This is a genomic window from Frigoribacterium sp. CFBP 13729 (assembly GCF_014841875.1).
Classification (GTDB): domain Bacteria; phylum Actinomycetota; class Actinomycetes; order Actinomycetales; family Microbacteriaceae; genus Frigoribacterium.
Genome location: NZ_JACYUR010000003.1, coordinates 167,345 through 225,015, shown reverse-complemented (window position 1 = coordinate 225,015; position 57,671 = coordinate 167,345). Strand labels below are relative to the sequence as shown.

At 74.3% G+C, this 57,671-nt stretch carries 43 protein-coding genes (2 of these 43 running past the window's edge); 27 read left to right on the top strand and 16 right to left on the bottom strand.

Annotated elements, in window-relative coordinates:
• Nucleotides 1–724, top strand: partial view of a LysR family transcriptional regulator ArgP gene (locus IFT77_RS11425; RefSeq protein ID WP_197980772.1) — the 3' portion only. The gene continues 200 nt to the left of window position 1, outside the view; the window shows 724 of its 924 coding nt (coding positions 201–924); its start codon lies beyond the left edge, outside the window; its stop codon occupies nucleotides 722–724.
• A gap of 163 nt (nucleotides 725–887) precedes the next feature.
• A complete protein-coding gene (locus IFT77_RS11420) occupies nucleotides 888–2,276 on the top strand; it encodes a carboxylesterase family protein (protein ID WP_192170034.1) in 1,389 nt (462 codons plus the stop codon).
• A 191-nt stretch (nucleotides 2,277–2,467) separates the two neighbouring features.
• Here IFT77_RS11420 and IFT77_RS11415 read toward each other — a convergent pair whose 3' ends face one another.
• The 3 genes from IFT77_RS11415 to IFT77_RS11405 form a co-directional block, all read right to left on the bottom strand.
• Nucleotides 2,468–3,730, bottom strand: a complete 1,263-nt coding sequence (locus tag IFT77_RS11415; RefSeq protein ID WP_192170033.1) for a hypothetical protein — start codon at nucleotides 3,728–3,730, stop codon at nucleotides 2,468–2,470.
• Nucleotides 3,720–4,265 carry an RNA polymerase sigma factor gene (locus IFT77_RS11410; RefSeq protein ID WP_244638741.1) on the bottom strand — a complete coding sequence of 182 codons (546 nt, stop codon included), beginning with the start codon at nucleotides 4,263–4,265 and terminating at the stop codon, nucleotides 3,720–3,722. The genes IFT77_RS11415 and IFT77_RS11410 overlap by 11 nt, the downstream gene beginning before the upstream one ends.
• Before the next feature lie 129 nt (nucleotides 4,266–4,394).
• Nucleotides 4,395–5,300 (bottom strand): LuxR C-terminal-related transcriptional regulator, encoded by a 906-nt coding sequence (locus IFT77_RS11405; RefSeq protein ID WP_371741029.1) that lies wholly within the window; start codon nucleotides 5,298–5,300, stop codon nucleotides 4,395–4,397.
• A gap of 110 nt (nucleotides 5,301–5,410) precedes the next feature.
• On the opposite strand from IFT77_RS11405, the gene hxlB reads away from it, so the two are divergent.
• Together hxlB and hxlA are read left to right on the top strand one after the other, a co-directional pair.
• Entirely contained in the window at nucleotides 5,411–6,019 is a 609-nt protein-coding gene (gene hxlB / locus IFT77_RS11400; protein ID WP_192040619.1) for a 6-phospho-3-hexuloisomerase, read from the top strand.
• Nucleotides 6,020–6,068: 49 nt separating this feature from the next.
• Nucleotides 6,069–6,692: a 3-hexulose-6-phosphate synthase gene (gene hxlA, locus IFT77_RS11395; protein WP_123547560.1), complete on the top strand. Its 624-nt coding sequence runs from the start codon at nucleotides 6,069–6,071 to the stop codon at nucleotides 6,690–6,692.
• 185 nt (nucleotides 6,693–6,877) lie between these two features.
• Here the strand turns inward: hxlA and IFT77_RS11390 are convergent, their stop codons facing one another.
• Entirely contained in the window at nucleotides 6,878–7,549 is a 672-nt protein-coding gene (locus IFT77_RS11390; protein WP_192040620.1) for a hypothetical protein, read from the bottom strand.
• A 56-nt stretch (nucleotides 7,550–7,605) separates the two neighbouring features.
• Here IFT77_RS11390 and IFT77_RS11385 point away from each other — a divergent pair, with 56 nt between their 5' ends.
• From IFT77_RS11385 to IFT77_RS11375, 3 genes are all read left to right on the top strand, one after another.
• On the top strand, nucleotides 7,606–7,911 hold the full coding sequence (locus IFT77_RS11385) for a DUF1653 domain-containing protein (protein WP_192040621.1): 306 nt from the start codon (nucleotides 7,606–7,608) through the stop codon (nucleotides 7,909–7,911).
• Between the two features lie 238 nt (nucleotides 7,912–8,149).
• Nucleotides 8,150–16,531 carry an SdrD B-like domain-containing protein gene (locus IFT77_RS11380; RefSeq protein WP_192170032.1) on the top strand — a complete coding sequence of 2,794 codons (8,382 nt, stop codon included), beginning with the start codon at nucleotides 8,150–8,152 and terminating at the stop codon, nucleotides 16,529–16,531.
• A 434-nt stretch (nucleotides 16,532–16,965) separates the two neighbouring features.
• Nucleotides 16,966–17,904 (top strand): hypothetical protein, encoded by a 939-nt coding sequence (locus IFT77_RS11375; protein WP_244638739.1) that lies wholly within the window; start codon nucleotides 16,966–16,968, stop codon nucleotides 17,902–17,904.
• 130 nt (nucleotides 17,905–18,034) lie between these two features.
• Here IFT77_RS11375 and IFT77_RS11370 read toward each other — a convergent pair whose 3' ends face one another.
• Nucleotides 18,035–18,307, bottom strand: a complete 273-nt coding sequence (locus tag IFT77_RS11370) for a hypothetical protein (protein ID WP_192040623.1) — start codon at nucleotides 18,305–18,307, stop codon at nucleotides 18,035–18,037.
• A gap of 101 nt (nucleotides 18,308–18,408) precedes the next feature.
• Entirely contained in the window at nucleotides 18,409–18,705 is a 297-nt protein-coding gene (locus tag IFT77_RS11365) for a hypothetical protein (RefSeq protein ID WP_192040624.1), read from the bottom strand.
• Between the two features lie 119 nt (nucleotides 18,706–18,824).
• On the opposite strand from IFT77_RS11365, the gene IFT77_RS11360 reads away from it, so the two are divergent.
• On the top strand, nucleotides 18,825–19,622 hold the full coding sequence (locus IFT77_RS11360) for a transglutaminase family protein (RefSeq protein ID WP_192040625.1): 798 nt from the start codon (nucleotides 18,825–18,827) through the stop codon (nucleotides 19,620–19,622).
• 156 nt (nucleotides 19,623–19,778) lie between these two features.
• On the opposite strand, the gene IFT77_RS11355 is transcribed toward IFT77_RS11360, so the two are convergent.
• The 3 genes from IFT77_RS11355 to IFT77_RS11345 all read right to left on the bottom strand — a co-directional run bounded on the left by IFT77_RS11355 (nucleotide 19,779) and on the right by IFT77_RS11345 (nucleotide 22,880).
• Entirely contained in the window at nucleotides 19,779–21,230 is a 1,452-nt protein-coding gene (locus IFT77_RS11355; protein WP_192040626.1) for a glucose-6-phosphate dehydrogenase, read from the bottom strand.
• 65 nt (nucleotides 21,231–21,295) lie between these two features.
• On the bottom strand, nucleotides 21,296–22,048 hold the full coding sequence (locus IFT77_RS11350; RefSeq protein WP_192040627.1) for a hypothetical protein: 753 nt from the start codon (nucleotides 22,046–22,048) through the stop codon (nucleotides 21,296–21,298).
• Entirely contained in the window at nucleotides 22,038–22,880 is an 843-nt protein-coding gene (locus IFT77_RS11345) for a hypothetical protein (protein WP_192170030.1), read from the bottom strand. Before IFT77_RS11345 ends, IFT77_RS11350 begins: the two co-directional genes overlap by 11 nt.
• 81 nt (nucleotides 22,881–22,961) lie before the next feature.
• Here IFT77_RS11345 and IFT77_RS11340 point away from each other — a divergent pair, with 81 nt between their 5' ends.
• From IFT77_RS11340 to IFT77_RS11280, 13 genes are all read left to right on the top strand, one after another.
• Nucleotides 22,962–24,257, top strand: coding sequence for a hypothetical protein (locus tag IFT77_RS11340; RefSeq protein WP_192170029.1), 1,296 nt, complete (start codon nucleotides 22,962–22,964; stop codon nucleotides 24,255–24,257).
• Complete coding sequence (locus IFT77_RS11335; RefSeq protein WP_192170028.1) at nucleotides 24,254–28,663, top strand: FtsK/SpoIIIE domain-containing protein; 4,410 nt, start codon at nucleotides 24,254–24,256, stop codon at nucleotides 28,661–28,663. Before IFT77_RS11340 ends, IFT77_RS11335 begins: the two co-directional genes overlap by 4 nt.
• 212 nt (nucleotides 28,664–28,875) lie before the next feature.
• A complete protein-coding gene (locus IFT77_RS11330; RefSeq protein WP_192040631.1) occupies nucleotides 28,876–29,490 on the top strand; it encodes an FHA domain-containing protein in 615 nt (204 codons plus the stop codon).
• Between the two features lie 94 nt (nucleotides 29,491–29,584).
• Entirely contained in the window at nucleotides 29,585–30,178 is a 594-nt protein-coding gene (locus IFT77_RS11325) for a hypothetical protein (protein WP_192040632.1), read from the top strand.
• Nucleotides 30,179–30,286: 108 nt separating this feature from the next.
• The gene (locus IFT77_RS11320) at nucleotides 30,287–30,616 is read left to right on the top strand and encodes a hypothetical protein (protein WP_123547575.1); all 330 of its coding nucleotides are present in this window, start codon (nucleotides 30,287–30,289) and stop codon (nucleotides 30,614–30,616) included.
• Nucleotides 30,610–31,455: a hypothetical protein gene (locus IFT77_RS11315; protein ID WP_192040633.1), complete on the top strand. Its 846-nt coding sequence runs from the start codon at nucleotides 30,610–30,612 to the stop codon at nucleotides 31,453–31,455. The genes IFT77_RS11320 and IFT77_RS11315 overlap by 7 nt, the downstream gene beginning before the upstream one ends.
• A 153-nt stretch (nucleotides 31,456–31,608) precedes the next feature.
• Nucleotides 31,609–31,902 (top strand): WXG100 family type VII secretion target, encoded by a 294-nt coding sequence (locus IFT77_RS11310; protein WP_158614657.1) that lies wholly within the window; start codon nucleotides 31,609–31,611, stop codon nucleotides 31,900–31,902.
• Between the two features lie 65 nt (nucleotides 31,903–31,967).
• Complete coding sequence (locus IFT77_RS11305; protein ID WP_192040634.1) at nucleotides 31,968–32,363, top strand: WXG100 family type VII secretion target; 396 nt, start codon at nucleotides 31,968–31,970, stop codon at nucleotides 32,361–32,363.
• Nucleotides 32,360–32,668 carry a WXG100 family type VII secretion target gene (locus tag IFT77_RS11300; RefSeq protein ID WP_123547579.1) on the top strand — a complete coding sequence of 103 codons (309 nt, stop codon included), beginning with the start codon at nucleotides 32,360–32,362 and terminating at the stop codon, nucleotides 32,666–32,668. Before IFT77_RS11305 ends, IFT77_RS11300 begins: the two co-directional genes overlap by 4 nt.
• Nucleotides 32,665–36,252 carry a hypothetical protein gene (locus IFT77_RS11295; protein WP_192040635.1) on the top strand — a complete coding sequence of 1,196 codons (3,588 nt, stop codon included), beginning with the start codon at nucleotides 32,665–32,667 and terminating at the stop codon, nucleotides 36,250–36,252. The genes IFT77_RS11300 and IFT77_RS11295 overlap by 4 nt, the downstream gene beginning before the upstream one ends.
• Before the next feature lie 245 nt (nucleotides 36,253–36,497).
• Nucleotides 36,498–37,436: a hypothetical protein gene (locus tag IFT77_RS11290; RefSeq protein ID WP_192040636.1), complete on the top strand. Its 939-nt coding sequence runs from the start codon at nucleotides 36,498–36,500 to the stop codon at nucleotides 37,434–37,436.
• A 919-nt stretch (nucleotides 37,437–38,355) separates the two neighbouring features.
• The gene (locus IFT77_RS11285) at nucleotides 38,356–38,532 is read left to right on the top strand and encodes a hypothetical protein (RefSeq protein ID WP_192170027.1); all 177 of its coding nucleotides are present in this window, start codon (nucleotides 38,356–38,358) and stop codon (nucleotides 38,530–38,532) included.
• A gap of 131 nt (nucleotides 38,533–38,663) precedes the next feature.
• A complete protein-coding gene (locus IFT77_RS11280) occupies nucleotides 38,664–39,596 on the top strand; it encodes a hypothetical protein (RefSeq protein ID WP_192040637.1) in 933 nt (310 codons plus the stop codon).
• A 67-nt stretch (nucleotides 39,597–39,663) separates the two neighbouring features.
• Here IFT77_RS11280 and IFT77_RS11275 read toward each other — a convergent pair whose 3' ends face one another.
• Together IFT77_RS11275 and IFT77_RS11270 are read right to left on the bottom strand one after the other, a co-directional pair.
• Nucleotides 39,664–40,356, bottom strand: coding sequence for an SDR family oxidoreductase (locus IFT77_RS11275; protein WP_192040638.1), 693 nt, complete (start codon nucleotides 40,354–40,356; stop codon nucleotides 39,664–39,666).
• A 25-nt stretch (nucleotides 40,357–40,381) separates the two neighbouring features.
• Nucleotides 40,382–40,837 (bottom strand): hypothetical protein, encoded by a 456-nt coding sequence (locus IFT77_RS11270; RefSeq protein WP_192040639.1) that lies wholly within the window; start codon nucleotides 40,835–40,837, stop codon nucleotides 40,382–40,384.
• Between the two features lie 109 nt (nucleotides 40,838–40,946).
• On the opposite strand from IFT77_RS11270, the gene IFT77_RS11265 reads away from it, so the two are divergent.
• The 4 genes from IFT77_RS11265 (at nucleotide 40,947) to IFT77_RS11250 (ending at nucleotide 47,797) form a co-directional block, all read left to right on the top strand.
• The gene (locus IFT77_RS11265; RefSeq protein WP_192040640.1) at nucleotides 40,947–41,858 is read left to right on the top strand and encodes a hypothetical protein; all 912 of its coding nucleotides are present in this window, start codon (nucleotides 40,947–40,949) and stop codon (nucleotides 41,856–41,858) included.
• Nucleotides 41,859–42,417: 559 nt separating this feature from the next.
• Entirely contained in the window at nucleotides 42,418–44,736 is a 2,319-nt protein-coding gene (locus IFT77_RS11260) for a glycosyltransferase family 2 protein (RefSeq protein WP_244638738.1), read from the top strand.
• Entirely contained in the window at nucleotides 44,733–45,464 is a 732-nt protein-coding gene (locus IFT77_RS11255; protein WP_148050099.1) for an HlyD family efflux transporter periplasmic adaptor subunit, read from the top strand. The genes IFT77_RS11260 and IFT77_RS11255 overlap by 4 nt, the downstream gene beginning before the upstream one ends.
• A 239-nt stretch (nucleotides 45,465–45,703) precedes the next feature.
• Nucleotides 45,704–47,797 (top strand): glycosyl hydrolase, encoded by a 2,094-nt coding sequence (locus IFT77_RS11250; RefSeq protein ID WP_192170026.1) that lies wholly within the window; start codon nucleotides 45,704–45,706, stop codon nucleotides 47,795–47,797.
• A 144-nt stretch (nucleotides 47,798–47,941) separates the two neighbouring features.
• On the opposite strand, the gene IFT77_RS11245 is transcribed toward IFT77_RS11250, so the two are convergent.
• Nucleotides 47,942–49,618: a PQQ-binding-like beta-propeller repeat protein gene (locus IFT77_RS11245; RefSeq protein WP_192170025.1), complete on the bottom strand. Its 1,677-nt coding sequence runs from the start codon at nucleotides 49,616–49,618 to the stop codon at nucleotides 47,942–47,944.
• A 284-nt stretch (nucleotides 49,619–49,902) separates the two neighbouring features.
• On the opposite strand from IFT77_RS11245, the gene IFT77_RS11240 reads away from it, so the two are divergent.
• Entirely contained in the window at nucleotides 49,903–50,058 is a 156-nt protein-coding gene (locus IFT77_RS11240) for a hypothetical protein (RefSeq protein ID WP_192040643.1), read from the top strand.
• Between the two features lie 187 nt (nucleotides 50,059–50,245).
• On the opposite strand, the gene IFT77_RS11235 is transcribed toward IFT77_RS11240, so the two are convergent.
• Complete coding sequence (locus IFT77_RS11235; RefSeq protein WP_192170024.1) at nucleotides 50,246–52,132, bottom strand: PQQ-binding-like beta-propeller repeat protein; 1,887 nt, start codon at nucleotides 52,130–52,132, stop codon at nucleotides 50,246–50,248.
• A 206-nt stretch (nucleotides 52,133–52,338) separates the two neighbouring features.
• Between IFT77_RS11235 and IFT77_RS11230 the strand changes: the two genes are divergently transcribed.
• Nucleotides 52,339–53,871, top strand: coding sequence for an APC family permease (locus IFT77_RS11230; protein WP_192170023.1), 1,533 nt, complete (start codon nucleotides 52,339–52,341; stop codon nucleotides 53,869–53,871).
• Nucleotides 53,872–53,985: 114 nt separating this feature from the next.
• Here the strand turns inward: IFT77_RS11230 and IFT77_RS11225 are convergent, their stop codons facing one another.
• From IFT77_RS11225 to IFT77_RS11215, 3 genes are all read right to left on the bottom strand, one after another.
• Entirely contained in the window at nucleotides 53,986–54,642 is a 657-nt protein-coding gene (locus tag IFT77_RS11225; RefSeq protein WP_192170022.1) for a peroxiredoxin-like family protein, read from the bottom strand.
• Between the two features lie 139 nt (nucleotides 54,643–54,781).
• Entirely contained in the window at nucleotides 54,782–55,558 is a 777-nt protein-coding gene (locus IFT77_RS11220; RefSeq protein WP_192170021.1) for an Fpg/Nei family DNA glycosylase, read from the bottom strand.
• A gap of 203 nt (nucleotides 55,559–55,761) precedes the next feature.
• On the bottom strand, nucleotides 55,762–57,671 hold the final stretch of the coding sequence (locus IFT77_RS11215) for a DEAD/DEAH box helicase (RefSeq protein ID WP_192170020.1). 3,103 nt of this gene lie beyond the right edge of the window; 1,910 of the gene's 5,013 nt are visible here — the last part of the coding sequence; its start codon lies beyond the right edge, outside the window — the gene reads right to left on this strand; its stop codon occupies nucleotides 55,762–55,764.

Genomic DNA, 57,671 nt, shown 5'->3' with positions numbered 1-57,671 from the left:
GCGCTACGCCCGGCAGGTGCAGCTGCTCGCCGACGACGCCGCGGTCGAGCTGGGCGCCGGCGCGGGCGGTCCAGGAGGCGCCGGCGGGCCGGGCGGGCTCGGCACGTCGATCGCCGTCGCGGTCAACGCGGACTCGCTCGCGACCTGGTTCCTCGAGGCGCTCGCCGCCCTGCCGCCCGAGGTGGGCGCCGTGTTCGACCTGCACCGCGAGGACCAGGAGAACACGACCTCGCTGCTGCGCTCGGGCACGGTGCTCGCCGCGGTCACGTCGACGCGGGAGCCGCTGCAGGGCTGCTCGTCCGAGCCGCTCGGGCTGATGCGGTACCGCGCGGTCGCGAGCCCCGGCTTCGTCGACCGGTGGCTCGGGGGAGTGCCGACGATGGGCCGCGTCGACGCCGCGCCGATGCTCGACTTCGACCGGTCGGACCAGCTGCAGCGGGGGTTCCTCCGGGCCTCGCTCGGCTACGACCCGCGGCCGCCGCGCACGTTCGTCCCGTCGTCGGCCGACTTCGCCCGCGCCGCCCGGCTCGGCCTCGGCTGGGGGCTGCTGCCCGAGGCGCAGTGCCTCGACCTGCTCGCCGACGGGTCGCTGGTCGAGCTCGCGCCCGGCGAGCACGTCGACCTCGCCCTGTACTGGCAGCGCTGGGCCCTGTCGTCGCGGCTGCTCGACACGCTGACGGAGTCGGTGCGGCGCTCGGCGGCGGAGGTGCTGCTGCCGGCGTGAGCGGCGCCTCCTGCGGCTTCCGCCTGCGATCAGGTCGAGTCCCCGCGAACCCGCGCGGACCCTCGTGCGCGCCGAGGGGTCTGCGCGGTTTCGCTGGGTCTCGCAGTCGGAGCTCGTCGGGGCCGGCGCACGTGGGCGCAGGAGGCGCGCGTAGCGTGAGCCGGTGAGCAGCGCACCCGAGACCCGCACCCCCACGACCCCCGCGGCGGAGACCCGCACCTTCGAGACGCGGGTCGGCACGGTCGTCGGGCGCGTCGACGGCGACGTGGTGAGGGTGCTGGGCGTGCCGTACGCGGTGGCCGAGCGCTTCGAGGCTCCCCGGCCCGCGCCTCCTGCGGTCGGCGACGACGGCCAGCCGGTGCCGTTCCTCGCCTTCGAGCGCGCGCCTGCCTCGCCGCAGCTGGCGTCGCCCGCGATGCAGGTGCTCTTCGACGACGCGGCCCGCGGCATGGTCGACTCCGAGCACTGCCAGGCGCTGTCGATCACGCTGCCCGCCGACCTCGCCCCGGGGGAGCGGCTGCCCGTCATGGTGTGGATCCACGGCGGTGCCTACGTCAACGGCGCAGGCGACCTCGGCGTCTACGACCCGCGCTCGTTCGTCGTCGAGCAGCGCGTCGTCGTGGTCGCGGTGACCTACCGGCTCGGCGTCCTCGGGTTCCTCGGCGACGGCGACCGGGTGCCGTCGAACCTCGGGCTGCTCGACCAGCTCGAGGCGGTGCGCTGGGTGCACGACACGATCGACGCGTTCGGCGGCGACCCCGACACCGTGACGTTGTTCGGGCAGTCGTCGGGCGGCGACTCGATCGCCCACCTCATGATCAGCGACGGGGCGCGCGGGCTGTTCCGCCGGGCGATCGTGCAGAGCGCCCCGCTGGGGCTCGGTCGCGGCCGGTCCGCGATGTCGCGGGCGATGCTGCGGGTCGTCGGCGCCCCCGACCCCGACGCCACCGTCGAGGAGCTGCTCGCGGGGCAGCCCCCCGCCGAGCGCGCGGCCCTGCGCTTCGGGCTGCGCGGCGGCATGCCGTTCGGCCCGCAGTACGGCCGCGCCCCCCTGCCCGCCGAGGAGGACCGTGACGCGGCCTGGCGTGACGTCGCCCCGCACGTCGACCTGCTGATGGGGGCGACGACGGAGGAGACCGGGCTCTACGTGCCCCTCGTCCGGCCGCTCGACGTGCTGACGAGCCTGCCCGTCGTCGGCGGGCTCGTGCGCCGCGTGCTCGTCCGGGCGACGACGGGGGCCGTGTACGGACGCGACGCGCGCCGCTTCGTCGACCGGCACCGCGCCTCCGGCGGTCGGGCCGTGCGGTACGAGCTGAGCTGGGCTCCGCGCGGCAGCCGCTACGGAGCCGCCCACATCACCGACCTGCCGCTGCTGCTGGGGACGAAGGAGGCGTGGGGCCGGTCGGCCCTGCTGGGCGAGTCCGACTGGGCGGAGGTCGACCGCCTCGGGCGTCGGGTCCGGCAGATCTGGGCCGACTTCGCGCGGACCGGGACCGTCGCGGCGGACGCCGCCGCCGGGGCGTCGCAGGCCCTGGCGCTCGACCGCGGCTGAGCGCTGCCGCACCGCGCACGCGACAACGGGAGCGGCGGGTCGGTGCCCCTCGTGCTCGACCCGACGCTCCCGCGTCTTCCCCCCTCTCGCCGACCGTCCCTCCCCGACGACCGGCCCGTCCGGCGCCCCCGCGCCGGATGGTCTCCGTGCCCCCGCAGGGACTGCCCCCGCAGGGGCTGCTCAGGCCCGGACTAGCCCCGTCCGGAGGCGGCGGCCTGGGCGGCGAGGACCGCCTCGGCCACCGGGATCAGCAGCCCCGAGTCCTCGGGGTCGACGGACGCCTGCACCTGGACCCACGTGCCGTCCGACACCAGGTCCACCCAGCAGGAGGCTCCCTCGTGGGAGTAGCAGACGAGGGTGGCCGAGTCGGCCCCCGCGACCTCGACGGGGGTCCCCGGCACGGTCTCCCGTCCGTAGGCCCACGCGCTCCCCGACACGAACTCCACGGTCATCCCGCCGACGTACCCGTCCGGCCGCGTGCCGTCCGAGGGCGCGATCGTCCAGGAGCACCGTGTCGACCACGCCTGGGTCTGGCGGATGCCCGTCGCAGGCGTCCATCCGTCCTCCACGACGTCGCCCATGTCGGGCGAGCCCACGAGCTCGCCCATGGTGCGGCCCGACGGCAGAGCGGCGCAGGAAGTCCCTGCCCACGACGAGGCCTGGCCGGCCCAGGGCGCACCCGGCGTGAGCGCGTCGGTGACCGTGACGACGCTGGCGGCGGCGGTCCGCGTCGTCTCCGTCGTCACGGGGGCGGAGGTGACGGTCGCGCCCAACGACAGCTCGATCCACCACGGACCCGACACCAGCGAGGCGTTGCACCTCGTGCCGTAGTCGTCCTCGCACCGGGCGGCCGACACGTCGCCCACCTGCAGGCCGGGCAGGCCGGACTGCGTCAGCCCCGAGATCCACTCCCTGCCCCGGTCGGCCGCGGGCGAGATCCGGATCTCGACGACGTCCTCCGAGAGCTCTGCGCCCCCGGCGGTCCAGCGGCAGTCGAGGACCCCCGCCTGCCGGTAGGCGGCGTCGCCCGAACCCCAGAGGCCTAGCGGCACCGTGACGAGCTGGGCCGCCGGCACCAGGGAGGTCACCTGCGCGCGGTCGCCCAGGGTCGCGCAGTCGATGCCCGTGGCGGGCGCGGGGACGGTCTGCGGGGGCGGGGCCGACGGGCTCGGAGCGGCCGAGGGCGTCGGCCGTGGGGTCGGCGTGGCCGACGGCGTGCTCGTGGGGGTGGCGGCCGGTGACGCCTGGAACGGCGAGGGCAGCACCAGCGCGAGCGCGCCTCCTGCGCCCCCGACGCCGAGCAGGGCGACGAGGCCGAGGGTCAGGCCGAGGTGGCGGCGGGCCCAGGGGCGCCGTCGTGCGGGGGGCTCGGCGGCGGCACGGCGCAGCACGTCCTGCTTCATCGAGACGAGCATGCGGTTCAGGTCGTCTCCGGTGGGGGGCTCAACGTCCATCGCGGATCACCGCCTTCCTCAGTCGTGTCCGGGTCCGGGAGACCCGTTGTGTCAGTGCGCCGACGCTCAGCCCGAGCAGCTTCGCGGCCTCGGCGTAGCTGCGGCCCTCGATCAGGCACAGCTCGCAGATCTGCTGGTCCACGGGGCTGAGCGCCTCGATCTCGGCGCGGACCCAGCGGAGCCGCTCGCGCGCCTCCTGGGCGTCGTCGTCGGCGGGGGCGATGAGCTCGGCGGGCAGCTCGTCCGCCTCGGTGCGCTGCCGCTTGCGCCTCAGGTTCATCGCGTGGTTGCGGCACGTGACGAGCAGCCACGGCAGCAGCGACCCGTCGTGCAGCGTGATCTCGGCCGAGCGGCGCCAGAGGGTGACGAGCGTGTCCTGCACGACCTCCTCCACGTCCATCTTGCTGTCGGCGAGGGCCCAGGCGTAGCGCGTCAGCGTCGGCGCCCAGCGGTCGAAGATCTCCGACAACGCCCGCTCGTCCCCGCCCGACGTGCGTCGGACGAGGTCGGAGTCGTTCTCCGTCGTCATGTCCATGTCTGCCCCCCTCACTACAGGAATGTCGCAGATCGCCGAGGTCTGACAGAAATCGTCGAGAAAGTCCGGCGCGTGCCTCGAGGGCGGCAGGCGCGGACTCAGGAGGTGCGGAGCGGCGCCCCGGGGGAGCTAGCGAGCCAGCGCCGTCAGCTCGGCCCGCGTCGCGGCCCCGGCCTTGCGCAGCAGGTTCGAGACGTGGAACTTGACGGTGTTCTCGCTGATGCCGAGCGACTCGGCGATCGCCCGGTTGCGGGCCCCGGAGGCGACCAGCCGCAGCACGTCCCGTTCGCGCGGGCTGAGCGACACCGCCTCGTCGAGCGACCCGGGCTCGGCCGGCGGGTCGAGCGGGAGGCTGACGGCGAGGTCCGATCCCCACCCGGGCGTCGACGAGACGGACAGGGTGCCGTCGAGGGCGGAGACCCGCTCCGCGACCGGCCGCAGCGAGTCGTCGTGCGCGGTGAGCTCGCCCGCCCCGTCGTCCCGCACCGCCATCAGCAGGTTGAGGCCGTCGCAGTCCCACTGGATCCGCACACGTCGGGCGCGGCCGTCGTCGACGAGGGCGAGGACGGTGCTCCGCACGATGGTCCTGGCGGCGTGGGCCACCTCGCCCGGCAGTGCACGCCCGGTCGCGGGCGGCTCGACGAACTGGACGTCGAGCTCGCCGAAGCGGACGAGGGGGCGCAGGTCGTCCCGGAGGCGCGCGAAGGCCCCGACGACCGGCTCGAGCTGCAAGGCGCGCTGCTCGTCCGTCTCGGAGCGGAGCTCGACGACGGCGGCCGCCGCGACCTCGATCGCGACGGTGCGGGCGGCACGGTCGTCGAGCCGGCCGGAGCGGAGGGTGGCGAGCAGCGACTCCAGCGTCAGTGCGTGCCGGTCGAGCAGCTCCGAGACAGTGCGGGCGTGCCGGGCGACGGCGGCCCGGCTGGCGGCCGACGGCAGGTCGGGCGCGGGCGGGCCGGAGCTCGGCGGGGCCGACGCAGGCCCGGACGCCGGCAGGCCGGAGCCCGAGAGGTGAGGCGTCGGCAGGTCGGGCACGGCGCCACCCTACCCGGCCCCTACCCGAACGGCCCCGCCTACCCGTTCGGGCAGGTCGGCCCGCCCCGACGGGCAGCGCACCCGGAGGTGGACGGGAGCAGGCTTGGGGCATGCCCGACGCAGACAGCACCTCCCCCGCCTCCTCGGCCACCGCCTCCTCGACCGCCGACGCGCTAGAGCTCGTGCGCACCGAGGTGGACCGTGCCGTGCGCGCGGTCGTCGAGACCGACCCCGACGGCCTCGACGCCGTGGCCGACCTCGTGGCCGGTGCCGGGCGCGTCTTCGTGCACGGCGCGGGCCGGTCCGGCCTCGCGCTGCGGATGACCGCGATGCGGCTGATGCACCTCGGCCTGACCGTGCACGTGGTCGGCGAGGTGACGTCCCCCGCGATCGGCGAGGGCGACGTGCTGCTGACCGCGAGCGGGTCGGGGACGACGAGCGGCATCGTCAGCGCGGCGCAGTCCGCCGTCGACGCCGGTGCCCGGGTCGCCGCCGTGACCACCGCCGGGGACTCGCCGCTGGCCGAGGTCGCGACCGCCGTCGTGCTCGTGCCCGCCGCCGAGAAGCTCGACCGCTCGGGCTCCGCCTCGGCGCAGTACGCCGGCGGCCTCTTCGAGCAGGTCGTCGTGCTCGTCGGCGACGCGCTGTTCCACGCCCTGTGGCAGCGCTCCGGCCAGAGCGCCGACGACATGTGGCCCCGCCACGCCAACCTCGAGTAGCCCCCGGCTGCTCGTCCGACACGTCCCACCCCGAAAGAAGGAGCACCACATGAAGCTGCAGTTCGCCATGGACACCCTGACCACCGAGGCAGCCCTCGAGCTCGCCGCCGCCGCCGCGCCCAGCGTCGACATCATCGAGCTCGGCACGCCGCTGATCAAGGCGGAGGGCTTCCGCGCCATCACCGCGATCAAGGAGGCGCACCCCGACAAGGTCGTGTTCGCCGACCTCAAGACGATGGACGCCGGCGAGCTCGAGGCCGGCGAGGCGTTCAAGGCCGGCGCCGACCTCGTGACCGTGCTGGGCGTCGCGGGCGACAGCACCATCGCCGGTGCGGTCAAGGCCGCGAAGGAGCACGGGAAGGGAATCGTCGTCGACCTGATCGGCGTGCACGACAAGGCCGCCCGCGCCAAGGAGGTCGTCGCCCTCGGCGCCGAGTTCGTCGAGATGCACGCGGGCCTCGACGAGCAGGCCGAGGACGGCTTCACGTTCGAGGCCCTGCTCGAGGCCGGCAAGGCGTCGGGCGTGCCGTTCTCGGTCGCCGGAGGCGTCAAGGCCGCCACGGTCGGCTCGGTGCAGGACGCGGGCGCCCAGGTCGCCGTCGCGGGCGCCGCGATCTACGGTGCCGACGACGTCGCGGACGCCGCACGCGAGATCCGCGCCGCGATCAAGTAGCGCGCCGCGAGTACGCCCAGGAGGCGCGGTGCAGGCAAGGCCTGCACCGCGCCTCCTGCTCGTGTTCGTGCACATGACTCGATTCAGGAAGGGTGCCGTGACGGATCCTGATCCGTGCACGATCCAGGCCTCTTGGTCCCCCCTGTGCACGACGCAGGAGCCATCTTCCTGAATGAGGAGGGTGGTCAGTGCACCAGCACGACGGCGAGCGTCGTCGGGGCGTCGTGGCCCGGCCACGTCGCGGACAGGACCTGCGTCGTGTCGTCGTGCACGCCTCCTGCGGCCTCGGCGAGGGAGGCGGGCGAGCCGCCGCCGTCGGGGGTCCGCGCGACCACGAGGGTGCACGAGCCCGCGTCGACCACGGTCGCTCCGTCGACCACGCGGGTGCCCCGCAGCGAGGTCGACGGCACCTCGGCGCCGGCCGTGCCGCTGCCGACGACGACCATCGTCTGCTCGTGCGGCACGCGCTCGCCGTCGGCCCTCTGCAGCACCTCGTCGGCCTGGCCGTCGCCGGTGAGCGCGGCCGCGACGGTCGCCGCGACGAAGACGGGGTCGCCGCACCCGTCGTAGACCCAGCGCTCGCCGAGCACCGAGTGCTGCATCGTGCCGACCAGCAAGGCGTCGGCGCCCTCGAGCGGGGCGCCCCGGTAGGTCAGCGGCACCTGCAGCACGGGGCCGTCGCCGGCGCGGACGAGCAGCACCTCGACGCCGACCTCGCCGGCCGGGTCGTCGAGGCGGAACGCCGCGACCTTCTCGAGCGGTCCGGGGTCGCCCTCGAACCACGGCTGGCTCGGCGCCCAGGCCGCGAGGGCCTCGAGCTTCGACGGGACGAGTTCGGCCTGGTGGAGGAGTGCCATGCCGCGATCGTAGGGGGCACGACCGACGCCGGCCAGCGCGGGCCTAGCCTGGTGCGGTGACCGCGACCCCCTCCGCCGCCGGCCCTGACCGCTCCGCCGAGCCCGCGCCTCCTGCGCCCGGCACCTACCGCCACTTCAAGGGCGGCCGCTACGAGGTGATCGGCACCGGGCGGCACGTCGACACCGAGGAGGCGCTGGTCTTCTACCGCACGCTCTACGGCGACCGCTCGCGCTGGGTGCGTCCCGTGGCGCAGTTCGTCGAGCGCGTCACGCGCGACGGCTGGGACGGGCCGCGGTTCGTCCGCGAGGAGCCGCAGCCGGAGCAGCCGGAGCTGCAGCCGGAGCCGGGCACGGAGCCCTAGCCGCCGCGGCCGGGGCCGCTCGCGCCCACCTGTGGCGGCCGGAGTGCGGACGGGCGGCGTCCCCCGGAACGGGGTCCCGTCGGTCCCCGAAGTGGGGGACCGCGACTCGTTGCCCGCCCCCAGGGGGTCCTCCACAATGAGGACTGCCGCGTCCCGATCCGCGGCGGTGCTGCCCGCGACTGAACCCGCGGACGAGGCGCCTCGCGCCCGGCTGCCGGGCGAGCTCCTGGAGTCACCCGTGCCCCGTCCCGTCGCCCCTGCCCTCCCGCGCGCGCTCTGGCGCCTCCTGCTCGCGGTCGCCGTCGTGCTCTCGGGGCTCGCCGTCCCGGCCCTGGTCGCCCCGACCGCCGCCCACGCGGCCGACGGGCTCGCCGTCACCCTCACCGAGTCAGCGCCGGCCAGCACCCTCGTCGGCGACGCCGTCGCGGTGACGCTCACGGCCTCGAACGCGACCTCGACGCCCGGCTACAACCTGACCCTGACCGACGTGATCCCGGCCGGCGCGACGTTCGCCTCGGCGGACGCCGGCCTCGGCTCGCCGAGCCGCGTCGTGAGGCTGGCGAACGGCACGACGAAGCTGATCTGGTCGAACGTCGCCGACCTGCAGGCCGGGGTCACCGTCGCCTCCACGTACTCGTACACGACCACGGCCGCCGTCGGGGCCGTCGTGACGACCTCGGGCGCCGCCTTCGTCAGCTCGGCCCCCCGGACCCTGCCCAAGTTCGACTCCGCCGGCGCGCCCGTCGCCGACCCTGCCGTGGTGAGCGCCACCGGCGGCTCGACGACCACGCTCGTGCCGTTCAGGCTCGACAAGAAGGAGGACTCGAGCCCCGAGGGCGAGCTGCTCCGCGGCGTGCACGACCACCCCACGACCTACACGCTGACCGTCACGAACAATGAGGTCGGCCGCTCGACGGGCTTCTCGATCGTCGACTTCCTGCCTGCCGGCCTCGAGTTCCTCGGCTGCACGAGCGTCGACAACAGCGCCGCCGGCACGGTCGAGTACCCGGGCGCTCCCCGCCTCGACTCCCGGCCGCTGCCCGACACGGCCGGGCTCTGCCGCGAGCCGGCGAGCGTCAGCACCGTCCGGGTCGACCCCGACGGCACGGCCGGACCGCTGGCCCTCGGCGTGTACACGCGGGTCGAGTGGACCGGCCTCGGCGACCTCGCCGCGGGAGAGAAGAAGACGCTCCGCTACGCCGCGGCCGTGCCGCTGCGCGAGAACGAGCTGTTCCCCGCCGGGGCGCCCGCTGCGGGGGCGACCGGCCTTTCCACGGCGAACCTCGACAACAACACCGGCAGCGAGACCCGCGACGAGCAGCCGCTGACGAACAGCGCCACGACGTCGGGCAGCTGGCAGGGCACCGTCTACACGTCGTCGGCGACCGCGACGGTCAGCGCCGAGGACGTGCGGATCGTCAAGACCCGCGGCGTCAGCGGCGACGACCAGGCCTCGATCCGCCAGGGCACCACGACGAACTGGCACCTCGCGATCGCGACCTCGGAGTACGCGCAGGGCACGAGCGACCTCACCGTCGTCGACACGATCCCGGACGGCCTGTCGTACGACGCGGGCTCCGCCACGCACCGCCAGTCGGGCACGGCCTTCGCCCCCGTCTCGACCACCCCGGGCACGACCAGCCCCTGGACCCAGGCGATCACCTGGACCGTGCCCGCCTTCACGGCGTCGAACGGGGCCTTCACCATCGACTTCACGACGACCACCCTCGGCTCGTACCGCAGCGGCGTCGGCCCGGTGGCCGCCGAGGACTCGTGGACCAACCGCGTCGACCTCACCTCGACGTCGACCCTCGTCGACGCGCGCAGCACGCCCGACGCGCTGCGCACCCACGTGCTGGCCACCCCGGACGACTCGTCCGCCGGCCAGGAGGCGGCCGCCGTCGTGCTCACCAAGCATGTAGCGGTGCCGCAGACGACGGCCGACTGCACCACCGCCTCCTGGGTGCCCGAGGGCGGCGCAGCCCCCTCGTACGGCCCCGGCGACACGGTCTGCTGGAAGATCGAGGCGACGTTCCCGGTCGGGCTCAACACGGTGTCGACCACGCTGAAGGACTTCCTGCCCGCCGGCTTCGCCTTCGTGGGCGCCGCGTACGGAGCGGGCCACACGGCCGCTCGCCCCGACGCCGTGTCCGACGGCGGCGTGATCTCCTGGACCTTGCCCGACGAGGCGTCGGGCAACGTGTTCCAGGCGATCGTCACCTCGACCATCAGCGACCCGACGGCGGCCGCTGACGGTGACATCACGGCCAACCTCGCCAAGCTCACCTTCAGGAACACGGCCGGTGCCGTCTTCCAGCTGCGCGACCAGGCCGATGCCGTCTGGACCGAGCCCCAGCTCACGACGGCCAAGACGGCCACGCCGACCACCGTGCAGGGCGGCGACACGGTCGACTACACGGTCACCGTCTCGAACTCGGGCCGCGCGCCTGCGACCGAGGTCAGCGTCCGCGACCTGCTGCCCGCCGGCTGGACTGCCGGCCAGGTCAGCCAGGTCACCGCAGGAGGCGCGGTGACGGACGAGAACCCGCGCTCGCGGATCGACTGGTCGGGCCTGACCGTGCCGGCGAGGTCGGGGACGACGAACGGGACGCTCGTGCTCACCTACTCGGTCGCCGTGCCGGCCGGCATCGCTGCCTCGGACACGTTCGCTAACACGGCGGGCGTGCGCCAGTACCAGGGCGGGACGAACACGGGAACCCCCTACACCTACACGCCGTCGAACAACGTCGACAAGACCCTCACGACCACGAACGCGGCCCGCGCCGACGCCACCTCGACCGTCCGCGCCGGCGAGCCCACGGTCGCGAAGGACGTCGATGTCGCTAGGGCTCCGGTGGGGTCTCAGATCACCTACCTCGTGACGACGACGATCCCCGGCGGAGTCTCGCTGTACAGCTCGTCGGCCGGCGTCGCACCGTCGATCGTCGACCAGCTCCCTCAGGGGCTCCAGGTCGTCGGCGTGCCCACGGCCAGCATCAACGGCGGGCCCGCCGCCCCCGCGACGGTCGCCTCGGCGAACCGCCTCCGTCAGCGCGTGTCCTTCGACCTCCCGACGAACGCGCAGGGTGTCTACGTCAGCGAGCGGGGCGACGCCGACGTGGTGGTGCTCACCATCACGGCCACGGTCGTCGACTCGGCGGCGGACCCGGCCGTCGTCCGCGGCTATGCGCTCATGAACACGGGCACACTGACGTGGTGGCCAGCCGGCGCGACGGCGTCGACCCCGGAACGGACGCGCTCCAACCTCCAGCCCGTCACCACCACCGTCGTCGAGCCCGCCCTCACGCTCGCCAAGACCGACGATGCCACCGCCGGCAAGGTCGTCGTCGGCCAGGCGGTCACGTACTCGCTCCGGGTGCGGAACCCCGCCGGCACGGCCGTGTCCACGGCGCACGACGTCGTCGTCTCGGACGTGCTGCCGCAGGGCCTCACCTGGGTCGACGGCGGCAGCTACGACCCGTCGAGCCGCACGATCACGTTCCCCGAGATCGACGTCGCGCCCGGCGCCTCGCCAGCCGACTTCACCTTCCGCGCGACCGTGGACGAGACGGTCGGCGACACCCGCATCCGCAACGTCGCCACGGCGGTCGGCAGCTCCCTCGACGGCCCCGTCGAGGGCGAGCGCACCTACTCCGCGACCGCCGAGGACACCGTCACCGGCCCCTCCCTCTCGGTCGTCAAGGCGCTCGGCGACCCGGCGGCCACGAGCCGCACGACCGGCGAGCTCACGACCTACACGCTCGACGTGCGCGTCCCCGCCGGTGTCTCCGCCTACGACGTCACCGTGCACGACACGCTGCCGAGCGGCCAGGCCTTCGGCTCACTCACGGCCGTGACCTGCGCCTCCTGCGACCCGTCGCTCACCGCGTCGATGCTCGGCACCCCGAGCACGGGCACGATCGGCTTCTGGCTCGGCGACGTCACGGCCGCCGCGGCCGAGCGCGTCGTGCACCTCGAGTACACCGCGTACGCGCAGAAGTCGACGACGTCGGGCCAGGTGCTGACCAACGTCGCGCAGGTCGCGTTCGACAAGACCGACAAGATCGACGGCAAGCCGGCCTCGCGCCCGGTCGCGGCCTCGTACGACTACACGAGCCTCGCGTCGACCGCCGCCGTCACCGTCGTCGAGCCGCGCCTCGTGCTCGACAAGCGCGTCGACGGGCAGGTCGGCGACGCCGACACCCGTCGCGCCGTGCCCGGCGAGACCCTGACCTACCGCGTCGCCGTGACCAACGTCGGCACGGGCCCCGCCTACGACGTGCAGGTCACGGACGCGCCGGACACGCGCTTCACCCCGGTCGAGGGAGGCGCGGGCACCGTCACCGGCGCCGTCCGCAGCTGGACGATCGACGGCCCCGTCGCCCCGGGCGAGACCCGCACGGTCGTCTACCGGCTGACCGTCCCCGCCGGCCTCGGCTCGGCCGACGAGGTCGCCGGCCCCGAGCTCGCCAACACGGCCGACGTGGCGTCGTACGCGGGCGTGGCGGACCAGCCGACCGACGGCCGCGACTACGAGACCTACCACGACCTCGACGCCGACACGGTCGGCATCGAGGTCGACCTGGCCTCGCTCGCGGGCTCGACCTGGTTCGACGCGAACGGCGACGGCACCCGCACGGCGGGCGACCCGGGGCTCTCGGGCGTCGGCGTGACCGTCGTCTTCGCCGGCGCCGACGGCGTGCTCGGCACCGCCGACGACGAACGCCACCCGACGACGTCGGGCCCCGACGGCTCGTGGAAGGTCGACCACCTGCCCGGCGGCAGCTACCGGGTCGACGTCGACCCCGCGACCCTGCCCGCGGGCCTCGTGCCGAGCTACGACCTCGACGGCGTGGCCTCGGCGAACTCGGCCGTGCTGACGCTGGCCGAGGGCGCCGACCGCACCGACGCCTCCTTCGGCCATGTGGGCAGCGGCTCGATCGGCGACCTCGTCTGGGCCGACCGCGACGGCGACGGTCGCCAGGGCTCGGGCGAGCCCGGCATCGGCGGCGCCGAGGTGCTCGTGACGTGGGCGGGCCAGGACGGCGACCTCGCGACCGAGGACGACAACGTCGAGTGGGAGCGCGACAGCGACGCCGAGACCGGCGCGTGGTCGGTCGGCGCCCTGCCCGCCGGGAACTACTCGGTGAGGGTCGGCAGCCTGCCGGCCGGCTACCTGCTCGCGTCCGGCCCTGCCGGCGTCTCGGGCCTCGGCGGCCGCACCGCGACCAGCACGCTCGTGCTCGGCGCGGGCCAGCAGCTCGTCGACCAGGACACCGGCTGGCGCGGCACGGGCGCGATCGGCGACCGCGTGTGGCTCGACCGCGACGGCGACGGCGTGCAGGACGACGGCGAGCAGGGGCTCGTGGGCGTCCAGCTCACGGTCACCTGGGCCGGCGCCGACGGCGAGCTCGACACGGCCGACGACGCGGTCGTCCCCGTGGTCACGGGCGCCGACGGCTCGTGGCTCGTCGACCACCTCCTGCCCGGCGAGCACCGGGTCACCGTCACGGGCGCGCTGCCCGAGGGCGCGACCTCGAGCTTCGACGAGGACGGCACCGCGGACGGCACCGGCGACGTCCCCGCAGGAGGCGACAGCACGACGCGCGTCGTGCTCGCCGCCGGCGACGCCCCGCACCTGACCGCCGACTTCGGCTACGAGGTCACCTCGAGCATCGGCGACCGCGTGTGGTGGGACGTCGACGGCGACGGCGTGCAGCAGCCCGGCGAGCCCGGCCTGCGCGGCGTGGGCGTGACGGTCACCTGGCTCGGCGCGGACGGCGTGCTCGGCACGGCCGACGACCTCGTCTTCACGGCCGTCACCGACGACGAGGGCGACTGGCTAGTCCGCGACCTGCCGAACGGCGACTACACGGTCGCCGTCACCTCGGGCGTCGCCCCCGGCTTCGTGCCGACGCACGACGCCGCCGGCCCGGCCGACGGGGTCTCGCGCACCTCCCTCTCGAGCGAGCGCTCCGTCGACCTCGACCAGGACTTCGGCTACCGCGGCGACTCGACGATCGGCGACCGGGTCTGGCTCGACCGCGACGGCGACGGCGTGCAGACGAGCGACGAGCCCGGCCTGCCCGGCGTGCGCGTCACGGTGACCTGGGCCGGGCCCGACGGCACGGCCGGCACCGCGGACGACGTGACGCTGCCCTCGGTGCTGACGGACGCCTCCGGGGCTTGGTCGGTCGGCTCGCTGCCCCTCGGCTCGTTCTCGGTCCTGGTCGACCGCACGACGCTGCTGCCCGGCCTGTCGTCGGTGCACGAACGCGACGCCGACCTCGACCTGGCCACGACCGTCGTCGTCGCCCGGACCGGGACGACCGTCGACGACGCCGACTTCGGCCTGCGCGGCGACAGCAGCGTCGGCCGGGTCGTCTGGCTCGACCGTGACCGCGACGGCGTGCTCGACGGCGACGAGCGCGGCCTCGGCGGCGTGCGGGTCGACGTGCTCTGGGCCGGCCCCGACGGCCGGTTCGACACGGCCGACGACGCCGTGTTCGGGGCCGTCACCGCGACGGACGGCAGCTACCTGGTCGACGGCCTGCCCGCGGGCAGCTACCGCGTGAGCGTCGACGGCGCCTCCGTGCCCGCCGGGCTCGGCCTGGTGCGCGACGAGGACGCCAGCCCCGACGGGGTCACGACGCTCGAGCTGCCGGTCGCCACGGCGCACCGGACGGCCGACTTCGCGTTCGCGGGCGGCGCCTCCGTGGGCAGTTCGGTCTGGCTCGACACGGACGTCGACGGCGTGCGCTCGGCGGACGAGCAGCCCGTGCCGGGCCAGCCCGTCTCGCTGACCTGGGCAGGCCCCGACGGCGTGCTCGACACCGCGGACGACCAGCTGTTCTCCACCGTGACCGCGGCCGACGGCTCGTACCTGTTCACCCTGCTGCCCGACGGCCGCTACCGGGTGTCGGTCGACGGCGGCGTGGCTCTCGCCGCGGTGAACACCGGTGACCCCGACGGAGGTGCCCCGAACGTCTCGCAGGTCGAGATCGCGGGAGGCGCGTCGAACCTGGTGCAGGACTTCGGCTACCGAGGCACGAACGCCCTCGGCGACAGGGTCTTCTGGGACCGCGACGCGGACGGGACCGACTCGGCCGGCGACCCGCGCCTGCCCGGCGTGCAGCTCGAGCTGACCTGGCTCGGCCCGAACGGCGTGGCCGGCGGCGGCGACGACGTCGTGCTGACGACGACGACCGACGCCGCGGGCTCGTGGCGGGTCGACGGCCTGCCCGACGGCCGCTGGACGGTCGCGGTGGTCGGCGGCGTGCCCGAGGGGCTCACGCCGAGCAGCGACGCGGACGGTGCGGACGCCACGGGCGGGTCGGACGGTGCGGGTGACGCATCGGCCGACGGTCGCAGCGCGGTCGAGCTGGTCGGCGGCGTGGTCGACCTCGACCAGGACTTCGGCTTCGCCGGGGCGGGCTCGATCGGCGACACGGTCTGGCTCGACGAGGACGGCGACGGCCGTCAGGGGGCCGACGAGGTCGGGATCCCCGGCGTCACGGTGACCCTGACCTGGGCCGGCGTCGACGGCGTGCTCGGCTCGCCCGACGACCGGGTCGAGACGACCGTGACCGACGAGCAGGGCCGCTGGCTGGTCGAGCACCTCGCCGCCGGCGAGTTCCGGGTCGAGCTGACGGCCGGCGTGCCCGCCGGGCTGACGACGACGCGGGCCGGGTCGGACTCGGGTTCGGGCTCGGGCTCGGGCTCCGACCCTGGTGCCGGGACCGGGACCGGGACCGGCTCCGGTTCCGTGCCGACGTGCACGACGACGCTGGCGGCCGGCGAGGCCGACCTCGACCAGGACTTCGGCTTCCGTGCCGACGCGTCGGTCGGTGACTCGGTCTGGCTCGACGTCGACGGCGACGGCGTGCGCGACCCGCACGAGCCCGGCGTCGGCGGCGTGGTCGTCACCGTGCGCCTGGCCGGTGCCGACGGAGCCCTCGACACCCCCGACGACCTCGTGCTGACGCGGACGACCGACGCGTCGGGCTCCTGGACCGTCGACGGTCTCCCGGCCGGCGCGGTGCGGGTCAGCTACGACCCCTCGACCCTGCCCGCGGGCACCGTGCCGGCCTCCGACCTCGACGGCGGCACCCCGACGGCGACCACCGTGCAGCTGGACGCCGGCGAGCAGCAGCTCGACGTCGACTTCGTGGTGCGCGGCACGGCCAGCGTCGGAGGCGTCGTGTTCGACGACGCGGACGGCGACGGAGTGCGCGACCCGGGCGAGAAGGGCGTCGGAGGCGTCGGCGTGACGATCGTCTGGAGCGGACCCGAGGGGCCCGTCACGATCGTCGTGACGACCGGACCCGACGGCAGCTGGTCGGTCGGCGGTCTGCCCGCCGGCGACTACACGGTGACGGTGTCGATGGACGGAGTCCCCGCGGGGACGCGGCCGAGCACGGGAGTGCGCACGACGTTCACGCTCGCGCCCGGCGGCTCCGAGCAGGTGCTCACCGGCCTGACCGCGCAGCGCCTCGCCTTCACCGGCTCCGACCTCGGCGGCGTGCTCTTGATGGGGCTGTCGCTGCTCGTCGCCGGAGGCGCGGCCCTGGTCGTCTCCCGTCGCCCGAGCCGTCGCCGCCGCACCGTGACGGAGGACTGAGGAGGCGCCTCCTGCGGGCGACGATGACCCTCGACTTGCCACCTGGTGGGCGTCTGAGTCGTGCCAGACCCCGCCAACTGGCCACTCCCGAGGGGTCCGGACCGAGCAGCGACCAGGATTCTGCGGGGACACTCAGGCTCGTGGTGCATGCTCGTCGCTTCGCCCGCGCCCGCCCGTACCCCTCGGCAGCGCTGGGCGGACGTGCCGGGCCCCGAGGCCCCGCTGGAACCGACACCGACCCGTCACCTCGACAGCACCTGCCGGTCGACCGGTCCGCCCGTGGGCGGAACGGCCGGGCCGCCTCCGGGACCGACTCCCCGGCCGTGCCGTCGTGCACCGCGCCTCCCGCGGTGCTGCGCACCCGAGGCGCAGAGGTGAGTCGACGTGCCCCCGACCGAGGCGCGCCGAGCAGGCCGGCCGAGCAATGGGACGACATGACCTCCGAGAACACCCCCGCCCCCGAGGGCGCCCGCAGCACCAGCACCGCAAGCACCACCCGCTCCACCACCGACGACTCCACCGGCACCGCGGCCGCGCCGCTGACTCGCCGGGCCATCGCCGCCAGCCGTCGCCGCGCGAGCCGCCGCCGCCTCGTCGGCGTGACCGCGGTCGCCGCCGTCGCGATCGTCGCGGGCACCGGCTTCGCCTTCGTGAACCGCGCCCCGTCGGCCGAGGCCGTCGCCGCGGCCCACGCCGAGAGCGTGAAGCAGAACGAGGAGGCGATCGCCGACTCGCTCGCCGAGGCCCAGGCGAAGTCCACGATCGACATCGCCTCGCAGGTCGTGACCTCGACGAAGGACAAGGTCGACGCCAGCGCGCTCGAGACCTCGGTCGCGTCGCTCGCGGACTACGAGAACCTCGACTCCGACACGCTCGCCGCCCGCGTGGCCGAGACGGCGACGACGGCGCAGACGGTCCAGGCCGCCGCCTCCGAGGCCGACCGCCAGGCCGCCGCCGCCGCAGCTGCCGCCCAGGCCGCCGCGGAGGCCCAGGCTGCCGCCGAGGCGCAGGCCGCCGCCGAGGCAGCCGCCGCCGCGGCCGCTGCCGCCCAGGCCGCCGCGAACACGCCCGCGGCCGCCAAGGCCGCCGCCCAGCAGCTCGCGTCGTCGAAGTACGGCTGGGGCAGCGACCAGTACGGCTGCCTCGTGAACCTGTGGCAGAAGGAGTCGGGCTGGAACTACAAGGCCTCGAACCCGAGCAGCGGAGCCGCCGGGATCCCGCAGGCGCTCCCCGGCAGCAAGATGGCCTCGGTCGGGACCGACTGGGCCACCAACGCCACGACGCAGGTCACGTGGGGCCTCGACTACATCGAGCGCGCCTACGGCACCCCGTGCAGCGCCTGGGGCCACAGCCAGTCGGTCAACTGGTACTGAGCACGCCCGCCGGTCTCGGCCGCGTCCCGTCACGGGGGTGACGGGCGCGCTGAACCGTCGGAGAAGGTCCTCCCCGAGCTCGGGGAGGACCTTTCCTGTCGGTCCGAGCCTCCGCCGCAAGCCGCGTGACCTAGTTCTGCGGCGGGATCGTCTGCCGGTCCGTGGGCTTGTCCGTGGTGACCGGCGCCTCCAGCGAGGGCTCGGGCGTGGCCGGCTCGGGCGTCGCCGTCGGGCTCACCGGCGACGGGGTCGGCGTCACGACGGGGTCGTCGCGCTCGCCGCAGCCCGCGAGCGCCCCGGCGGCGAGCGCCGCCACGGACAGGATCGTCACGGCTCGCGCCGTCACGGCGCGTGCCGTCCTGCCTGCGCTGCCCGTCCTGCCCCTGCCGCCCCTGCCGTCCATGCGTCGAGCCTACGCACGAGCGGGATCCGCCGAGTGGTCCGGAACTGTCGTCGCGCTCACCGGGGACGACGACATCCGACCACCCGGCGGGGCGTGGTGCGTCAGACGGCGCCGACGAGGGTCCAGGCGCCGCCGTCGCGGCGCGTGACCCGGGCTCCGCGCACCTCGGCCAGCCGGTCGACCGTCGACTCGACCGCGGCGCCGACCCCGAGGGCGAAGTCGTCGTCCGTCCCCGTGAACCGCACGACGAGCTGGGGCTCGCCGCGCACCATCATGATGTCGTTCGCCTCGACGGTGGCGTGCTCGGCGGCGGAGGCGGCAGCGCTCGGCAGCAGCGCGTCGGGCCGCGCTCCCGGTCGCAACGAGCCGACGGAGAGCAGGACGCGGTAGGAGGGCATGCCCTCGATCCAAGCGCACGCGTCCGGCACCCCGCCCGTCGAGTGGTCCCGTCGACGAGTTCACATGCGCGACGCACGCCCGACTCGGCCCCGACCCGCGGGCCTGCCAGGCTCGGGGCATGAAGCGCACCGCCTCCGCCCGTCTCGAGTTCGACGTCGCCGGCCCGGCCGAGTTCGTCCTGTCGGTCGCCGCCTCGGCCCTGTACGAACAGAGAGCCGAGGAGGCGCTGGTCGTCACCGAGGACGGCGCCCCCGTCGCCGTGCGCGAGCTCGTCGACCAGCACGGCACCCGCCTGCACCTGTGCGACGTCGGTGCCGGCCGGGTGCTCGTCGACTACCGTGTCGTCGTCGAGGGGAGGCTCGCCCCGCCTCCGGTCGACGAGCTCGACCTCGTGCGCTCCCGTCGCCCGAGCCGCTACTGCGAGTCGGACACCCTGGCGCCGACGGCGCGGGCGGAGTTCGGCGGCCTCGCGGGTCGCGACCTGCTCGCGGCCGTCAGCTCGTGGGTGGGGTCGCACCTCGCCTACGTCCCCGGTGCCAGCGCGCCGACCGACGGCGCCGTGCAGACGCTGCTCGACCGCCAGGGCGTCTGCCGCGACTACGCGCACCTCGTGATCGCCCTGCTCCGCGCGCTCGACGTCCCGGCCCGGCTGGTGTCGGTCTACGCGCCGGGGCTGTCGCCGATGGACTTCCACGCCGTGGCCGAGGCCTTCGTCGACGACGAGTGGCACGTGGTCGACGCGACGACGCTCGCGCCGCGCAGCACGCTGCTGCGCATCGCGACCGGCCGGGACGCGAGCGACACCGCGTTCCTCACGAGCCACGGCGCCGCCGTGACCGTCGCGTCGATGCAGGTCGCCGCCGTCGCCGACGAGCTGCCCCGCGACGACGTGACCGCCTTCGTCAGCCTCGGCTGAGCAGCCCGCTCAGTCGTCCTCGACCGCGGGCCAGGAGCGTCGGCTGAGCAGTCGACGTTCGCCCTCGATGCCTCGTTCCGGACGAGATGCCCCGGCACGCCGAGGCATCCTGTCCGGAACGGAGCACGGAGGACGCCCCTCGGCTGAGCGGCCCGCTCAGTCGTCCTCGACCGCGGGCCAGGACGACGGGCCGGCCGTGCCCGCCGGGTACTCGTCGATCGGCACGTCGCCGGCGCGCCACGCGTCGAGCACGGGGGCGACGATGCGCCACCCCTCGACCGCCGAGTCGCCGCGCACCGACAGGGTCGGGTCGCCGTCGAGGATCCCGGCGAGCACCTCGCCGTAGGCCGTGAGGTCCCCGAGGCCGAACTCGGCGTGCAGGGTCGCCCGCGACAGGTCGTACGAGTCACCGGGGCCGTTGACGTTGAGCTCGAGCGACATCTCGTCGGGGGCGATGGCGATGCGGAGGCGGTCCGGCGTGCCGCCGCCGACGAACTCGCGCGGCACGTGGGTCGGCGGGCGGAAGGTGATGACGATCTCGCGCCTCCTCGAGGCCAGGGCCTTGCCCGAGCGCAGCCGGATCGGCACGCCGGCCCAGCGCCAGTTCTGCACCTCGACGACCATCTCGGCGAGCGTCTCGGTCTCGATCGAGGCGTCCACCCCCTCCTCGGCGGTGTATGCGGGCAGGTCGCGGCCCTCGATGGTGCCGGCCGTGTAGCGGGCGCGACGGCTGTTCGCGACGGGGTCCCCGTCGAGGAGGCGCGTGGCGCGCAGCACGAGCTGCTTCTCGTCCCGCAGGTCGACGGCCGTCAGGGTCGAGGGCGCGTTCATGGTGAGCACGGCCATCACCTGCAGCAGGTGGCTCTGGATCATGTCGACGAGGGCGCCGGCGTGGTCGTAGTAGCGGGCCCGGCCCTCGAGGCCGAGGGTCTCGTCGTAGACGATGTCGATGCTCTCGACGTGCTGGTTGTTGAGCATCGGCTCGATCAGGCGGTTCGCGAAGCGCAGCCCGAGCAGGTTGAGCACCGTGGCCCGGCCGAGGAAGTGGTCGACGCGGTGCACGTGCTCCTCGGGGACGAGCTGCAGCACGAGCTCGTTGAGGTGCCCGGCCGACGCCACGTCGGTGCCGAAGGGCTTCTCGAGGGCGAGCGCGGTGCCCTCGGGCAGCTGCACCTGCTTCAGGGCCTCGCAGGCCTTCTCGGTGATCGCGGGCGGCAGCGCGAAGTAGATGGCGGGAGGCGCCTCGCAGGCGTCGAGCAGCGTGGTCAGGGCGTCGGCCGAGGTCACGTCCGCCGTGATGTAGCGGGTCGAGGCGAGCAGGGCGTCGACCGCGGGCCCGGCGGCCTCGACGCTCGCGAACGAGTCCACGACCCGCTGGTGCCACTGTTCGTCCGAGTACTCCTCGACGCCGGCGCCGATCAGCTGCACGCGTCGCACCGGCTCGTGGGCGAGCAGCCCCCCGAGCCCGGGCATCAGGAGGCGGGCGGCCAGGTCGCCGGACGCGCCCAGGATCAGGAGCGTCACCGGCTCGCTGCTCGGCCCGCCCTCGTCGCCGATGGTCGCCTCCGTCGCGGGGGTGCTGGCCGTCTGTCGCGTCGCGGTCGTCATGCGGACGACGCTAGACCGCGCGCCGGTGCGGTGCCCTGCCTTTCTCGTCGTGCGCCGCCGGCGGCTCAGCAGCCCAGCTCGGGCAGGCTGGCGCGCTCGTCCCACTGGCTGAACGAGAAGACCGCGCGCCCCGACGTGTCGGCCGCCGTGAACGACACGGGCCGCGGCTCGCCCTCGGCGGAGACGACGAGGGTGCCCACGACCGAGGTGTCGTCCCCGACGACGAGCTCGACCGTGTCGGGCTCGCCCGGGCCTCCCTCGACGACGGCCCCCGTCGAGACGGTGACCGCGGCGTCGCCGCTGCGCAGCAGGGTCGAGAGCAGGGTGGGAGGCGAGAGCAGGGGGGCGAACCGGGTCACGGCGTCGTCGGCGGCGGACACGCAGGAGGCGCCGTCCGTCGTGATCTCGGAGTCGGCACCCGAGGTGCGGACGTAGGTCGTCTGCACGCCCGAGTCGTCCTCGACCTCGACCCGTGCGGAGTAGTCGGAGGCGGTCCCGACGAAGGACACGCCGAGGACGCGGCCCTCCGGCTGCACGTCCGACCCCTGCGGCGCCGCGAGGAGCTCGGTGAAGGTGCCGGCCATCGTGACGGACGTCGCGGTGCGGACCGAGCGCAGCACGGAGTCGAGCGCCGTCGGGCCGTCGAGGTACTCGAGGCCGTTCCGGTCGGGGTCGGACAGCTCGACGTCGGGGAGGGCGATGCCGGTGGGCGTCGGCACGGCGGGCGGCTCCGACCCGCAGCCCGCGAGCAGCGCCCCGGCGAGCGGGAGGGCCGCGACCGCGAGCAGGCGTCGCCGCGACCAGCCGTCAGCCGGCATCGGCGTCGGCCACGCAGACGCTCTGGGCCGACTGGTCGCCCAGGTCGGCGGGCTCGAGCGAGACGGGGTCGCCCGCGGTCGCCTCGGCCGCGCGCACGACGAAGCAGGAGTCGTCGGTGACCAGGCCGCCGACCCGGGGGATCCACGCCTCGGTGCCGCGCACCAGCTGCGTGAGGTCGGTCGCCGCACCGTCGGAGGCGACGGCGTAGAGGTCGTAGGGCACGTCGGGGCCGTCCCACGTGAGGCGCACGTTGCCCTCGCCGACGGCGACGGTCAGCGCGGTGACCTGCGGCGGGCCGGCCGAAGTGAGCGACAGGATCATCAGCGTCGCCCCGACCCCGACCGCGAGCACGGCGAGCACGCCCGACACGATGAACGCGGGGTGGCGCCAGAGCGGTCGCTTCTTCTCCTCGCGGTGCTCGAGCTCGGGCAGCACGCCGATCTCGCTGCCGAGCGGCCTCTTCGGGGCGGCCTCGACCGCCTCGCCGCCCTCGCCGAGCCGCGGGGCTCCCGGCTCCCAGCCGAGCCGGGACGCCGTGAGCGAGCCGGGCGCCGTCGTCCAGGAGGGGGCGAGGGGCCCCGAGGCGACGGGGGGCGAGGAGGCGGGGGCGGGCGGGAGCGGGGAGGCGGGCATCGGCGGGAGCGCCGCCGCGGCGGCGGGCGGCGCTGAGGACGTCGGGGGAGCCTCGGCCGAGTCCACCGGGACGTCAGCAGCGCGCCGGGCCCGGCGGCCGCGCGTGACGGTCAGCTCGAAGTCGTCGTCGACCTCGGCCGCCCGCACGCCCTCGGACTCGTCCTCGGAGCCGCCCCCGCGGTGCTGTCCGTCGCTCATGGTCCCCCTGGGCCGTCACCGCCCGGTCTGTCGACGGTGGCCCTTAGTATATGGATCACTCGACGAGAGGGGAGCCGGGGAGTGGGACGTTCTCTGCGTGCCGCCGTGCTCGCCGTGGTCGTCGCGACCGCCGCCTCCTCGGCGCTGCTCACCGGCACGGCCGGGCCGGCGCTCGCCGCAGCCCCAGGCTCGACTGCCGCAGCGCCCGGCTCGACCGCAGCGGCGCCGGGCTCGACCGCAGCGCCCGGCGAGGCCGAGGCACCCGCCGATCCCGGCCTCGTGAGCATCCCCTTCGGCGACGAGGCCGAGGTGCCCATGGCCGAGGGGTGGACCGTCGCCGACTGCTCGGCCGTCGTCCCGCCCGAGGGCGTCGAGCTCGGCTGCGAGCCGAGCCGGCTGACCCTCTCGGTCGACGAGTACGACCCCGACGCGGGCACCGTCGTCATGCCGGTCGAGCTGCGCACCGGCCCCACCCGCGTGACCGTCTCGTACCGCGTCGAGCAGGCGCCGCCCACCCCTCCTGCCGCTCCCGAGCTCGTCTACGACCACCCGTTCGACTCCGGTGCGGTCGCGCTCGTGCCGCTCTCCGACCTCCTCGTCCGCTGCGACGGCTGCGAGGGCGTCGGCGCCCGCCTCCAGGTGCGCGGCGTCTCGCCCGAGGGCGCGGCCGTGGCCCGGGCGACCCCCTCGCACCTCGCCGTGCAGTCGGCGCCCGGCTTCGTCGGCGACGCCGTCGTGTCGTACCGGCTCCGCGACGCCCAGGACCAGTGGTCGGAGACGACCAGCCTCACGGTGGCGTTCACCGCTTCTCCTGCGGGCGCAACCGGGGCGGGTGCGACCGGGGCGGGCGCGACCGGGGCCGGGCCGCTGCAGGCGCTCGCCGTGACGGTGCCGCTCGCCGAGCAGGGCGACACGGTCGTCGACCTGGACGACCTGACCTTCGCCGGCCCGTCCCGCGGCGGCGACGCGGCGGAGGCCCCGCGCCTCCTCGGCTGCGGCGTGCCCGCCGCCGGCACGGTGCGCTGCTCGGGCGACGAGGCCGTCTACACGCCGCCCGCGGGCACCGACGACGACCCGGCCCCCGACGACGACCCGGCCCCCGACGTCGACCAGTTCGCGTTCCACGTCGTGACGCCCGACGGCCGCCAGGCGACGGGCAGCGTGACGCTGGTGCGGGCCGGCTCCGACTCGGCCGAGGCGCTGCCGGTCGGCCCCGCCCGCGTCGCGCCCGTCCCCGGCCGCGGAGACGCCGCCGCCGCCGTCCGCACCCTCGTCCCCGCCCTGCCCGCGGACGACGGCGACGACGGCGCCCCCGACGCGCCCGTGCTGCTCGCGCCGCTCGTCTCGATCCTCGACCGCCTCGGAGGCACCCCGTGACCCTGCGACTCAGCCTGCGCGACACCGACGACGCCGGGGCCCCCGCCGGGCCGCCGCGTTCGGTCCTGCTCGACGTGACGGACGACACCTCCGTCGCCGAGGTCGCCGAGAGCCTCGGCGTCGACCCCTCCCTGGTGGCCCCGACGGTCCACCCCGACACCGCACTCGTCGACGCGCCCGTGCTCAACGGCCAGACCCTGCCCCCGCAGGAGGCGCCCGCCCTGCACCCGGGCCAGCCCCGCCTCGAGGTGGTCGGCGGCCCCTTCGCCGGCGAGGTCGTCCCGCTGGCCGCGGGCACCCCGCTGCGCATCGGCAGCGGCGCCGGGGCCGACCTGCGCATCGCGGACCCGTGGCTCGCCGGGCACCACGTCACGCTCACGCTCGACGCCGTCGACGAGGTCGGCGGCGCCCGCCGCGGACCGCTCGCCGCACGCCTCTCCGTCGTCGAGGGCGCCGCGGGCGTCGCGGTGAACGGCGAGCCGCTCACCGGCGACGGGCGGATCGTCCCCGCCGACGTCGTGCAGCTGGGCAGCTCGGTCGTGCGCATCGGCCTCGCCCCGTGGAGCGACGCCGACACCGCGCCCGACGAGGTCGGCATGCGGGGCTTCAACCGCACCTCCCGCATCTCGCCCGCCACGACGCCGCCGGTCGTCGTGCTGCCGGGTGACCGCCCCGACGACGCCGACAAGACGCCACTGCCGTGGCTGTCGGCGGTGATCCCCGTGATCCTCGGGGTGACGATGGCCCTCGTCTTCAACCGCCCGGTGATGCTGATGATGGCGGCGGCGTCGCCCGTCATGGTGATCGGCACGTTCCTCACCTCGCGCTCCCGCGCGAAGAAGAAGGGCGTGCGCACCTTCGACGAGTGGCAGCAGGACATCGTCGACGGCCGCACGCGCATCGCCCGGCTCGTCCGCGAGCAGCGCCTCGACCGCTGGTACGCCCATCCCGACCCGGTGGTCGTGCGCGACGTCGCGACCCTGCCGCTCTCGCGCCTCTGGGAGCGCCGCAAGCGCGACGCCGACGCCGTGCACGTGCGCGTCGGCGTCACCGAGGTGCCGCTCGACGTGCGGTTCGAAGGAGGCGGCAGCCGCGACCGCGCGACGCCTCGCCACGTCGGGGTGGCCCCCTCGCCCGTCGCGGTCGACCTCTCCGCAGGCGTCGTCGGCCTCGCCGGCGCCCCCGACGCGGCGCGCAGCGCCGTCCGCGCGATGCTCGCCTCGTTCGCGACCCTGCGCTCGCCGCGGGACGCGCAGGTCGTCGTGCTCTGCGACGACGACGACGCGGCCCTCTGGGAGTGGGTGCAGTGGCTGCCCCACGCCCAGGCCGGCTCGTCGGTCGTGGCCCTCGTCGGCAACACCGACGACACCCGGCGGGACCGTCTGCGCGAGCTGAGCGCGCTGACGACCGCGCGCCTCCGCGCCTCGACCGAGCGCGGCTCCGCCGCCTTCGACTCGACCGTCGTCGTCGTGGTCGACGGCGCCCGCCGGTTCCGCATGCTGCCCGGCATGGTCTCGCTGCTCGAGTCGGGCGGGCAGGCCGACGTGCACGTCATCGCGATCGACACCGACCGCACCCGCCTGCCCGAGGAGTCGCGCACGGTCGTCGTCGTCGACGGCGAGGACCACTCGCTGGCCCGCCTCGAGTCCGACGCCGCGTACTACCCCGACGTGCTGCTCGACGGGCTCTCGCTGCCCGCGGCCGAGCAGATCGCCCGCAGCCTCTGCTCGATCAAGCACGTCAGCGGCGTCGGCGACGAGGGCATGCTGCCGACGTCGGTCCGGTACACCGAGCTGCTCGGCGTCGACCTCGACGACCCGCAGGCGATCGTCGACCGCTGGCAGCTCTCGCCGCGGCGCACCGCCGTCGTCGTCGGCGCGGGGCCCGACTCGCAGTTCGCCGTCGACATCGCCGCCGACGGCCCGCACGCGCTCGTCGCCGGCACGACCGGCTCGGGCAAGTCGGAGTTCCTGCAGACCTGGGTCGTCTCGCTCGCCCTCGCGAACCGGCCCGACGCCCTCAACTTCGTCCTCGTGGACTACAAGGGCGCCTCCGCGTTCGAGGACTGCTCGCGCCTGCCGCACACGGTCGGCATGGTCACGAACCTCGACGCGCGCGAGACCGAGCGGGCGCTGCAGTCGCTCGACGCCGAGCTGAAGCGCCGCGAGACCGTGCTACGCCGCCCCGAGCTGGGCGTCAAGGACGTCGACGCGGCCTGGTCGAAGGACCCGGCGACGGCGGCCCGTCTCGGCCTGGCCCGGCTGATGATCGTGATCGACGAGTTCGCCGAGCTCAAGACCGAGCACCCCGACTTCATCAACGGCCTCGTGCGGATCGCCCGCGTCGGCCGGTCCCTCGGCGTGCACCTCGTGCTCGCGACGCAGCGCCCGAGCGGCGTCATCACGCCCGAGATGCAGTCGAACATCAACCTCCGCGTCGCGCTGCGCGTCACCGACCGCGCCGACTCGACCGACGTGCTCGGCTCGCCCGAGGCGTCGCTCATCGGCGTGGCGACGCCCGGCCGCGGCTTCGTGCGCGCCGGGGTCGGCGTCGCACCGGCGGCGTTCCAGACGGCCCGCGTCGCCGGCGTACGCCCCGGGGCGCACCGGACGCGCAAGGTGCTGCCTGCCCTCGCCGAGCTCGACTGGCGCGCAGTCGGCTACCAGCCGCGGTTCCCCTCGCAGGGGGCCGCGTCGGCCGGGGTCGACCAGGACGACACCGACCTGCGCGCCCTCGTCGACCTCGTCACCGAGGCGACGCGGCTGCTCGGCGTGCCGGCCAACCCGTCGCCCTGGCTGCTGCCGCTGCCGACGATGCTCCCGCTGGAGGCGGTGGTCTCGTCCGCCGCGGACGCCCCCGCCCCCGACGGCACCGGCACCGCCGCGCACCCGCACGAGCTCGTCATCGGCCTCGAGGACATGCCCGCGCAGCAGACGCAGCGCCCGCTCGTCTGGGACGTCGCCGCGGGCTCGCACCTGCTCTTCATCGGCTCGGCGCTCTCGGGCCGCACGACCGCGCTGCGGACCCTGCTCGCGCAGGCCGTCCGGGCGCACGACCCGGCAGACCTGCATCTCTTCGTCGTCGACTACGGCAACGGCGGGCTCCTGCCGCTGGCCCGGGCGCCGCACACGGGCGCCGTGGTGACCGCGCTGGAGCCGACGCGGCTGCCGCGGCTGATGACGCGCCTCCTCGACGAGCTGTCGCGACGTCAGACGGTGCTGTCGCGCGCCTCCGTCGGCAGCGTGGTCGAGCAGCGCCGCCGGGCCGAGCCGGCCGACCGCCTGCCGTTCGTCGTCGTGGCCGTCGACGGCTGGGAGCGGGTCACCTCGACCCTGCAGTCGGACGAGCTCGTGCTGTTCCGCGACCAGGTGACGCGCGTGCTCCGCGAGGGGCCCGGCGTCGGCATCCGCGTCGTCATGGCCGCCGACCGCACCGTCTCGGGCGACCGGGTGTCGGGCTTCATCGGCGACCAGTACGTGCTGCCGCTGCGCGACGTCAACGACTACCGCGGCGCCGGCGTGATGATCCGCGAGCTGCCCGAGACGGTGCCCGCCGGACGGCTCATGTTCGGCGCGAGCGCCCGCGAGGCGCAGGTCGCGGTGATCGGCCGCGACGCCTCGGCCGAGGCGCAGACGGCCGTGCTGCGCGACATCGTCGAGGAGGCGCGGGCCGCGTTCGAGGCGGCCCCGCGCGACCCTGCCCTGCCGGTCCCGTTCCGCGTGGACGCCCTGCCCGGGGCGCTCTCGCTGAGCGACGCCGCGGAGCTGCCGCGCGCCTCCTGGTCGCCGGCCGAGTCGCCGACCGTCGGCGTCGGGGGCGACGTGCTGTCGCGGTACACGATCGACTGGCCCGCGATCGGCGGCTTCGCGGTGGTCGGCGACCGCGGCACCGGCCGCTCGACCACGCTGGCGTCGATCGCCCACCAGCTGATGTGGGACGCGCGGCCCGTGCTCGTCGTCGCGACGCGCGAGTCCCCGCTGTCGCGCTGGGCGCGCACCGCCGAGGTGCCGCTCGCCGTCTCGCCGTCGTCGCCGTCGGCCGGCGACGACCTCGCGGCCGAGGTGGCCCGCGTCGGCGACGGCGTCGTGCTCACCGTCGTCGTGGACGACGTCGAGACGCTCCGCGACACCCCGCTCGAGCAGGCGCTGATGGCGCACCGCGATCGCCTGGCCTTCGTCGTGGCGGTGTCGCCCGACGCGGCCGGCAAGACGTTCTCGGGGCCGTACGGCGAGGTGCGGAAGACGCAGGAGGGGCTGGTGCTGTCCCCGACGTCGGCCCTCGTGGGCACGCAGCTCTTCGGGCAGAAGATCCCCAAGTTCATGGTCGGTCGCACCGGTGCCGGCGGCGGGGCCCTGCACAGCGGCGGCCGCTGGGCGCAGGTGCAGGTGCCCGACGTGACGCGCTGACGCCGCCTCCTTCCGTGCCGCCGTGCCGCTGCGCCGCCGACAGCGGTCACGGTGAACCGGCGAGAAGTGCTCTCCGACGGGCGGGGGAGCGCATCTCTCGCCGGCTCACCACGCCGCGGGAAGGCGTGGGCCCGGCACGCCAGGCGGGCCCGGCGGGTCGCGTATCGTGGGGGACGGCTTCGAGGGGACGACGTGACGGGGACTGACGGCTGATGGCATCGCGATGCGAGTACTGCGGGGCCGAGCTGCGCCCGAACAGCATGTTCTGCCTCTCGTGCGGGCAGCTCGTGACGTCGGGCCGGGCGCCGGTCGCGGCGCCGCTGCCGGCACCGGTGGCGAGCACGCGGCCGCCGCTCGAGCGCACGGTGCCGCCGGTCGCGCGGCCTGCCGCCGCCCCGGCGGCCGCATCAGCGGCGACACCCGTGGCCGCACCCGCGCCGGCTGCTGCCGCACCGGTCCCGGCGGCCGTGCCCGCGCCTCCTTCGCCCGTCGTCGCGAATGCGACCTTCATCGTGGCGTTCTCGACCGGGCAGCGCCTCGTCGTCGACGGCCCGGTCGTCGTCGGTCGTCGTCCCGAGCAGGCCGCGGGAGAGGCCGGGGCAGCCGCGTTCGCGGTGACCGACCCCGAGCGGTCGACCTCGCGCGCCCACGCCGCCTTCGACGTCGTCGACGGGCAGCTCGTGGTGACCGACCGCGGCTCCGGCAACGGCACCGTGGTGCACCGAGCCGGCGTCGAGATCGAGTGCGTCGAGGGGCGGCCCGTCGCGCTGCGCCCCGGCGACGAGCTCGAGCTGGGCTCGGTCGGCGCGACCGTCGCCGTCGGTTGACCGAGGCGAGGCCCGGTCCGAGACGCGGCCGAGACCGCGACGAGGCCGAGACCGTGACGTGGGCCGAGACCGTGACGAGCCCTAGGCTGTCGGCGTGACCACGACCCCGCGCCGTTCCCTGCTGGCCCTCGTCGCCCTCGCCTCCGTGACCGTGCTCGGCCTCTCGGGCTGCGTGAACATCGCGGACCACAGCGACCTCGACCTCGGCTCGACGGTGACGGTCAACCCGGCGCTCACCTCGTCGGCTGACGACACCCGTGTCGAGGTCACCGTGACCGACATCGCACGGGCCGATCCCGAGGACGTCGCCTCGTGGGACGAGTTCGACGCCGCGGGCGTCGACGTCTGGCTGGCGACCGTCGACCTCGCCGTGACCGAGGGGGCGATCCCGCCCGAGGGCGATCCCGGCTTCGGCAGCCAGTACTGGGGGCTCATGGTGGACGACGAGCTCGTGCACGGGGACCGCCTGCCTGGCGTGCTGGCCTTCGACGACGACTTCACCGCGGACTGCCCGCTCGAGGGGCGCGCCGTCGCGCCCGACCTGTCGCAGGGCTCCGCCACGACGTGCGTCGTGCTCACCGCCCCTGCCGGGGCCGAGCCGAGCCTCGTCGTCTTCGACAACTTCAGCATGGGCGGCCGCTACGGCCGCAGCCAGGCCGAGGCGAGCTGGGTCGTCGACGCGAGCTGACGGCCGGCGCGGCCGGCCTCGGTCGCAGCCCGATCGAGTCCGACCAGCCCCGACCGGCAGCCCCTCTCGCTACCATCGGAGCAGTTCGATCGACGACGGGGGAGAGACGTGACCGACGACCTGGAGACCACGTGTGCGGCGCTGAAGGCGCCCACCATCGAGCTGATGAGCGCCACGATGCTGGCGCAGGGGAACCCCGGGGCGCTCGTGCGCGTGCAGGCCGCGGTCGAGGGCGTCCGCGCCGTGCTGGCCTCGGCGCCGTCGACGACGTCGTCCCCGGCGTTCGACGCGTGGGCCGCCTCCGCCCCCGCCGTGCTCGCCGAGATGGAGGCGGGCGTCGAGTCCCGTGACCCGCGTCGCGCCTGGCAGGCCTTCACCGACCCGGTGCGCGGCTTCGACCAGCTCGGCCAGGCGTGCGCGGGGATGCCGGGGTGGTGAGCCCCGCGGCCTCGCCTGAGGACGAGCGCAGGCGCCAGACCTGGCGCGACTTCTTCGCGGGGGGCGGGCGCTACGAGGTCCGCTACCTGCCCGCTCGGTGGCACGACATCGTCCGTCGCAACGTCGTCACCGCCGCGCTCATGATCGGCCTCGCCGTCGTGCTCGTCGCGGCGCTCTGGTGGTGGGGCCGTCTCGGCCCGTTCGTCCTCGGGAGCGTGCTCGCTCTCGTGATGGTCATCTACGCCCTCACGGCCCTCCACCGGCGCACGATGCTGATGGCGCAGTCCGGCGGGGAGCCCGGACTCGCCCTCGGCGTGTCCGACGAGGGCCTCCACACGCCGGTCCAGGGGGTCGGCACCATCCCGTGGCCCGAGGTGCTCGGGATCTTCCTCGTGGACGCGCACGCGAAGGCCGACGCGATGCGTGCCGCGAAGGGGCTGCAGGGCGCCGCGGCGAGGTTCGCGGCGAAGAACGGCGCCGACTCGGTCCAGATCAACGTGGTGCTCTCCGACGGGAAGGCCGTGAGGAGGCGCCTCCCGCGACGATCGCACCGTCGCGTCGTGCAGACGTGGGCCCATCACGACGGTCCGCAGTTCGGCGTGATCTCGTTCTCGATGGACAGCGCCACGGACCAGAGCGACCCGTCTGCCATGCCCCGGCTGGGTCTCGCCCTCACCGTGCAGTGCGAGGACCGTGGCATCCCCACGCGCCTCGACAGCGACGCGACCCGCTTCGCGGAGCACATGATGCGCATCTCGAACGTGTTCGACTACTCGGGCGTCGACGGCACGGCCGCGGGCACGGGTGCCGACGCGTCCGGGGGACAGTCGCGCACCTGATCTGGACGGATCGTTCTGCCCCGCCCTAAGCTCGCCCTGACAGCATGACGGATCGTCGCTATGCTGCCGGAGTTGTGTGCCTCGTCCAAGGGGGGACACGGGGGCGACACCACCGGTGCGTCCCGTGTACACGAGCGTTCAGGAGGAAGAACCATGGCCGACATCCGCGTCACGTCCGATTCACTGTCAGGCGTCTCGAACCAGCTGTCCTCGGGATCGCAGTCGATCGAGTCGCAGCTGCAGAACCTCAAGTCCCTCGTCGACGGCCTCGTCGGCGGCGACTGGTCGGGTGCGGCGTCGCAGTCGTTCCAGGAGCTGTACTCGCAGTGGGACCAGTCGGCGATCCAGCTGAAGGAGAGCCTGCAGGGCATCAGCGAGCTGCTGAGCCAGGCCGCCCTCTCGTACGAGGAGTCCGAGAACTCGATCTCGGGCACGTTCCGCGGCTAGCAGTCATCCGCCGTCGACGCCGCCTGCTCACCAGCGGGCGGCGGTGACGGCGTAGGGGGAGTCACATGGTCCAGTACCGGGTCAGGACAGAATCGCTGGGCGAGGTCGCGAACCTCCTCCAGTCGGTCGTGAGCACGTTCGACGCGCACGTCGCCGAGACAGGGTCCGTCGTGCGCAGCGTCGTCGACTCGTCGTGGGAGGGCGAGGACGCCACCCTCTTCGAGAAGAACTGGCAGGAGTTCCAGGCCGGCGCGACCGCGTTGCGCACCGTGCTCTCGAGCCTCGCAGGGCGCCTGCAGGCTGCCGAGGGCGGCTACGGCAGCACCGAGTCCGGCCTGAGCGGCGGGTTCTCCGAGAGCGCCGGGGCCATGGCCGTCCGTCCCGCCGCCGCGTCCGCCGGGCTCAGCGAGGCCGTCCCCGCCGACCGGCAGTCGCCCCCCGCCGGGGAGGACGCCCGATGAGCGAGCAGCAGGCCGACACGACGACGCTGCAGCAGCTCGTCGACCAGATGCAGTCGCTCACCGAGTACTGCGACGCCCTCAAGCAGGGCGCGAGCACCTTCGCCTACATGCTGCCGAACGACTGGCAGGGCCCCGCGATGGCGGCGTTCCTCGGCAGCTTCGAGCAGTGGGCCGCCGGTGCCGAGGCGCTGACGCAGTCCGCCGAGGCCCTGCACCAGCAGGCCACGACCGCGCACACCGCCTACGAGTCGGCCGTCGAGCAGCTCGACACGCAGTGGAACGACTTCAGGGGGCAGCTGCCGTGACCACCGTCAGGCTGAACGCGTTCGGGCTCGTCACCGACGGCAGCGAGATGTCGACCATCGCGTCCGACGTCACCGCCGCCTGGACGAGCCTCTCCAGCTCGCTGAGCGGGTCGGCGGGCATGGCCGGCGACGACGAGCTCGCCGAGGACTGGAGCCCGGACTACGACGACGCCGCGAAGGGCTGTGCCAAGGGCACGGAGGCGATCGCGTCGTTCCTCCAGGGCTTCGACGGCCTGCTGGCCGGCACCGGCGCCGCCTACAAGGAGGCGGAGCTCACGGGGGCAGGAAAGCCCGGCACGAGCGGCATCGAGATCCCCGCCAGCACGACTCCGTCCGCCTCGGTGCCGCCGTCCGCGCTCGGGTCGAACCCCATCCCGGGTGGTCTCGGGGAACTGGCCGAGCTCGTCGAGGGCGCCCTGTACGCCGTCGGCGTCGTGTTCCCGCGAGGCGACACGGAGAAGCTGCGCGCGGCCGCCCTCGCCTGGGGCACCTTCGCGACCGACCTCGACCGGGCGAAGTCGCGCCTCGGCAGCAGTCTCGTCGAGCTGGCGGCGTCCGAGGTGCCACAGAGCGGCGTCGCCGACGAGGTGCGGACCGCCATCCAGAACATGATCGGCGAGTTCTCCGAGGCGGCGAGCGGCAACGAGACCGCGCTGAACGACCTCGCGCAGAACATCGACGACACCTGGGCCGAGATCCGCAGCATGCTCGAGAGCCTGGCCATCGAGCTGGCCATCGACATCGGCATCTCCGTGGCGCTCTCCTTCGTCACCTTCGGCGTCGGCGCCCTCGCCGGTGCGGCCAAGGCCACGACGACCATCGCTCGCTGGGTCGTCAAGATCGCCGAGCTGATCCGCAAGCTCAAGATCATCAACCGGATCCCCGCCGACAAGTTCCTCAAGGCGTCGAGCGTGCTGCGGAAGCTCGAGCACGGACCGATGCACTGGCGCTTCGGGGCCGAGGTCGTCAAGGGCACCATCAGCGGTGCTGCCTCCTCGGTCGTCGTGTCGGCTCGCAACGGCGAGGAGATCACGGTCGACTCCCTGCTCGCGACGCTCGCGGGCGGCGTGGTCGGCGGCGTCGCCGGCGGCGGCGTGGGCGCGGGCTTCGCGGCCGCCTTCGGGCGACGCGCCGGGCGTCACGCCGTGCAGCCGACGTTCTTCCGCGCCACGGCGACCGAGGCGGCCAAGGGCGCTGCCGAGGGCGCCGCCGGTGGAGTCGCGGGCGGCTACACCGAGTCCCGCATCAAGGGCGAGGACTTCAACGCCGGCCTCGCCGCCCTCTTCGGCATGGGAGCCGGCTCCGCGATGGGCGCCGGCGGCCACGGCGTCGGCGCGGCGATCGACGCGCGCGGCGGGACGGGTCTCGGCTTCGACGCCGACGCGGCCCTCGCTGGCCGCGACGGCGAGAACGTCTCGCCGACGTTCCTGGCCGAGCGCAACGCAGCCTCGCAGGACAGCGGCTTCATGGATCGCGGTGCACCTGACGGGCCGGTCGGCGACGGGGTCTCTTCACCTTCTTCTCCCGCCCCTGCGCCTGGGGGCGGGGCTGCACCCGCCGCCTCCTCCGTCGCCGGCGGTGGCGCCGTGTCGACGAGCTCGGATGCTCCGGCGGTCGCGGCCGGGGGGAACGCGGGCGGAGGCACGAGCAGCGCAGGAGGCGCCGGTCCCGTCCGCACGGACGTCGCCGACGTCGACACCACGTCGCTCCCCGACGCCGCACCGGCCGGCGACGGCACGAGCCAGGCAGCACCGATCGACAGCACCACCCCGGAGGCGACCACCGGGTCGGAGTCGGGCTCTCCCGAGACGACGGCACCCGAGGCGACAGCGCCTGAGACGACAGCACCCGAGACCACAGCGGACGCGTCGGTGACCGACTCGTCGTCCACGTCCGAGAACTCCGGCACGCCCGAGTCGGCCTCACCCGAGTCGTCGGCGTCCGACAGCTCGCCGTCCTACTCGACCTCGACGTCCGAGTCGTCGACCACTCCTGATCTCACGGCCACTCCCGAGTCGTCGGCGACACCGGACTCGGCCGTCACGCCCGATGCCGGCACCACGCCGGACTCCTCGACACCCGAGGGAGCCGTCACGGAGACGCCGGCCGGCGAGGCGACCACCTCGGAGGCCGTCTCGTCCGATGCGGACGCGACCGGCGCCTCCTCGATCGACACGGACCTCGTGACCGCCGACGAGCTGGGCGTCAGCCCGGAGTCGAGCGGCGACGCCTCGGCCATCCCGACGGACGCACAGCTCGCGGACGTGCGTTCGGCGATCGACGCCGATGTCGCGGCGCACGCGGAGGCCGCGGCCGCCCACGCATCGCCCCAGGGCGACACCATGGCGCCCTCTCCCGAGGCCACGGCGTCGCCGGACGCCTCGGCGTCGACGACGTCGGCGACTCCCGAGTCGACGACCGACGGCACCCCCGTCGACGTGGCCTCGAGCACGCGGGACGACGCGACCCTCGGCGAGCACGCGACGCAGGCCGACACCGCTGCGTCCTCGGGCGCCGACGGCAGCCCGAGCTCGCACGGGGACGGCATCGCCGATGCGCCGCCGGCCGCAGTCGGTGCGGCCTCGGCTGCGGGCGCGACCCTCCTCATGGCCAAGCCGACACTGAACTCGGATGCGGTCACGACGCGAGGCGACCAGAGTGCAGGGCCGCGGGGCGAGCATCCGGCTTCGAGCGGCCGTGATGAGAGCGGACCCACCGGGGCCGATCCGGAACGACCTGAGGGCCTCGGCAGAGGCAAGGGGCCCACCTATCCCGAGTCGCGGGTGGCGACGTCCTCGCGTGAATATCGGGCGGGGCTCGAGCAGATCCTGCATGCCCACGGGTTGGACCGTCGTTCTTTCCGCGGGCTGACGGATCGACCGATCGTGGAACTGAACCGCGCGGAGATCGACACGTTGCTCTCTGTCCGACAGGACATCGACGACATCCCATCATCCGGGGTCTGGTCGAAGGTCCTGACTGCAGCTCGTGCCGAACGGATTCTCAACGGCGACACGTTCATAGCCAAGAACGGGGTCGGCGGTTTCGTCTCTCGGTTCGAGCACGTCACTCGTCTCGCGACTGGGAAGGTCATGACGCCGGCGAGGATATTCTCGAGGCTCGGCCTGGGCTACCCGGGAAGCGGCTTCAGCAAATCGGACCCGGTGACGTACGCCATCCGATTCGAGGCCGAGGCGCCTCCCGTGTCAGCAGTGACGCAGAACGAGCAACTGGATCTCCTACAGCAGTGGACCGACCCGGGCCCGGGCAACGCCATAGCGCCGGATGTCTGGGACAGCTCATCACCGGCGCAGCGGCTGCAGCTTCTCGGCCCTGTGCTCGACCGCCACTTCAGGAATGACGCGCCGGGACGCGAATCCTTCGATGCTGCACTCGAAGCGAACGTGCACAATCCGCTTCGAGGTAGCGGCTGGGCAGGCCACCGTGGCAACGCAACGCCCGAGGCTGTCGCGGATGGTGTTCACCTGCGCGACGGGGCTGAACTCTGGCGCTACGACCGCAAGGGCGGTCAGATCGTGATCCGTGTCTACGACGCGAAGACGCTGAGCTGGCGATCGCCGTGACGGGTCACCTGCCGTCGGGCATCCGCCACGTCGACGGCAGCACCCTCAGAGGCTGGCACGGAGGTCTGCTCGAGTTGGCGCTCGATCCTGAGCGGATCGCATCGGGTCTCGCGCTGGAGGGGCTGCGTCGTGATCGGACGGGTGCCTGGTGGCGGGGCATGGAGGTGGAGCTGGGACGGGACGCCGCAGGGACGGTGACCGTTTCCGGCTACGGCTCGGACGCTCTCCGGCGACGGGCCGGTGTCGTGACTCGCGATGAACGGAGCTCGTGGTTCGTCGAGCCGCTCGACGATCCGTCAGAGCTCGTGTCTTCCTGGACCACGACCGACACCGTCCTGGCCGGGACCACGCACGTCGCTGGTGGCTTCGTGCATCGAGGTGCTGAAGTGAGGAGGCTGCGGAGCTTCGAGCCGCACGGGAGCCGGACGGTCGGCGACGGCACCTCGATCGCGTTCGAGGGGGAATGCGGCGACGAGGTGGTCGTCGGGTCGGGCGATCGGCTGGGGTGGATGCAGAAGGGCGGCCTGCTCGACGGGCTGCCGGTCGTGGTCTGGGCCGAGCGGGACGGCAGATCGTGGGTCGTGGGCGACAGGGCTCCTCGAGATGCCCGGAGGGGCGCGAGGCGGATCGAGATCTCGACCGACTGCTGGCCCCGGCCGCTCCGAGGGTGGTGGTGCGATTCCGCTCGGGTCGAGGTCCTCTTCGCGTCGGAGCGCGCCTGGCAGGACCCCGTGCCGCCCTTCCTGCTGCAGGGCAGGTACGGTCGGGCTCTCGGACACGAACTGCACCTCACCGATCTTCCGCAGCGACCGGACACGGCGTTGCCCGTCGACGCGCCCTGGGGTCTGACCGACCTCACCACGCCTGTTCCCGTCCTGGACGAGCCGTACTCGTTCGTGACCCCCTCCGCAGGGACGGCGGTGCTCTCGGCCGAGCCCGAGACCCGATCGTGTCGAGTTCTGCGGACATCAGGGCTCTTGGCGGGACGGCCTGTCGTCCTCGACGCGCCGTGGGCATCGATGGCGTCTCGCCGGTCGACGGTCGTGAGAGGCGACGGGCCCGTACCCGGTGCCTGGACGACCGAGACAGGCCGGCTGATCGAGCCGGTGGCCGACGAGCGCGGGTGGACGGCTCAGGTGCTCGTCGACGACCTCGTCGACGTGCGCACCGAGGTGATCGGCTAGGGCCTCGGTCCCCCCTAGCGCGCGACGGGGGTGTTCGAGCCATGATGGTCTCGACGGGAAGGGGTGGTCACGTGGCTTCGTCTCGGGAGCGAGCACAGACGGCGGTCCCGGCCCCGTCCGGCGTCGCCGCCGTCGTGGACGGCGAGGTGGTGGCCAGGTCTCGTGGCACCTGGGTCGGGTCCGTCGTCGACGGCACCGTCACCATCCCGGACGAGCGGAGCGGCGTGGTCGTGGGCTTGCCCGTCGAGACGTCCACCATCACGTCGACGATGACGACCGCCTGGTCGTCCGGTCATCGAGTGGTGGTGCTGCAAGGGACCACCACCCGGTGGCTGCTGGCTGGACGTGTGAGTCGTGTAGGGGCTGTGCCGTTCGGCGTCGAGCGGGTCGAGGACGACGGGAGCTTCGAGCTGGCCGTCGACGATCTCGACCTGGTGGCCGGTTTGAGGTCCACCGTGGACACGCTCGTGCCCTCGGCCACGAACGCAGCTGAGATGGGAGCCTCGGCCTTCTCCGACGGCAGTGCCCGACGGCTGTCCTCCCTGGAGGCCGTCCCCTCGTCCGGTGACCAGATGCGCGGTGTCTTCCAGTCAGGGAGCGGCGAGCCCGTTGCGGTCGACGGGGCCGAGAGACGTCGCTGGCGGCACGGCACGGCACAGTTGGCGGGAGACGAGATCGAGGTGCTCGCCGTGACGGGGGACGAGTGCTGGGCCGCAGCGCGGACGTCAGGGCGTCTGGACGGACGGGCGCGCACTGTCGGCCCCCTGCTGCGCGGAGACGGACCGGCGTACGTGGGCTGGACCGCCACGGAGGCCGCCGTGGTCGGCGCCCGGACCGTGCCCGACGACGAGGTCGAGGACCGTGTGCGCGTCCGCAGCGCGGCCACCGTCGCGGGCATGTCGGTGGAGCTCGCCCGGCCATGGGACCCGTTCACGTCGCGCGACGTGCTCGAGGTGCGGGGGGCGGGGCCGTCCCCGAGGCCGTCTTGCTGTCCGACGGGTACCTCGTCGAGCCGGAGCCCGCAGGAGGCGCTGGTTGGGTCGCCCGTGTGCGGCAGGACCACCTCGAGGACGTCCGCACCGAAGCGATCGGCTAGGGGCCCGTGGCGCAGGACGACGGCCTCATCCGGGCGGGGGAGGCGCCCCCGCGGCCCGCGCCTCCTGTGCCATCCTGGTCCGGGCGACCGGTGGACCAGTGCCGTCGCCGCACGACCTCGGAGGGGCGCAGATGATCCTGCAGAAAGCCGTCACGCCGCAGCTGAGCGCGGCTTACCACGACCACGACCACGATCGGGTGGCCGGCTTCGTCGTGCCCTGGGGCGCCGTCGGCCACGCGCGCACGCCGCGTGAGCTGATCACGGCGCACGGCCTCGACTTCCCGGCGACGCCGTTCTCGCCCGACATGCCCCACATCGACGTGCTGCGGTTCGAGGGCACGGCGAACCTGCTCCTCGAGAAGGCCACGGGCGGTCCCGACCGCGCCACGCAGAACGTCACCGGCGGGCCGTTCCTCGACCGGCCGCCGTTCCGCGGGGACGGCTTCGTCGCCGACCCCGACCACGTCATCCCGCTCTCGTGGCTCCCGCACCGCCGCGTGCCGGCCGGCGCCGAGCTGCACCGCATCGCCGCCGACGGCACGAGCACCTACCTCGCGTACTTCCACTCCGCCGCCTGGGGCTGGATCTACGCGGACGACATCGAGGCGATGCGTGAGCGCCAGCCGCGCCTCGTCAGCCGCTTCGTCGGCGGCCTGGCCCGGATGGACGACGGCGAGGTCCGCATCGCCGACCTGATCGACGGCGGCACGCGGGTGATCGCCGTGCGCCAGGACGAGCAGGCCGAGGCCGACGGCTGGACGCCGACCACCCCGATGGTCTGGTCGCGCACCATCGACGTCGCCGACGCGCAGGAGTACTTCGAGCTCGACATCCGCACCCGCTGGAACGGCCTCGGCTACCGCGTCACCGACCAGTACCCGACCGCCACGGGCCTGCAGCTCAGCGGCACGTACACCGACCACGACGCCGACCTCGCGGAGGGGCTGCAGCTGGTCAAGATCGACGCCGCGGTCTACGAGGGCGAGCTGCCGGGCCACCTGCTCGAGGAGGCGACCGTCCGTCAGACGCAGCTGCCGGAGTGGCCTGCCCTCCCGACGACCTGACCGCCCCGACCCTCACGGCGCACCGACGCGTTCGTCGGTCGGTCAGGCCCGACGGGGTCGACCGGCGTCAGGCGCGACGGGTCGGGCGCACCGACACCACCTCGGCCGTCGCGCCGTGGGGCAGGTCCACGACGAGGCGGACGGCGTCGGCCACCGACTGCGGCTCGAGGTAGAGCGACACGTCGTAGAGGCCTCCCTCGCTCTCGACCAGCTCGTGCTGCATGTCGGTGTCGACGCGGCCGGGATGGACCGAGCTGACGCGGACGCCGTGCCGACGCTCCTCCTCGCGCAGCGAGTCGGTGAGGGCCCGCAACGCGAACTTGCTCGCCGCGTAGGTGCTGCCGCCGGGACCGGCGGCGAAGCCCGATCCGCTGTTGATCGCGACGACCGTGCCCTGGGCCGCGCGCAGCGCCGGCAGCAGCTGCCGGGTCAGCTCGGAGACGGCGAAGACGTTGACCTCGAAGACGCGGCGCCAGTCGTCGCGGCTCGTGCCCTCGACGGTCCCGCCGCCGATCACCCCCGCGGCGTGCACGACGACGTCGAGGCGGTCGAGCGCGGGTGCCTCGAAGGGCGACCCCGCGAGGTCCGCGACCCAGGGCGTGGCCGAGGGGAGCGAGTCGGCGAGGGCGACCAGCGCCTCCTCGTCCCGGCCGTGCACGACGACGTGGTGCGTTCGCGACAGGTCGCGGGCGACGGCGAGGCCGATGCCGCGGGTGGCTCCGGTGACGAGGGCGGTGGGGCGGGACGCGTCGGTGCTCATCGCCCCAGTCTGACGCGTCGCGGCGTCAGTCGCGGATGATCGGCAGCGGCCCCGTGAGCTGCGGCAGCTCGCGGTCGCTGAGCAGCCAGCGCTCGCCGGAGGCGGTCACCAGGAACGCGAGGGGCCCCGGTCGGCAGACCACGAGCGCCCCGCCGGACTGCTGCTGCAGCACCTGGTCGAGGGCGCCGCCGAGGTCGCGGTCGTCCTCCGAGCCACCGGCCGAGAGCACGGCGCAGCGCCCGTCGGCACCCATCGCCGAGAGCAGCCGGCGCACGCCCTCGGGGTCGCGCAGCTCGGGTGCCATGGGGTGCACGACGCCCATGTCGACCCACTCGACCGACTCGAGCAGGGCGTCGAGGCGCTCGCGGGGGGTGTCGACGCCCTCGGCGGCCTCGTGGGCCAGGCTCTGGACGGTGTCGCGGGCGTCGGGCGCGGCGAAGGCCTCGAGTGCCGCGATCACGGGTGCGGGCAGCTGCGGCACGGAGATCTCCTTCGGGGTCTGGATCTCCCATCCTCCCACCTGGTGCGGACGGGCGGGTCCTCCGCGCGGTCGAGGCGCCGACGGGGGCCGCGACTGCGAGGATGGGGCGGTGACCACCGCCTCCTCGTCCACCGCCTCCTCGACGCCCCCGCCCCTCGGCCTCCTCCTCGACGTCGACGGGCCGATCGCCAGCCCGGTCAGCCGCAGCATCGCCCTGCCGCAGATCACGCGAGACCTCGTCGCGCTCGCCGCGGCGGGCATCCCGGTCGTCTTCAACACCGGCCGGTCGGACGCGTTCATCCGCGACGAGGTCGTCGGCCCGATGATCGCGGCGGGCCTGCCCGCCGGGGCGAGGGTGCACGGCATCTGCGAGAAGGGCGCGTCGTGGTTCTCGATCGGGCCCGAGCACGGCCCCGGCGGCATGAGCGAGGTGCAGGTCGACTCCGCCCTGGCGATGCCCGCCGACTTCGCCGCCGAGATGGACGAGCTCGTCACGGCCGAGTTCGCCGACCTGGTCTTCTTCGACCACACCAAGCGCGCCATGGTCTCGATCGAGCAGCTCACGACGGTCGAGTCGGCCACCTACCTGGCCCGCCAGCGCGAGTTCGACGAGAAGGCGATGGAGGCGCTGGTCCGGCGAGGCGCGGGGGTCCGACGACTCGACGACGAGCGTCGCGACGCCCGCGGCGAGGTGCAGTGGCGCGTCGACCCGACCATCATCTCCACGGACATCGAGTCGGTCCGCCTCGGCAAGGACCTCGGCGCCGAGCGCGCCCTCGAGCTGCTCGCCGAGGACGGCGAGCTGCCCCTCGCGTGGCGCACCGTCGGCGACTCGCGCAGCGACTACGCCATGGCCGACTGGCTGCACGAGAACGGCCACGACGTCGCGCACGTCGACGTCCGGCCCGCCGACGGCGTGCCGGCCACCGAGTACCCGGTGCTCACGAGCGCGACGGGGCTGATCCACGACGAGGCCGGGGCGGAGTTCCTGGCGCGCTGGGTCCGCGACGTCGGCGCCTGAGCCGGCCCGCCTCCCTCGGGACGTGCACCCTCTGCACGGAACCCGCCTGCGGGACGTGCATCCTCTGCACGGTTCCGCGTCTCCGGGCGGGCCGCTCGACGGGTGAGAGCGGGCACCCCGGGTGAGTCTGTCCCTCGCCCGGGTGACACGACGGGCGATACCGCCGGGTATGAGGCCAGCAACGGCGCGGGTCCCGGAGGGCGTGTGCCCCACAGGAGGGGTACGACCCCCCGAACGGGTGACAACCCCGTTCCAGACCAGCCTGTACTGTTCTGATCAGTCGCCGCGAGGTCCCCCGAAAGGCCCACACGACGACCGCTCCATCAGCACCACCGCCGCCCGGCGACCCACCGGGCGCACCCGACAGGCACGTCCGAGAGGACGAGCCGCGGAGGCACCCTCCTCCGCTCACCGCCGTCGCCGGCTCACACCCAGGCCGTCGACTGCACGCACCCGTCGCCACAGCTGCCGACGCCCTCCCCGGACGTCTGCAGGCGACAACGGCTCCTCTCTGCCGTCCGGGATCTCCGCAGTCCCGAACCAGGAGAGAAGTACTCGCATGTCCCGAACCATGCGCGACGCTCCGCTGTCCCCGGAAACGGGGTCGGCCACCACGTCGTCCACCGCCGACCGCCTCGCGGCCGGCACCACCGCAACCACACCCGGCACCACCGCACCCGGCACCACCAGCACCGGCACCCTCGTCCTCGACGAGCGTCCCGACACCGCGACGACCGTCGACCAGAGGCACCTAGCACCCTCCGGACCCGTCGGCCAGCGTCGCGAGCCGGTGCCCGCTCCTCGGCCGCGGGCCGACCACGTCAGCGTGGCGGCCCGCCCCGAGGGCGGCAGGGCGCACAGCCCGGTGATGGTGCTGCTCGTGCTGATCGCGACGCTCGGCATCCTGCTCTACGCGCAGTTCCTGCTGAACCCGAGCAACCGCGGCGACATCCTGCCCTACGCGATGATCATCGTCGCCGAGGCGATCCTCGTCGTGCAGACGCTCTTCGCCATGTGGACGATCCTCTCGGGCGGCCAGGACCCCCGCGACTTCGACTTCCACGCGACGCAGGACACCCTGTACGACGAGGACGAGATCGACCGCCTGGGCCTCCGCGGCACGCCGCACCTCTGGCCGATGCGCATCGCCGGCGAGAAGATCGTCGCCGACGTGTTCATCACGGTCTACGGCGAGGAGCTCGCCAAGATCGCGACGACCGTCCAGGCCGCGCTGGCCCTCAAGGGCGAGCACCGCACCTGGGTGCTCGACGACGGCCGCAGCGACGAGGTCCGCGACCTCGCCGCGCAGCTCGGCGCGCGCTACATCCGCCGCCTCAGCAGCAACGGCGCGAAGGCCGGCAACGTGAACCACGCGCTGGCCATCGCGAAGGGCGACTACTTCGCCATCTTCGACGCCGACTTCGTGCCGAAGACGGACTTCCTGTTCGAGACGGTGCCGTTCTTCGTCGACGAGAAGGTCGCCTTCGTGCAGACCCCTCAGACCTACGGCAACCTGACGAGCCTCGTCAGCCGCGGCGCGGGCTACATGCAGACCGTCTTCTACCGCTTCATCCAGCCGGGCCGCAACCGCTTCAACGCGGCCTTCTGCGTCGGCACGAACGTCATCTTCCGCCGCAGCGCGATCGACGAGATCGGCGGCATCGACACCGACTCGAAGTCGGAGGACGTCTGGACGAGCCTGCACCTGCACGAGGCCGGCTGGAAGTCGATCTACATCCCCATGACGCTCGCCGTCGGCGACGCCCCCGAGACCATCGAGGCGTACAGCAAGCAGCAGCTGCGCTGGGCGACCGGCGGGTTCGAGATCCTGTTCCGCCACAACCCGCTCAGCCCGCGCCGCACCCTGACGATGGACCAGCGCCTCCAGTACTTCGTCACCGCGACGAACTACCTGACCGGCATCGCCCCGCTGCTGCTGCTCATGGTGCCGCCGATGGAGATCTTCTTCGACCTCCGCCCGATGAACCTGCACATCTCGGTGCTGCAGTGGTTCCTCTTCTACGCCGGCTTCTACCTGATGCAGATCGTGCTGGCGTTCTACACGCTCGGCTCGTTCCGCTGGGAGGTGCTGATGCTCGCCACCGTGTCGTTCCCGATCTACGTCAAGGCCCTGTGGAACGTCATCAGCGGCAAGGACGAGGCGTGGAGCGTCACCGGCCGGAAGGGCAAGGTGTCGTCGCCGTTCAACTTCATCATCCCGCAGGTGCTGTTCTGGCTGTTCCTCACGCTGACCTCGTGCGTCGCGCTCGTCCGTGACGCCGACAACGGCGTGCTGACGCTGGCGACCGTGTGGAACCTGCTCAACACCTTCATCCTGTCTGCGTTCCTCGTCGCCGCCTGGCGCGAGGGCCGCACGCTCAAGCGCTTCGCGAAGGCCGAGCAGCGCGGCGAGGTGACCGACGCCCCCGTGGTGCTCACCGCGCCTCCCGGCTCGGCGCCCGCGTCGCGTCGCACGCAGGTCTCGCGGCCCGCACCGCGCACCGGCGAGGAGATCCTCGCCCTGCAGCAGGCCGACGAGGCCGAGCAGGCAGCGGCGAAGGAGGCGGACCTCGCGACCGCGCACCGCCTCGCCGACCGCACGCCCTCCGACGACCCGGAGCAGACGGCTCGCGACCAGGCCCGCCAGGCCGAGCTCGCGGCGTCCCGCGCCTTCGCCCACGCCCACGAGAGGGAGGCGCTGGCGCACGCCGCCGAGCACGACCCCGACTCTCTCGTCGGCGCAGCACGCCGGGCCGACCGGCCCAGCGGCCGCCGCGCCTCCGACGCCGCCCCCGACCACGGCGCCGCCCCCGACAACGGCGCCAGCGCCGACGACTCCGGCGCCCGCGCCGACCAGCAGGAGAGGGTCACGTCATGACCTGGATGAACCGCCTCAAGATGACCGCCGGCATGCTCGTCGTGCTCGTGCTGGTCGCCGCCTTCACGATGATCTTCACGCAGCGCCAGCAGCAGGTGAACAGCACGAGCGCCGAGATCGCCGCCCAGGAGTACTCGGTCGGCACCGACTACAGCGGCACCATCACCCGTTCGTACGTCGAGAACGGCGACGAGGTGAAGGAGGGCGACACGCTCTTCGAGGTGCAGAGCCTCTCGCTGCTGCAGGACATCTCGCGCGGCCTGGTGACCTACGACACCGCGACCTACTCGGTGGCCCCCGACGGCACCCTCACCCTGAAGGCCGCCGTCGACGGCACCGTCGCCGACGTGCTGCTCAAGGAGGGCAGCTTCGTCCAGGCCGGCGGCTCGCTCGGCACCATCGACAAGGAGGACACCCTCTTCGTCGCCGCCGACTTCGTGCTGACGCCGCGTGACTACGAGCGGATCGAGTCCGGCGCCGAGGTCGACCTCATGCTGCCGAACCAGACCACCATCACGGGCAAGGTCGGCGTCGTGAACGTCGAGACCAAGGACGGCGACGCCGAGACGACGCTGCAGGTCTCGAGCGACCAGCTCGTCGAGGGCGCCTACAACGGGCTCGTCACGCCGGGCACGCCCGTCGAGGCGAAGCTGCACCTCCGGGACGACGGGGTGCTCGCCGGCCCCGTCGACTCCCTCACCGACTTCCTGCGTCAGATCGGGGTCTGATCATCGCTGACGCAGGAGAAGAGACGACGGGTCGTCGTCGTGGGCTGGGTCGTTCGGGACCCTCGACCGACGCCGCGACCACCCGTCACGCCGAGGAGGCGCGGGTCGACACCCGACGCGCGCCGCGCCTCCTCGGCACCCCCCGCCCCGCAGGGAACGGCCCCGCAGGCCGCCGCCTCGCAGGCCGCAGCCCGGCCGGTCGCAGCCCGGCCGGTCGCCTCGTCGCGGCCCTGGCGCTCGTGACCGCCGGCGGCCTCGTGCTCGCCGGCTGCACGAGCGACGACGGCTCGGCCGGCCCCGACGGCGGCAGCACCGAGGGCCGCACCACCGCGGCCGGCGACGTGCTGCCCGCCTCGCAGGTCGACCCGCTCGTGGCCGCCCTGCCCGAGGAGTCGGTCGCCGACGTCCCGACCATGCGGCTCGCCGACGGCGTCCTGCCGCCGACCAACCGCTGGTTCTCGGGACTGGTCTTCGGCGACGAGCCGATGCCGGTCTTCCCGTTCCCGATCTCGTTCCAGCTGACCGACGACGGCTTCGCCGCCGGCCAGCCCGCCCCGGTGCCGTCCGCCACCGCGATCGTCGGCCCCGCCCTGACCGACGTCTCGGTCGACCTCGGCTCGTCCGACTTCGTCGTGAGCGGCTACGACGACGTGTCGGTCACCCTGGAGCACCGCGACGGCGACACCGTGCTCGGCCACACGACGATCGCCGAGGGCTCGCCCACGGTGTCGTACACCGCGGCGACGGCGCAGACCGACGCGCTCTCCGTGCTCGGCGACGGCACCTTCGAGGCGGCCGGCGACGGCCGCGCGACGGTCGAGGTCGGCGACTCCACCTGGGGGGTCGTCGTCACCGGCGGCACCCTCGACGCCGACGCCTCCTCCGTCTCGCTGGACGAGGGGGGCTCGGTCGTGCTCGTCTCGGTCCCGGCCGGCGCCTCCTCCGACCAGACCACGCAGGTGCTCGACGCGGCGGCCTCGCCGCTGACCGGCGTCACCACCTCGTACGGCACGAGCGGCAGCGGCGACCAGCAGCAGCAGACCACCGAGCTCGGCTACGTGACGGCGGCGGGCGGCGACGCCCTCGTCGTCGCGGCGCCGCACCAGGGCGACTCCGGCCCGGCGGCCGGCGGCACCGACACCGGCCTCACGTACCCGACCGTCTACGGGACGGTGCCCCTCTCGATCGGCACCGGCCTGTCGTTCGGGGCGCCCACCACGACGGCCTCGGCGGCGCTCGACCTGAGCGGGCTGAGCGACGCCGAGCGCGCCTCCGTGCGCGACCAGCTCGAGATCGACGTCAGCCTGACGCCGACCTTCGCGGCCGACACGTACTACGGCGGCAAGGCGCTCTACCGGGCGTCGATGCTCTACCAGCTCGCCGTGCAGCTCGACGACCAGGAGGTGGCGGCCGACCTCAAGAAGCGCATCGTCGACCAGCTCGACCTCTGGACCGAGCCCGACGGCTGCGAGTCGCGCGACCAGGAGTGCTTCGTCTACGACCCCGCGGTGAAGGGCGTCGTCGGCAAGGCGGCGTCGTTCGGCTCGGACGAGTTCAACGACCACTACTTCCACTACGGCTACTTCCTCTACGCGGCCGGCGTCATGGCCGCGGACGACCCCTCGCTGGCCCAGGGCTGGCAGCCGGTGATGGACCTCCTCGCCGCCGACATCGCGTCGGGCTCGCAGAACGGCTCGTTCCCCGACCGCCGCGCGTTCGACCCGTTCTGGTCGCACAGCTGGGCCAGCGGCTACTCGCCGTTCGCCGACGGCAACAACCAGGAGTCGTCGTCGGAGGCGGTGGGCGCCTACGCGGGCCTGTCGCTCTGGGCATCGGCCACCGGCGACGAGGCCCTCGGCGGCGAGGCGAGCTGGATGCTCAGCGCCGAGTCGCAGGCGGCCCTCGCCTACTTCGTGGCGCCCGACCTCAGCGACCCCGTGTTCCAGGGCGCGGCCGGCACGACGACCTTCGACCACACGGTCGTGTCGCTCAACTGGGGCGGCAAGCGGGACTGGGCGACCTGGTTCTCGGCCGAGCCGTCGGCCATCGCGGGCATCCAGCTGATCCCGCTGAGCCCGACGTCGGTCGACTACCTGACCGCCGAGGCCGCAGGAGGCGCGGAGCAGGTCGACGCGTTCGTCGCGGAGGCAGCCCCGGACGGCTTCGACGGGCCGCTCGCCGACTACGTCCTGATGTACTCGGCCCTGGCCGGGAAGGACGCGGCCGCGTCGGCGCTCACGACGCTCGCCGCGCTGCCCGCGACGGGGATCGACGACGGCAACTCGCGGTCGTACGCCATGGCCTGGATCCTGGCGGCGCAGGCGCGCGGCTAGCTGCGCGCGGCTGCGGCTGCGGGTGCGCCCGCGGGTGTGGCTGTGGCTGCGGCTGCGCCCGCCTCGAACCGCGTTCCGCACCATGAACCGCGTTTTCTCGCGGTTCATGGTGCGGAACGCGGTTCCCTTGCGTCCGGAACGGCGTCAGCCGACGACGCGCGTGTCGTCGACGAGCTGCGTGACGACGCCGTCGTCGCCGACCGCGACGAGGGTGCCGCCCCAGAACTGCAGGTCGCGCATGCCGTCGGCGTCGCCCTCGCCGGGCGTGAGCCGCCACAGCGCGCGGCCGTCGGCGAGGTCGTACGCCGCCACCGCGCCGGCGAGGACGCCGCCGTCCAGGCCCACGCGAGGCCCGGTCGTCACGGCGAGCACGGTGCGCGACATCGCGAGGGGCGCCGCGTCGACGGGCACCCGGATCCGGGTGCGCTCGGCTCCCGTGTCGGCGTCGAGCACGAGCAGGGCCTGTTCGCGGCCCGACGAGCCCGACGAGCCCGACGAGCCTGCTGAGCCGTCGTCCCCTCGGGAGGTGGCCGCCCGCGCGAGCACGTCCCCGCCGCGCTGCCCCGCCGCGGGCTCGAGCGCGAGGGGCGCCGGTGCGGGCACGCCGTCGGGATGGGGGTCGCCGCTGACCGTCCAGCGCTCGTCGCCGGTGTCCCGGTCGACGCAGGTCAGGGAGGCGCCCTCCGAGAAGAGGACGCAGTCGCCCGAGAGCACGGGGGCCTCGTCCCGCCCGGAGTCGCGCCGCCACGTCTCCCGCCCGTCGAGCCGGTGCGCGACCCGCTGGGGGGACGTCGTCGTCGTGCCGTCCGTCAACAGGTCGACGAACACGACGTCCCCGTCGACCGTGGTCGCCGAGTCGCTCCGCCAGGGCTCGCCCCACACGGCCGCCGCGCCCGTCTCCGGATCGACGAGCGACCCTGCGCCGTCGGCCACGACGAGCACCCCGCCCCCGACGAGGTCCGCGTGCCCGTCGACCCCGAGGGCGGTCTGCCAGACCGCGCGTCCCACGTCCTCCCGCGCCAGGACCGTCGTCAGCGTCCGGGCCGGTCCGTCGACGAAGCCCTGGCCGCGGTCGCCCCCGCCGCCGACCTGCGTCTGCGTGAGCACCCACCGGTCGTCGACCTCCACCACGACGAGCGGGCCCGCCGGCGACGTGTACCGCTCGAGCACGAGGCCCGTCGCGAGGTCGAGGCGCGCGACCGTCGAGCTCGCGGAGCCGAGTCCGGCCGTCCCGTTGGCGACGACGGCCGTCGACGCGTCGTCGTCGACCCAGGCGCCGAGCTGCCCGGGGGAGACGACGTCGCTCACGTCAGAGGTCGCCGTGCTCCACCGCACGTCTCCCGTGCGCGGGTCGACCCGGGCGAGGCGGTCGCCTCGGGCGGCGCGGTCGAAGCAGCCCGTCGTTGCCGTGCCGAGCTGCGTGGTCGTCAGGACGAGCACGTCGTCGCCCGCCCGGGCCAGCACGCGCAGGTCGAGGCAGCCGGGCTGCACGTCGGTCGCCCCGAGGTCTGCAGGGTCGATCCGCCAGCCCTCGGCCACCGGAGCGCTCCGCAGCTCGTCGACGACGACCCCGTCCGCCGGATCGCCCTCCGGGTACTCGGGCTGAGCGGCGAGCCCCCCGGCGACGACGAGGGCTGCCGCGACGAGGCCCGCCGCGGCGGCCGTGCCCGCCCGACGACCGGAGGAGGCGCGCTGCCAGCGAGCGCGCAGGCCGCCTCCTCGTCCGCCCGGCCGCGCAGCGCGGGCCCGGGCTTCGCCGTCCGCTCCGCGTTCGTCGTCCCGCGCGTCGCCCAAGGGGCGCGTGTCCTCGTGGTCCGTCACGGTGCTCGTCCCCTCTCGCGCGCCTCCGCCGATGGTACGGCCGCCGCTCCTCCTGCCCTTGCTGCCCCCTCCTGCCGATCACTCTCACAATTGAGAGTGATCCGCACCGTGCGGCCCTGCGGAGGCCGGAGCCGCGGTCGTCCGGCGACGGATCTCTCTCGGCTCGCCCGGAACCGCCCGCCCTTAAGCTGGTCCCGCCCGATCACCGCCACCCCAGCCCGAAGGACTCCCTCATCGAAGCCCTGGTCATCTCGATCCTCGCCGTCGCGGCGGTCGTCCTCATCGTGATGCAGGTCCTGTACCGCCGCCGGGTCATGCGCCGCCGTCAGGCCGCCGGCCAGGACCCGGTCGGCCGCGGCACCTACGTGATCTTCGCCGTGACCGCGGCCTTCTTCCTCTTCGCGGTCTTCGTCTTCCCGCTGCTCGTCCGCGGGAACTGACAGGCACGGCCCGCTGCTCGTCCGCGGGAACTGACGGGCGCGGTCCGCTGCTCGTCCGCGGGAACCGACCCGTGCCTGCGGCGACGCGTTCCGGACATGGTGACGCGCTGGATCGCGTCATCGTGTCCGGAACGGGCCAGCCCGGCACGTGACGCCGCGTCGAGGTGCTGCTGAGCCGCGACCACCCTCAGCCGGCGAGCTCGACGCCCGTCGTCAGCCCGTGCACGACCCCGTCGGGGTCGACGCGGACGAGCGTCGGCCCCCAGAAGGCCGACGTGAACGAGCCCGACGAGAGCTCGATCGTCCACAGGGTGCGGCCGTCCGACAGGTCGAACGCGATCAGGGTGGGGGTGTCGCGGCCGCTCGGGAAGAACGTCGCCGCGTAGCCGGTCGTCCGCGAGGTGGCGATGACGTAGGAGGCGACCGGCAGCTCCGTCACCCACCGCTCGTCGCCGGAGAGCGCGGCCAGGGCGTGCACCTCCTTGCCTCGGTCCAGACCGCTCGGGTCGCCCTGCTCGTCCGCGTCGACGACGGCCGCCAGCACGTCGTCGGTCGCCGTGCCGAAGTACGCCTGCACCTGCTCGGCCTCGCCGCTGCCAGGACCCCCGTCGCCGTCGTCGCCGCCGCGGCCCGGGGCCTGGAGCGTGCGGCTCCAGAGCTCGTCGCCGGTGCGGGGGTCGAGGCAGGTGACCTCGCCGCCGGGGACGGTGACCGAGATGCACGAGTCGGTCACGGACGGGTAGCTCGTCGACGGGAGGCGGGCCGACCAGCGGAGCGCGCCGTCGGAGTCGAGCGACACCATCGTCGGCTCGCCCCCGGCTCGCCCGCTGAGCACGACCCCGTCGAGCGACGCGGCCCACGACTCGACGTTGCGCAGGCCGCCCGGCAGCGGCTCGACCGCGCCGTCACGCGCGTCGACGACGAGGGGTTCGTCGCCCACGTCGATGACCAGCAGGTCGCCGACCAGGCGCACGCTGAGCCCGGCGCCGGCGCTCCCCGTCCAGGTCGGCGCCGACAGGTCGTCCGCCCGGTAGAGGCGGTAGAGCGAGCGGCCGCCCTGGGAGACGGCGGCCCCTCCGTCCGAGAAGCGCTCGACGGGCTGCTCGGAGACGACGACGGCCGTCGTGCTGAGGCCCTCCACCTGGAGGACGGTGCCGGTGCTGCTGCCGGTGCCGGTGCCGGTGCCGGTGCCGGTGGACGGGCCCGAGCCCTCGGGGTCGTAGCCGGGGTCGCTGCCGTCGTCGGCGCCGCCCGTGGCCGACCCGTCCGATCCGTCCGACTCGTCCACCTGGCCCGTCGCGCCGTCGTCCGGCGGTCCGCGCAGCACCTCCCGCACCTCCCCGGTCTCCGTGTCGATCCGGGCGAGGCCCGAGCCGACGATCGACTGCACCGCGACCAGGGCGTCCCCGGTCGCCGGGTCGACGCTCGCCTGGAGCCCGATCGCGTCGACGCCGACCGCCTCGGCGACGTCGGCGACCCAGAGCACCTCGCCCGTGCGCGCGTCGAGGCGGGCCAGCCTGCCGGGAGCGTCCTCGCAGCCGGAGTCGGGCACGTACCCCTGCGCCGACGTCGTGACGAGCACGTCGTCGTCGCCGAGCCGCGTGCTGCCGTCGAAGCCGACGCAGTCCGCCTCCGCGCCGGGCGCGAGGGCCGATCGCAGGTCGGTGCTCCACGCCGTCGTCGTCGGGGCCGTGCGGAGGTCGTCGACCTCGAGGGAGGCCCTGGCCACGGGGGCGTACTCGGGCCCCGCCGCGACGCCCCCGACCGCCACCAGGGCGGCGACGAGGGCGGTCGCGCCGAGCAGGACCGCCACCCGCCGCGTCGGGGTCAGCCGTCGCCAGCGAGCGGCCGCGGCACGCGCGACGCCGGTCAGGGCCGAGGAGGCGCGACCGGGAGGGCGGAGGGGGCCGGCCGTCGACACGGCCGGGTCCGGCGCTGCGGGGGCGAGGTCGCCCGCGTCGTCGACCTCAGCGGCGCGGGGCCCGCCGTCGCTCCGCGCCGACGCCCGCTCCCACACGGCCGACGCCCGGGCGGGAACCGCCGGGCGCCAGGCCTGATCGTCGTCGTCCCGCACGGCTCCATGCTAGGTCGGGACCGGGGCGACCGGGCCGGCCCGCGCCTCCGCCGCCGCCCCTTCGCGACCGACCGTCCAGTCACGCGGCGGTCGTGGTCGAGCCGACGACCGCCTCCTCGACGCCGCCTCGCGCGCGTGCACAGCCCGCAGTATGCTGGCGCGTCGCCCCCGGCCGGGGGCCGCGTCCGCCCACCGAGGAGCCACCCATGGCGACCACCCCGCCCCCGAGCGCCCGCCGCGGCCTGATGCGCACGAAGTCCGTCGAGTCGTCGATCCAGGACTCCCTCGAGGGCGAGAGCAAGCTGAAGCGCTCGCTGGGCGTCACCGACCTCACCCTGATGGGGATCGCCGTCGCCGTCGGCGCCGGCATCTTCTCGGTCGGCGCGAACGCCGCCGCGAACTTCGCCGGGCCCGGCGTCATCATCTCGTTCATCCTCGCGGCCGTCACCTGCGGCCTCGCCATCATGTGCTACGCCGAGTTCGCCTCGACCATCCCCGTGGCCGGCAGCGCGTACACCTTCACCTACGCGACGATGGGCGAGTTCCTCGCGTGGATCATCGGGTGGGACCTCATCCTCGAGACCCTCACGGGCGCGGCCGTCCTCGCGAAGTACTGGGGCATCTACCTCAGCACCGTGTTCGAGCAGTTCGGCGTGCCGCTGCCCGACACGATCGCGCTCGGGCCGGTCCAGCTGAGCTGGGGGCCGTTCCTCATCGTCGCCGTCTTCACGGTGCTGCTCGTGCTCGGCACCCAGCTGAGCTCGCGCGTCGGCAGCGTCTTCACGGTGATCAAGGTCGGCATCGTGCTGTTCGTGATCGTCGTCGGCTTCTTCTTCGTCAAGGCGTCGAACTACACGCCGTTCATCCCGGAGTCGCAGCCGCGCACCGGAGAGGGCTCGACCGACGCCTGGACGCAGTCGCTGTTCTCGTTCCTCAGCGGGGCCGCCCCGGCCCAGTACGGCGTCTTCGGCCTGCTGGCCGGCGCCTCCCTGGTCTTCTTCGCCTTCATCGGGTTCGACATCGTCGCCACCAGCGCGGAAGAGGTCAAGGACCCGCAGAAGACCATGCCCCGCGGCATCTTCCTCGGCCTCGGCATCGTCACGCTGCTCTACGTGCTCGTCGCCGTGGTGCTGACCGGGATGGTCTCGTACCGCGACCTCGCCTCGAGCGAGACGCCGAACCTGGCCACCGCGTTCGAGCTCGTCGGCGTCGACTGGGCCGCCAAGGTCATCGCCGTCGGGGCGCTCGTCGGCCTCACCACCGTGATCATGGTGCTGCTGCTCGGCCTCGCCCGCATCGTCTTCTCGATGAGCCGCGACGGGCTGCTGCCCCGCGGCCTCTCGAAGACCTCCGCCAAGCGCGGCACGCCCGTGCGCGTGCAGGTGCTCGCGGGCGTCGTCGTCGCGCTCATCGCCGGGCTCACCGACGTCGGCGTGCTCGAGGAGATGATCAACATCGGCACCCTGTCGGCGTTCGTCCTGGTGAGCATCGGCGTCATCGTGCTGCGCCGCACGCGCTCGGACCTGCCGCGCGCGTTCCGCGTGCCGCTCGTGCCGTTCCTGCCGATCCTCTCGGCGGTGCTCTGCATCTGGCTGATGCTCAACCTCACGACGCTGACCTGGGCGCGGTTCGCCGTGTGGCTCGTGATCGGCGTGGTCGTGTACTTCGCGTACGGACGGCGGCACTCGCGCGTCGGGCGCGAGCAGGCGGCCGAGCTGCAGGAGGCGCCCCGCCCGTAGGGCGTGCGGGCGTGCGAAGCGACGCGAAAGGGACGAGACGACGCGGGGGCCCTCGTCGTCTCGTCTCTCCCGCGTCGGCTCGCGCCCGGGGGCACCCGCGCGGGCGCTCCCGGGTCAGCTCAGCTGGTCGAGGGCGGCGACGATCTCGGCGACCTCCGTGCGGGTCGTGTAGTCGACGTGCACGTCGGCGAAGACGACCCGGCCGTCGCGGTCGACCACGAGCACGGTCGGGAACGGGATGTCGCCCGTCGCGTCGGCGTTGCTGTCGGCGACGTCGAAGCCGAGCTGGGTGTGGGCCGCGCGCGCGTCGGCGGTGGGCTCGGTCACGATGCCGAGCGCGCGGCTGAGGACGTTGCCCGGGTCGGACAGCACCGGGAACTCGAGCGAGCCGTTCGCCGTCGCGAGGTCGCTGCCCTCGGGGGTCTGGGGGCTGATGGCGACCAGGGCGACGCCGCGCTCGCGCAGGGTCGGGAGCAGCTCCTCCTGGTAGGTCTTCAGCGTCAGGTTGCAGTACGGGCACCAGGCGCCCCGGTAGAAGACGAGCACCGCCGCCGACTCGCCGATCGTCTCGGCGAGGGAGACCTCGCCGCCCGCCGGGGTGAGCAGCGTGGCGTCGACGACCTGGTCGCCGACGGCGATCGCGTCCTCGGGGACGCCGGCCTCGCGGAGGCCGCGCTGCTCGGCGTCGAAGACGGCGCTGAGCTCGGGGCCGATCTGGGCCGTGAAGCCCTCGTTGAACGTGCTGACCTGCGTGGCGATGTCGGTCGTCATGGCGTGCTCCTCGGTGAGGCCGCGCGTCGGGTGCGGGCCGGGTGCGTGCGACTGTAGGGGCACCTCCTCGGGGTCGTTCCCAGGTGCGTCACGGTTCGTCACGAACGCCGTCGCCGTCGCTGGGCGGCGAGGAGGCGCGTCAGCTCTGGCAGTGGGGGCACCAGTAGGTGTCGCGCAGCTCGAGCTCCGACTCGCCGAGCTCGCCCCGGACGATCTTCGTGCCGCAGCGGAGGCACGGCTTGCCTGCCCGCCCGTAGACCCAGTCGGTGGTGCCGCGCAGGTTGCCCGTGGTGGTGCGCTCGATCCTGTCCTTGTTCGCGACGATGAGCCGGTGCGCGAGGTCGATCATCTTCGGGCGGTTCTCGACCTCGCCGACCGGACGGGTCGGGAGCACCCCGCGCAGGAAGCAGACCTCGGCCCGGTAGACGTTGCCGAGGCCGGCGAGCACGCGCTGGTCGAGCAGGGCGAGCCCGACCTCGCGTGCGGGGGCGGCCTCGAGGTTGCGGAGGGCCAGCGCGGCGTCCCAGTCGGGGCCGAGCAGGTCGGGGCCGAGGTACGCCGTGACCGAGTCCTCCGGGTCGCGGGCGACGAGCTCGACGATGCCGAGGTCGAAGCCGACGGTGACCCACTCCTCCGTCTCGAGCACGACCCGGGCCTGGTACGCGGGCCGCCGCCACTTCGTGCCGTGCTTGTAGACGTGCCACGAGCCCTCCATCTTGAGGTGCGTGTGCAGCGTGTGGTCGCCGATGTGGTGCAGGAGGTGCTTGCCGCGGGCGATCACGTCGTCGACCACCTCGCCGCTGAGGTCGACCGTGGCGAACGCCGGGACGCGGAAGTCGGTCGCCGTCAGCACCTGGCCGTGGAGCACGGCGTCGAGGTTCTTGGCGGAGCGGTAGACGGTGTCTCCCTCGGGCACGGTGGGGGCTCCTCCTGGTCGGTGCGGTGCGGTGCGTGTGGGTGGGGGTGCACGTGCGGGCGTGGTGTTCGTGCGCTGATGCTGGTGCTGGTGCTGGTGCTGGTGCTGGTGGTAGTGGTCGTGCTGGTGGTGGCGCGGTGTGCCGCCGCCGCCGGGGGACGACTGGGGTGGTCGGCCCCGGCACGGCGACGGCCGGGCGCGGTCTACGACCGCAGCCGGATGCCGCTCGGGGTCGGGGCGAAGCCGGCGTCGCGCAGGGCGTCGCCGAGACGGGTGCCGAGGACGAACTCGCCGTCGACGCGCTCGACCGCGAGCTTGCCCAGCCTCGTCCGCACGACCGAGGCGAGCGAGCCCGCGGCCAGCGCCAGCTCGCGGTCGTCGGGCTCGCCGAACGTGAGCAGGGTCTTGCCGCCGCGCTCGACGTAGACGGTGAGGCGTCCGTCCACGAGCACGACGAGCGAGCCGGCTTTGCGTCCCGGACGGTGCCCGGTCTTCTTCGACGTGCCGGTGCCGGTGCCGGTGCCGGTGGTCGTGCCGGTGCCCGCGCCGGCGGTCGGCCGGTCCGGGGCAGTGCCTGCTCCGTCGGGACGGGTCAGCCCCGCCGCCGCGGCCACGGCACCGTCGGTGCCCTCGGCTGCGGCGGGCTGCCCTGGCCAGGGCAGGGCAGCTCCGTAGGGGTTCGCGGGGTCGGTCGCGGCCAGGGTCACGACCGGGATCTCGCGCCCGCGCCCGGCCGACGCGAGGGCGTCGTCGTCGCGACGGTCGGTCTCGTCGCGGACGAACGACCGCAGCCGGTCGACCGTCGGCCCGGTCGCGAACTGGGCGGCGCCCAGGCCCTCGACGAAGTAGCCACGGCGGGCCCGGCCCGTCTCCTCGAAGCTGCTCAGCACCTTGTAGACCGTCGAGAAGCCGCCCCGGACGCCCTCGTTCATGACGGCGCCGCGTGTCACGACACCGTGGCGCTCGAGCAGGATCTCGGCCTGCGCCGCAGCGCGCACGGTGGCGTCGGGCTCGGCCAGGGGCAGCAGCGACCAGCGGCCGCCGACCGTCGGCGGCCCGGCCTGACGCGGCATCGTCACACGACCTCGGCTGCGGTACGACGACCGCGACCGGGTCGGCGTGCGGGGACGGGACGCCTTGCCGCTCACCTGGGTGCGCAGCGGGGCGAACGTGTCGTTGGTGATCTGTCCGGCCCAGACGAGGTCCCAGATGGCGGTGACGAGCGCCGCGTCGTCGGTGCTGCCCACGGCGTCGGAGAGCTGCCGGAAGAAGTACGCCCCACCGCCGGCCAGCGCGCCGAGCACCTCGCGCTGCAGCTCGTCGGTGTCGGTGCCGAGCGGCTCGGGCAACGTCACCTGCGCACCGTCGGCGAGGTGCAGGCTGACCCAGCCGTCGTTCCCGGCCAGGCTGCCCGAGCCCGACCAGATGACCTCGCCGGTCGCCGTCAGCTCGTCGAGCATGCCGGGGCCGTAGTCGGTGACGCGCGAGGGCAGGATCAGCGTCTCCCACGCGGAGGCAGGCAACGCGACCCCGCTGAGCTGGTCGACGACCTGCACCACGCCGTCGAGCCCGCGCAGGCCCGACCCCTTGGTGCCGGTGGCGACGTGCTGCCAGGCCGGCAGGAACCGGCCGAGGGTGTCGGGCGCGACCGGCTCGACCTCGTGCCGCAGCGCGGCGAGCGACCTGCTGCGGAGCCGCTTGAGCACCTCGGAGTCGCACCACTCGCTGCCCTGCTGCTGCGGTCGGAACTCGCCCTCGACGACGCGCCGCTGCACCCCGAGCTTGCGCAGCGTGTCGAGGACGACGGCCGTGCCGAGCCCGAGCCGGTCGGCGACCATCTGCGGCGTGAACGGGGCGTGGGTGCGAGCGAAGCGACCGACGAGGTCGCCGAGCGGGTCGTCGACCGGCTCGACGAAGGCCGTCGGCACGCCGATCGGCAGGGCGACGCCGAGGGCGTCGCGCAGACGCGACGCGTCCTCGATGCCGGCCCAGCGCTCGGTGCCGCCGTGGGTGAAGCGCAGCACGCGGTTCGAGCGGACGAGGTCTGTCAGGGCCGCCTCGAGCTTGGTGCGCCCCTCGGCCGCCTCTGCAGACTCGGCAGCCACGGCGTCGC

Excerpts from the sequence above, each read along its gene's own strand:
- IFT77_RS11415 (WP_192170033.1), bottom strand. The coding sequence starts at position 3,730 with ATGGACGTTGAGCCCCCCACCGGAGACGACCTGAACCGCATGCTCGTC.
- IFT77_RS11410 (WP_244638741.1), bottom strand. The coding sequence starts at position 4,265 with ATGGACATGACGACGGAGAACGACTCCGACCTCGTCCGACGCACGTCG.
- hxlB (WP_192040619.1), top strand. The coding sequence starts at position 5,411 with ATGCCCGACGCAGACAGCACCTCCCCCGCCTCCTCGGCCACCGCCTCC.
- hxlA (WP_123547560.1), top strand. The coding sequence starts at position 6,069 with ATGAAGCTGCAGTTCGCCATGGACACCCTGACCACCGAGGCAGCCCTC.
- IFT77_RS11390 (WP_192040620.1), bottom strand. The coding sequence starts at position 7,549 with ATGGCACTCCTCCACCAGGCCGAACTCGTCCCGTCGAAGCTCGAGGCC.
- IFT77_RS11375 (WP_244638739.1), top strand. The coding sequence starts at position 16,966 with ATGACCTCCGAGAACACCCCCGCCCCCGAGGGCGCCCGCAGCACCAGC.
- IFT77_RS11370 (WP_192040623.1), bottom strand. The coding sequence starts at position 18,307 with ATGGACGGCAGGGGCGGCAGGGGCAGGACGGGCAGCGCAGGCAGGACG.
- IFT77_RS11365 (WP_192040624.1), bottom strand. The coding sequence starts at position 18,705 with ATGCCCTCCTACCGCGTCCTGCTCTCCGTCGGCTCGTTGCGACCGGGA.
- IFT77_RS11360 (WP_192040625.1), top strand. The coding sequence starts at position 18,825 with ATGAAGCGCACCGCCTCCGCCCGTCTCGAGTTCGACGTCGCCGGCCCG.
- IFT77_RS11355 (WP_192040626.1), bottom strand. The coding sequence starts at position 21,230 with ATGACGACCGCGACGCGACAGACGGCCAGCACCCCCGCGACGGAGGCG.
- IFT77_RS11350 (WP_192040627.1), bottom strand. The coding sequence starts at position 22,048 with ATGCCGGCTGACGGCTGGTCGCGGCGACGCCTGCTCGCGGTCGCGGCC.
- IFT77_RS11345 (WP_192170030.1), bottom strand. The coding sequence starts at position 22,880 with ATGAGCGACGGACAGCACCGCGGGGGCGGCTCCGAGGACGAGTCCGAG.
- IFT77_RS11330 (WP_192040631.1), top strand. The coding sequence starts at position 28,876 with ATGGCATCGCGATGCGAGTACTGCGGGGCCGAGCTGCGCCCGAACAGC.
- IFT77_RS11310 (WP_158614657.1), top strand. The coding sequence starts at position 31,609 with ATGGCCGACATCCGCGTCACGTCCGATTCACTGTCAGGCGTCTCGAAC.
- IFT77_RS11305 (WP_192040634.1), top strand. The coding sequence starts at position 31,968 with ATGGTCCAGTACCGGGTCAGGACAGAATCGCTGGGCGAGGTCGCGAAC.
- IFT77_RS11300 (WP_123547579.1), top strand. The coding sequence starts at position 32,360 with ATGAGCGAGCAGCAGGCCGACACGACGACGCTGCAGCAGCTCGTCGAC.
- IFT77_RS11285 (WP_192170027.1), top strand. The coding sequence starts at position 38,356 with ATGGGACCCGTTCACGTCGCGCGACGTGCTCGAGGTGCGGGGGGCGGG.
- IFT77_RS11280 (WP_192040637.1), top strand. The coding sequence starts at position 38,664 with ATGATCCTGCAGAAAGCCGTCACGCCGCAGCTGAGCGCGGCTTACCAC.
- IFT77_RS11275 (WP_192040638.1), bottom strand. The coding sequence starts at position 40,356 with ATGAGCACCGACGCGTCCCGCCCCACCGCCCTCGTCACCGGAGCCACC.
- IFT77_RS11260 (WP_244638738.1), top strand. The coding sequence starts at position 42,418 with ATGTCCCGAACCATGCGCGACGCTCCGCTGTCCCCGGAAACGGGGTCG.
- IFT77_RS11255 (WP_148050099.1), top strand. The coding sequence starts at position 44,733 with ATGACCTGGATGAACCGCCTCAAGATGACCGCCGGCATGCTCGTCGTG.
- IFT77_RS11230 (WP_192170023.1), top strand. The coding sequence starts at position 52,339 with ATGGCGACCACCCCGCCCCCGAGCGCCCGCCGCGGCCTGATGCGCACG.
- IFT77_RS11225 (WP_192170022.1), bottom strand. The coding sequence starts at position 54,642 with ATGACGACCGACATCGCCACGCAGGTCAGCACGTTCAACGAGGGCTTC.